The organism is Paenibacillus thalictri (assembly GCF_004307995.1).
GTDB classification, from domain to species: Bacteria; Bacillota; Bacilli; order Paenibacillales; family NBRC-103111; genus Paenibacillus_AF; species Paenibacillus_AF thalictri.
Window position 1 is genome coordinate 1 of sequence record NZ_SIRE01000043.1, and the last position, 57671, is coordinate 57671.

Below are 57671 nucleotides of genomic sequence, written 5' to 3' on the forward strand. Positions count from 1 at the left end.
CCCGCGGGCGCGGGCTTCGCCGCAGGCGGCTGCTCGGCCGCGCGGGTGACGCTGCCGCCGCTCCACGCCGCCGCGCCGCCGGCCAGCAAAGCGGCGGCCGCCAGCAGCGCCGCCAGCTTTTTCGCGCGCGGCCGCAGGCGGCGGCCCGTACGCTGCGCACCGCCTTGCTCCGCCTCGGCGCTCACTGCCGATTCGCGTGCGTTGGAACTTTTCATCGGACGATCACCTCCTGATAGACGGAATAGAAGAAATCTTTCATCTCGCTGCTGAGGCCAAACGTAATAAAAATCAGCGCCCCCAGCATCATCATCGTCAGCAACGACATCGCGATATTGGCGGCCGTCTCCCGGATGCTGTAGTTTTGCATCGCCTGCACCTTCCAGAACACAAGCAAAGCGATCCACACGTACATGCCCGTTTTCAGAAAACCGAATATCGCATCTTCGCTAAGCGTCATCACATTGGAAATAAGCGTCAGCGGCAGCCCGATCACAATAAACGGAAACATCGCATAAGCGCCGCTGTAGGCCACATCGCGCAGGCGCCCTTCGCCCCGGTAAATCGCGCTGATCAAATAGTTGGAGACAACCCAGCCGCACCATAACAGCAGAAATTTGACAATTTCCGATACGATGTTGACCTCCAGCACCGCTCCCGGATTAAACACAAAACTCGTAAACGCCTGCATCACGCCAAACGATACCGTCGCCAGCACAAGCAGCAGCAGGCTGCTCCAGAACCCGCCTTTTCCTTCGTAACGGATCGCGATAAAGCCGTCCAGCGGATGTTTGATCAGCACCAACACATGTTTGATTTGTTCCAGCATGCGGTATTTGGGCGGTATGTTCCGTTCCTTTCCCCTGCCCGGCCGCAGCCGCCTTGCCAGCAGCTTTTTCCATACGATAACAAGCAGGGCTACGCCGATCAGCAAATTCATCAATGTGCCAAAATGCTTCTGGAACCAGATCAGCCGCAGCTGCCAATAAGCATCCGAGTAACCGGCCTGATTGCCCGCATCCAAAAACAGCTTCTGCGCTTCGGCATAATCGCCTTTCTTGTAAGCGGCCTTGGCAAGGCCCAGCAGCGCCGGCGCGTAATAAGCGTTAAGCCGGTACGCCTCCCGCCAGTACGCTTCGCTTTCCTCGTATTTGCCCTCCTGGGTCAGCTTGTTCGCCTTATGCACAATGGCCCCGAACTCGGACAAGCGCAGCAGTTGGATCAGCCCCTGATCCTCGTCAAGCACAAGCAGTTCGCTGTGCGAATTGCTTGTTATCGCCGACGGCGTTTTTATCACGCCGAGCCGGGATGAAGCCGCGCTTGATTCCCCCGACCAGAAAAACAGCAAATTGCCGGAAGCATCGTACTGATTCATATATTTCATCGAGGCATCGATCGCCGTCACGTTGCCGTCCTGATCCACGGTGATGTCGCTCAGCTGCGGCTTGAGCTTATCACGCGACGGAAAGCGGAATTCGCCGTAGCTTTTTTGCCCGTCGACAGTGGAAAAATCGCTTTTGGCGGACAACATGTCTTTGCCGGCGATATTGAGCTTTTTGATCTGACCCCGCTCAACGTCTTTGGTTACCGTGTAAATAAATCCGCTGTCGTCGATATCGACGCTTACGGCCGAACCCGGCAGCTTGCTCATTTCGCGCATATACATTTCCCGCGTGTAGATCAGCCTTTTAAACGAATCCATCACCGAAAACGCCGTTTTATTGGCCCCGAAAAAACCGATAAATTTGCCGTCCGGGTCAAGCTGCAGCAGCCCCTGATAACCGCCAAGCGTGGCGATGTACAAGAAGCCGCGTTTGTCCGTCACCAGCTTGATCGGATCGTATTTAAACGATTCGGGTAAATATGTCGAATCCGGGCGCTTGTATTCCTTCAGCAGCTTCCCGTTTGCATCCAGCTTAACGACCCGCTTGTTGCCGGTATCCGCAGCATAAATGTCGCCGTTTGGCGAGACAAACACGCCTTCCGGCTTGTTCAAGGGACTTTCTTTGACATCGATGATTTTGACAAAGCGGCCTTTTTCGTTAAACAGCACAATCCGGTTGTTTCCGGTGTCGGCCACATACATTTGATCCCGGTCGTCGACAAAAATGTCCTTTGGTTTGACAAGCGGTGAATATACCGATTTGGACGGATCCTTCGGGTCCGCTATGTAAATGTCTTTGCCCAGCGCTTCTACGGGATAATACGCCGATTGCGTCCAGGTCAGACGTTCGTAGGCGTCTTTGTAATTCGTGCTGTACGGCACGGCGGCCTCCGCTCCAAACGGCACAACCGCACTGCCCGCAACCGCCGCCAGCAGCACGATAAGCCAGCGCCTTACAGCCCCTTTGATAGTACCTGCAAACATCGTTTTCCTCCTTCCCTCCGTCATTTGATCCCCGAATGAGCCATCGTTTCGATGACTTTGCTTTGGAAAAACAGGAAAACAAGCAGGTTGGGCACAAACATCACGACCGCCGCCGCTGCCGCCGCTCCTTGCCTGGCAACGCTGTTCGCCAAATTATTGGTCAGCGTGGACAAGAAATACGGGAAGTTTTTCATCTCGTCATCCTGCATAAAATAAGCGGACGTCTCCACGTTCCCCCACGAGTGCTGAAACGTCAGTATCGCCACGGTGGCCACCGCCGGCATAATAACCGGCATAACGATCCGGGTGAAAATGAGCCATTCGCCCGCTCCGTCGATTTTCGCCGCTTCAATCAGTTCCCCAGGCAGTTGGTCGATAAACTGCTTCATCAGAAACACGCCGACCGGCATCGCCAGCAGCGGCAATATATGCCCGAAATACGTGTTCATGATACCCAGGTGGCTGACGACCAAATAACGCGGCATTTGTACCGCTTCGGGAGCAAACATCAGCGTCAAAATGATCGTCGAAAAAACGATCTTATGCCCCGGAAATTGATGTTTCGAGATCGGGTACGCGCAAAGCGCACTCACCATGGTAACAAGTACAACCGCAAGGCCGGAAATCACGACACTGTTGAACAAATACCGGGTGATCGGCACGGCCGACGATTTGGCTACCAGGAATAACTCGACAAAGTTTTGAAACGACGGTTCTCGCACGAAAAAGTTCGGCGGATACACAAACAGCTCATGATACGGCTTCAGCGAATGATTAAATATATAAACAAGCGGCAGAAGCATAAACACGCTGATGGCAATCAGCAGCAAGGTGAGCAGCTTTTGAAAGCCGTCCAGCCGGTTTAACCTGCTTATTTTTCTCATCGGCTATTCTCCTTCAGCGCTTTTCTTGTTAGTGGAGGAACCGCCGCCGGCATCGTCGCCGGAGCCGAACAATCCCCAGCACAGCCGGTTGGACATATACATCAGCACCAGCAAAAACACCGACACCGCCGCCGCATATCCCATCTCGAAGCGGACAAAACCGTAATCATCGATGTGGTTGATGATCAGATGACCCGCATATTGCGGCGTCGGGTTTGTGCCCGACAGCTCGACGCCGATCGCTCCCGCCTTAAAGGTGGATACGATCGCCATCACCGCGCCAAACAGCATTTGCGGTTTCATGGACGGAATCGTCACATACCATATTTCCTGCAGCCGGCTGCTCATCCCGTCAATCCGCCCGGCCTCGTACAGTTCGGGGTTGACGCCGAGAATGCCGGCCAGCATCGCCAGAAACCCGACGCCCATGCTGGACCATAGCGATACGGCGATCATCGAATTCATCAAATACGCCTTGTCCGTCACCCATAAGATCGGTTGGTCGATAATGCCCATGCCCAGCAGCACGCTGTTCAAGTAGCCGATCCGGTCCCCCGACAGCATCGGCAACCAGACGATCGACATCGCGATGCCCATGGTCAGCGACGGCGTATACATCGCCAAAGCGAGCCACTTGCGCAGCTTGCCGGGTAATTGGCAGATCAGCCAAGCCAGCACAAACGCCGCGACATAACCGCCCGGCCCAACGATAACGGCAAATTTGAACGTATTGGGCAAAGCGTATTTCAGAAACAGCAGGTCCTGCGAAATGAGGTACTGAAAGTTTTTCCAGCCGATAAATCGCGGAGGCTCAATGGCGTTGAAATACGTAAAACTCAGCACAATCGCAGCGCAAACCGGGACGAGAATAAACAATATAAAACAGATCATAAACGGGGCGATGAACAAATACGATGTCCGAAAGCGCCATATGTCCCGCAGCAAACGCGACAGGTTGCCTGGAGCGCCCAGCCGGAGGCGGCTGGTTTTGGCCGCTGCCGCCGTATCCATCCTCGCCGCATTATTTAACATAGCTGTCCACTCCCTTCCACGGTTCGCTGACAACCGGCAAATCCATCGTTTTCAGCGGCTTGCCGTTTTCGTCCACAAATCCGAACTCCTGCTGCTTGCGGCGCAGCTCGCGTTCAATGTCCATAACCGCCGTCTCCAAAGAGCTGCGGTAGTTCATGCCGTCCACCGCCGTGCGGTTCCAGGCATTCGTCAGCTCCCGGCTTATAAAGTAGCTGCCCGGCAGGTTAGGCACTTCCTTATACCATTTCCATTGGTTCAAAATGACGTTGGCATCCTCGCGTTTCCACGGCAGCTTGGCAAACGCCTCGATATTGGCCGTATTCCAGCGGAACGCGGTGCCATAAAACGCCTCCAGATCGGAGCCGTAGCGCTCCTGCATGTCGGCGGACAACCACCACTTCATAAACGCCCATGCCTGCTCTTTTTTGTGCGACTTGTTAAAAATAACGCCCGCGCTTTGGCCTCCTCCGGCCCAACGCGCGATCTCCCCGTTAGATTGTCTAACGCCGGGCAGCGGCGCGATTCCCCAGGCGCCGTTCAGCTCCGGCGCTGCCGAGGACAGCTGCACGTACATGTTGTAATCGGCGATGCCGATCGGCATCGAGCCGTCGCGGAAATGCTGGAAGAAACTCGGAACTTCTTTTTCCATCGCGTAAATGTTGAACAGGTCGGTCCACATCTTAAACGACTGGAACGCTTGCGGCGTATCCATCGCGGATTTCATTCCGTCCGGCCGGAAAAACTCGGCTTGGTTCTGGTAGAAATACATCAAATACTCTTTCGGAGAAACATAAAAGTTCATGTAGTTTTGCTGCAGGTTGGGCAGCAGCCCGTACACCTCGTCCCATGTTTCGGGAATGCGCAGGCCCAGCCGGTTCATCACATCTTTGCGGTAATAGAGCACTTGGAAGGACTGCGTTTCCGGCAGTGCGTAATAGCCTTTATCGTAATAGAAAGCAAGCCACGAACCCGGGCTGTATCTTTTGTATATTTGATCAAAATCCGGAAATTGCGACAAATCGGCCACGCTGCCGCGAATCGCGTAATCGACCGGCAAATCTTGGCCTAATCCAAGCGCGATATCCGGCTGCACGCCTGCGGCGCCGGCCAGCAAAAGCAGCTGCGTGTTCGGCAGCAGGTTGACTTTGACGCGGATGCCGGTGTCCGGCGTAAACATTTCGTCCGCCAGCTCCTGCATCAGGTTGACGTAGTCGCGCCCCCGGTACGCCCAGACGTTAAGCACGTTGTCTTCCAGCTCGCTGAGCTTGCTTTTGGAATCGAAGGAATAGAAGAAATTTTGAACCGAACCGACGATTTGCGCCCAGAAGGACGCCTCCATCTCGGGAAAGCCTTGCCCTGCGGGTACGATGTAAATTTCGTCCAGCTGCAGCGGCTGCTGCACTAATATTTGCAGAAATCCGCTGATTTTCTCCTGAATAGCGGCAACCTGATCGGCATGATACGGAATATCGTCGACCTTGGCGAGCAGCCCGCCGATATCTTTCACGGAGGTGGCGAGGCTTTGGCTCACATTGTCGGTGCGCCCGTTGACGGCCGTCATCTGCTTGGCTGCGGCGGACATCAATTCAGCGGCTTCCTTCAGCCGGCCCGGCAGATCGGGATAATCGCGCTGACTGTTCCAGGTACGGTTTTTGTCGTTGGTGCCGCCGGTCAGCGCCTTCAGATCATGATCGATGTCCCGCAGCCGGCCAAGCGCCTCTTCAATGCCAAGCAGCACCGGCTTAAACGGATGATGCGTCACCGCCATGGAAAACGTATGCTCGCCTTTTTCCAAATAAATGTCATACGGCTTGCCGCCGTCGTCTCCTAATATCGTTCCCTGCCACCCTGCGGCGTAAGGGAAACGGTACTCAAGCAGCTCTTGGAATGGAACCTTGCCATCGAACATAATTTTTCGAAACGACGCTTTTTGCGAAATCACATTTTGCAGCGATCGCATCCCGATGCGGTACATCCCGCTTTCCGGAACGCTAAAGCTCCAGGCAAGCTCCTGGTTCTGGTTTTGCCATTTGGCGCCGCCGATCGAATTAAACGTGATTTTGCCCTTGGCGAGCGGCACGGTCCGGGGATCGGTATCGGATGCAACTTGGATCGCCGAATCGTTTTTCGCTTTGATGTTTTCCGCTTGGATCGTCTGAACAGCTGCGGACGGTGCAGCAGTCTGCGCGGGATATGGCTTGACCGCTTCCGCGTATCGTTGCGGCGGGGAGGCCGGAACTAGGCGGATCGACTCCAGCGCCACGGGTTCGTCCGACTCGATACGCAGCGTATGGCTGCCCGCCGCGACAAACCATTGCAGCGGCTCGCTGTAAGCCCCGCCCGAATCAATCAGCGGTTTCACCGTCCAATCGCTGATGTCCAGCGATTTGGGGCGAATGTCGTTGCCGTCCGCATCCTGCTTGACCGGAGCGGCATCTTTCCACTGCCTGTACAGCATGACCGCTGCGGCTTCCCGGAACGGATGCTTGCCGTCAAGCCGCACATCCCAGGTGATCGGCTTGCGGTAGCCGGATCCGGAGAACGGCCGGTAGCCGGCGTGTATTTCATACAACCCGTCGCTTGGCGCGGTAACCCGATATTCGATCCAATTGTCCTTGCCCGGCTCCCACAGCAGCACGCTGCTTTTTCCTTCAAAAGGGGCAACCGCCGTCTTGGCTCCGGCCGATTTAGCGGCGAATTGTGCGGCATCGATCACGATGGGGGCCGCTGCGGGCTTGGCGCCGCGGTCCGCCCACAATTTAGCGGCGTCCGCGTAATATGGCTCCGCGCTTGCCGTGGCGCCGCCCGCTTGGCTTCCAGCCGGTGCCGCTGCAGTCGTTGCTCCCGGCGCTGCTGCCGTTGCCGCTGTGGTCGCTGCTGCCGTTGCCGTCGAAGCTACTAGCGGATTTACTGCCGCAGTCGCCGCTTGCCCCGGCTTACTGGAAGCCGCTGCCGATTCCCCGGCCTCAGCTAAGCTGCCGGGCCAAACACCGCCAAACGTCGAAGCCGTAAGTGCGGCGAGCAGCAAACTGCAAGCGAGGCGGCGTTTTTTCAACCTCATGTTCGGGTGCCGCAAATGTATTCTCTCCTTATCTTATAATCAGATTAATCGGCAAAACGTTCGCCTGAATCGGGATGGAAAAACAGCGCCTTCGACATGTCGACGGCTATCTGCACCTTGTCGTCTTCGTCCACCCGGCAGTATGGATGAACCCGCACGACTAGCAGCTTATCCTGACCGATGTCCAGATGCAAATACCTGTCCGCCCCCATCAGCTCGCTGATTTTATGCGTTCCAGTCAGAACGGCCTGTGAACGGGCACGGAGACCGCTTTCATCCAAAGCGATATTCTCCGGCCGTATGCCGAGGGTGACCGTCTTGTTTAGCTGCTTGTGATGAAGCAGCGTCCGTTTTTTATCTTCGGGAATGTCGAGAACAAAACGCGAGGTGTGGAACTCCAATTTACCGGGAACCGGCTCTAAAATACGTCCTTGGATAAAATTCATCGGCGGTGAGCCGATAAAGCTGGCCACAAACGTATTGCTCGGACTCGTGTAGATCATCTCCGGCGTATCCACCTGCTGGATCACGCCGTCTTTCATGACAACGATCCGGTCGCCCATCGTCATCGCTTCGATCTGGTCGTGCGTCACATACACCATCGTCACGCCCAGCGTTTTGTGCAGCCGGATAATTTCCGTGCGCATCTGCACCCGCAGCTTGGCGTCCAAGTTGGATAACGGCTCATCCATCAAAAACACCTGCGGATTGCGCACGATCGCCCGCCCCAGCGCCACCCGCTGGCGTTGTCCGCCGGAAAGCTCGCGTGGCTTGCGGCTCAAGTATGGCTCGATTTCCAGCACGCGCGCCGCCTTTTTTACAGCTAAGTCGATATCGTGTTTTGGCAGCTTGCGCAGCCTGAGCCCAAAGGCAATGTTCTCGTACACCGACATGTTCGGATACAACGCATAGTTTTGAAATACCATGGCTATATCCCGGTCCTTCGGCGGCAGTTCGTTGACCAGCACGTCACCGATGTAGATTTCTCCCTCGGAAATGTCCTCAAGCCCTGCGATCATCCTCAGCGTCGTCGATTTGCCGCAGCCGGACGGCCCTACGAATACAAGAAATTCCTTATCTTTGATTTCCAGATGGAAATCGTTCACGACAGGTTGTTTGTCTTTGCCGTACCGTTTGTATATGTGGTTCATCAGGATTCGCGCCATACATGGTCTCCTTTGTCCTTTACATATGAGATCACATTTATTATAAAAGATGCGCTGTGAAGATGGTGTGAAGGTTCATTCGGGCGCCGCATGTGGAGAATACAGGAAAAAAACAGTTGATCTCGGGGCGTAATTCTGTTATTTTGATATTATCAAATTGTTAATATCAAATAAGAAATAAGTTCCTTGAACGATACGATGAAACACTTCTGATCGAAGTCCTTTCGATGAAGTACAACCGCGACTTAGTCGAAGCCCTCTCGATGAGGTGCGTTTACGCCTTAATCGAGACCCTTGTAATGAAGTACATTCGTTGCCTTAGCCGTAGTTTTTCTTATGAGGGAGTTACATTCATGCTTTTGCGTTACAGAAAGTGTTTATCCGCGCTTATGCGCTTTTCAATTAAGGAGGGGATTCGGATGGGAAATTATTTAGGCCGCTGGAGCTTGTACGAAATCGCTTGGTTAGGTCTGTTCTCCGGGATCGCCATTGTGCTTACCGTCATCATGAAAGATACGTTATTCGGATTCACCGTCTTTCTTACCGGAGTATTATGTGTAGTGCTCGCGGCCAAAGGCAATCTGCTGACTTATGTGTTTGGCATGTACAATACGCTTGGCTACGCTTATTTGGCTTATGTGAACGGATTGTTCGGGGAGCTTGCGCTGAATTTGCTTTTCTTTGTTCCGATGAATGTGATCGGCTACATGATGTGGAAGCGGCATCGCCTCAGCGGTGGCGAACTCGTTATGAAGCAGATGAATTTAAAAAATTTATTGCTTGTTGCGGCTGTTTGCGTGTTGGGGAGCCTGCTGCTTGGATTCGCGTTATCGTTTATCCCATCGCAAAACTCGCCTTATATTGATGCCATTACGACCGTATTATCGGTTATGGCCACCTTTTTGATGGTGAAAAGATTCAAAGAACAGTGGCTGCTGTATATTGTGCTGAATATGTTTACGGTGCTGCTATGGATTATTCGGCTGCTGGACGGAAGCCCGGACGGCGTGCTGATGATCGTGATGTGGAGCGCATACCTGATCAACGCGATATACGGTTATTATATCTGGAACAAAGGGGCCAGGGAGGTTAGGCAATGAAAACGTTAGGGCTAACATTGGGCAAATTCGCCCCGCTGCATAAAGGACACCAATTTATGTTTGACACCGCTTTGAACGAAGTTGACGAGCTGATCGTCGTCATCTATGACACGCCCGTGATCATGGTTCCGCTTCATATTCGGGCCAATTGGATCCGCAAGTTGTACCCGTCGGTCAGAGTGATTGAAGCATGGGACGGCCCGGACGGCTACTCCAACGACCGGGAGCATAAAATTCGGGAAGAGCAATATATTCTCGGTTTGCTGAATGGTGAAAAAGTGACTCATTTTTATTCCAGCGAGTTTTACGGCGAACATATGAGCATCGCTTTAGGGGCGGTGGACCGGCGGGTGGATGAGGATCGCAAGCTGGTTCCGATCTCGGCGACGATGATCCGTTCCGATCCTTACCGGTACAGAGAATACATCAGCGATATCGTGTATCGCGATCTCATCGCAAAAGTCGTATTTGTCGGAGCGATGTCAACCGGCAAATCGACCATTACCGAAGCTTTGGCACGGCGGTACCAGACAACCTTCGCCAGCGAGTACGGCCGGGATTATTGGACCGAACATCAAGTAGACCGCCGAATTGGCCTGGAAGCGTTCGACGAGATCGCCCTCGGACATATCGAGCGGGAGGAACAGGTTTTGCCGGACGCAAATAAGTACCTCTTTGTCGACACCAATGCGATCACCACGTACATGTACGCCCTGGACTACCACGGCAAGGCCCCTGAACGGCTGACTCGATTGGCGCTGGAAAACGCGCAGCGGTACGACTTGTTTTTTCTGTGCGACGACGATATCCCTTATGACGACACGTGGGACCGCAGCGGTGACCAGAAACGGCATGTTTTCCATAAGCAAATTATTGCGGACTTGAAGGAGCGCCGAATTCCTTATATTACGCTGAGGGGCAGCCTGGAGGAACGAATGCGCAAAGTCGATGAGGCATTGACCCAATTCGAGCTGTACAGCAATTATTACGGGGAACGTCATCAACATAACTGAAAGGTGACGCGGATAGCGGATACAACGGTTATGACGTTTACGAAAATATAAAGGATACGGAGAATGCGACGGCTATGACGGATATGAAAAATACGGAGGCTTTAAAAGATCCCAGCGGCCTTACGGAACGCGAGTTTCTGGAGCAGTATAGGGCGGACGATTACGAACGCCCCTCCGTCGCGGCGGATATGGTTATCTTCACCGTCACGGAGGCGGCCGAGGACAACTACCGCAAGCTCCCGGAAAAAGAGCTGAGGATTTTGCTCATTCACCGCGGGGGGCATCCCTTTCTGGGCAAATGGGCGCTGCCGGGCGGCTTCGTCCGGCCTAACGAAACAACGGAGCAGGCCGCGGCACGAGAGCTGCGGGAGGAAACCGGCGTCGATCGCGTGTATTTAGAGCAGTTGTACACGTTCAGCGATATAGGCCGCGATCCCCGCACTTGGGTGATGAGCTGCTGCCATATGGCGCTGATCAACAGCAGCGAAGTGCAAGTGAAAGCGGGAGACGACGCGGCGCACGCCGCTTGGTTTAAGGTCCGCTACCGGCTGCTGCGGGAGCAGAAGGAGCTGATTGAGGACGGATATATCAAGACACTGCAATATGAGCTCACGTTGAGCTCCGAGCACGGGGAGTTGTCCGCCATAGTCGAACGGACGGTGACGGCAACGTTAACTTCAACAGGAACATCTTACGGCATTGTGTCCAACAATGGCCTCGCTTTTGATCATGCCAAGATGATCGCCTGCGCCATCGAGCGTTTGCGGGGCAAAGTGAACTATACCGATATTGCGCTGCACTTGATGCCAAAGCTGTTTACACTAACGGAGCTGCAGCAGGTTTACGAGGTGATATTGGATAAAGAGCTGCTGAAAGCCGCATTCCGGCGTAAAACAGCCGACCTCGTCACGGAAACCGACCATTACACTGAAAACGCGGGCCACCGCCCCTCCCGCTTGTATCGCAGAAGTTTGGAGGAGTAACGATGATTTACGAGCTGGATCACTCAAAGGATAGCAGATGCATATGGGCATTTGAACGTAGGTTTGGCACGGTAAAGTAACAGTCCAAAATACTATTTAAGGCTCCCGAAGCGAAGCCTGTGCAGTGTGAAGGAGGAAAAATAAATGATCATAAGAGAACTGATTGAAGATGACATTCCCCAACTTGAGCGGCTGTACAGACAATTTTGGGGCGAGGAATCTTCCATTGAAATCATGAAAAAGCAGTTCAATAAGCTTCATGAAAACGAATCATACATTTTCCTATGTGCGGTTGAAAATAACGAACTCATTGGATCGGTCATGGGGGTAATATGTGCGGAGCTGTACGGGGATTGCAAGCCTTTTTTAGTTCTTGAGAATATGATTGTTGATAATAATCATAGGAGCAAAGGAGTAGGAAAAGCATTGATATCCGAGCTTGAGAAAATCGCCATTTTAAGGGAATGCTCCCAGGTGATCTTTGTAACGGAGAGAAATAGAACTGACGCTGTAAAGTTCTATGAGTCAGCAGGATACAGTACCCAGAGTCATGTAGGATTTAAAAAAAAGCTCAACTAACTGGCCAAATCAAGGGGAATTTCTCTCTTTCACGTATCTATGGCACTATCTTTACCTTATCTAATCTCGCCCCTCGCCACAAAAAAGAAGCCGACTCCCCTTACACATGAAGCGGGCAGTCGGCCTTTCTATGCCAATATACAAAACCTTGCGGTTATTTCCGTCCCCCGCTGATGCGGTCGACCGCTTGCAATTCCTCCGGAGTCAGCCGGTTCGGCAAAGCTTTCAGCGCATCGCTGATTTGCTCGGGGCGGGATACGCCGAGGATCGCCGAAGTGATGACCGGATTGCTCAGCACCCAAGCAAGCGCAAACTGCGCCAGTGTCCAGCCCCGCTCGTCGGCCAGCGGCTGAAGAGCGCCCACGATGTCGTAAGTGCCTTCCTCCTGCATCAGCACCTGCAGCCGCTTTTCTCCGGCGGCGCCGCGTGTTCCTTCAGGCGGACGTTCGCCCTGACGGTACTTGCCGGTCAGCAGCCCACGGCCGAGCGGACTGTAAACGATCACGCCGACTTTCTCGCTTGCGCAGAACGGCAGCAGCTCATTTTCGATCTCTCTGGCCAAAATACTGTATTGCGGCTGTACGCTCTCATAGCGGTGCAGCCTGTTCAAAGCGCTGATGCCGTGGGCTTTGGCAATCTGCCAAGCGGCATAATTGGAGCAGCCGATATACCTTACTTTACCCTGGCGGACCAGGTCGCTCAGCGCTTCGAGCGATTCCTCCAGCGGCGTCTGTTCGTCAAAACGGTGCACTTGATACAAGTCGATGTAGTCGGTCTGCAGCCGGCGCAGCGAATTGTCGACCGCACGCATCACATGATAGCGGCTTTGACCGCTGTCGTTCACCCCAGCGCCGACTTTGCCGTGGACCTTGGTCGCTACGATCACGCGGTCCCGCTTGTCCTTCAGCCATTCGCCAACGATGGCTTCCGACTCCCCCGATTGCAGCGGGTTGCCGTTATCCATACCGCGTCCGTACACATCGGCGGTATCGAACAAATTCATGCCCGCATCCAGCGCCGCATCCATAACCCGAAACGATTGCTCTTTTTCAATCCATCTGCCAAAGGCCATACAGCCCAAGCTGACCTCAGGCACCTTCAAGCCCGTTTTCCCCAGAGACCGGTATTCCATGCGCTTTCCCAACCTTTCGATATGTAAGGTTAACTGCTAAGTTTATTATATGCCTCTTACCTTCCCCAGGAAAAGTAGTGACCGCAAGGTAAGTTCCTCAAGACGAGGTAACTTACTTTGCGGTCTGTCAAAAAAATTCCGGTAAACACGGTCAGCGCGCGGCGTTCCACGGCATGACGGCGGACGGCGGTTGGCCTAGATCCCATGCGTCAACATGGCTTCCGCCGCTTTGCCGTTTTACCGACTACTTATGTTATTCCGGCAGCTTGCTAATACAGCGGTCCATATTGACAGGCCGGAAACGGCAAAATGTCGGCGATATCTTGGAACGCATAATGAAATGTGGCAAACTGCGTGTGATACAAATACTGCATCATGAAAATTTGCCCCGACTCCACGCTGCACAAAACGCCCGACACGCCTTGGCCGTTTTTCAGCGACACGCCGACCGGCCTGCCGATCAAACTTCTTGCCTTCTGCTCAAGCGCTCCCGGATAAGCAGCCTGCCCCGGACCCGGCGTAACGGCTCTATACATATACATGTGGTTTTCATCCCTTCGGCATCTGGGTATTTGCCCTCAGGTCAGTATATGCACAGGCGGATCGCAAGGTCCAGCCACAGCGCGATTTTCACCCTAATGTGCGGATCATGCAGCTTTACGGAGCGCCGTCTCCAACATCACGTAAAATTTTCCAACGTGCGCGAATCCCTAGCATGCGTATGGCGGGCGCTGCGCGATGGGCGGTTAAACCCCCGGCGATTCCTTAGCACACGTTACGCGCCGCACGGCGGTCGGTCGCCCCCGCGAATCCCAAGCGTTCGTCCTGGCATCCATAAGGCGAACCGCCCCTAAGCTACCGCAATCCCTCAGCTTACGTCAAATGCTTAAACTGCGGCAGCCAGTCTTTGTTGACCTCAAACATCTTGTCGACCATTTCTTTGATCTCCGCCAGACTCAGCACAGCCGAGGTGAGCGGATCAAAGCAGATTGCGTGGAAAATTTTGCGCGGATCGCCGGTAAGCGCTCCTTCCACCGCCAGCTCTTCACATCGTGCGCTAGTGTTCACCAGCACGGCCAGCTGATCCGGCAGCGGCCCAACATGGATCGGGCTTAATCCTTTACGGGAAGCCAGTACGGGCACCTCCACGCATGCCCCTTCCGGCAAGTTGTCGATCAAGCCGAAGTTGCGGACGTTGCCGTTAAACTCAAACAACGTCTGATCGCCAAACACCGCATTAAAAATGTAAGAGGCGTATTCGTTCCCTCTTTTCAAATCGATCGGGCTGTCTCTCCACGTGATCATTTGTTCGTTCCAGTTTGCCCGCCGCTTCTCGGCGCTTTTGATCGTCAGCGCGTATTCGCCCGGATTCCAGCCTGTACCCGGCAGGCAGTATTTCTCAATTAACTCCGGCCGCTTGCGGAACCAGGCGTTATATTCCGAGTTATGTCCGCTCGACTCGGTCACGTAATAGTCCAGATGCAGGAACATTTCGTTGCGCACAATTTCTTCATTGTAAACTTCCTGCCGGTTCGTTACCGCATCGCGGATCAGCGGGTAGGCGTCTTTTCCGTTCCATTTGTATTCGAGATAAAACGCTTGGTGGTTAATGCCCGCACAAGTATACGTAATCTCCTCCGTCGGCGCGCCGATCCAGCGGGCCAGCATCGCCGCCGTCCCTTGGACGCTGTGACACAAGCCGGTGACCTGGATGCCCGATTCGCCCTGCATCGTCCGGCACAACATCGCCATCGGATTTGTGTAATTCAGGAAGATGGCGTCAGGGCAATACCGCTCGATATCTCGGCATATCTCCATCATCGCAGGCACCGTCCGCAAATAGCGGAAAATACCTGCCGGTCCGCGGGTATCGCCAATATTGATGTCCACCCCGTATTGCTTCGGAATTTCCAAGTCTGTCCGCCAAATCGGCAGATCGCCGGCCAAAATCGTGCAGAGCACTCCGTCAGCCCCTTTCAGCGCTGCGGCCCGCTCGGTCGTGGCCTCTATATTCACCTGATATCCGCCGGCTTCGGCGATGTTTTCCACCATTTTTTTGGCAAAACCAAGCCGTTCCTCGTTGATATCCATCAAAGCGATCGTACAACCTTGAAACGCCGGAAACGTCAGCAAATCACGCACCAAATTTTTCGTAAAAACAAGACTGCCCGCACCGATAAACGCAATTTTCGGCAATCTAATCCCCTCCTTTTCCATATATAAGCGCATGACCGCGCCTTACTTCCAGACTAAATAGGCCGCCTGATGCTAAGGCCGCCGTCCACCGCCAGCATTTGCCCGGTAATTTGACCGGCTTGATCGGATGACAAAAAGACCGCTGCTTGGCCGATGTCGTCCCCCGTCTGCATTCTCCCGAGCGGCATCGATTTGGCGGACTGCTGAATTCTCTCGATGTCGCTGCCGTTCGCCTCCCATCGAGCCACCTCGCCTTCGGACGCCACCCAGCCCGGATGCACGCAGTTCACTCTGATTCGGCGCGGTGCCAAAGCATGCGCCAAATTTCGGGTAAAGGTGATCAGCCCGCCCTTGGACACCGCATAAGCCAGCGTTACGTCTTCGCCTTTGGAGGAATGCAAAGAACCGATGTTAACAATCGACCCGCTGGCCTCGGAATCCTGGGCCATATGAGGAACAACCGCTTTGCACATCAGAAATACGCCCTTTAAGTTAATGCCCATAACCCGCTCCCACAGCGCTTCGTCCGTACTGAACAAGTCGCCGCGCGGGAATATGCCCGCGTTGTTGACCAGCACGTCGATCCGTCCGAAATCACGGGCGATCTCCTGAACCGCCCGTTCTACCTCCGAACCGATCGACACGTCGCATACATACGAGCGGGCGTCGATACCGTCCTGCCGGAGCCGGCTGGCAAACTCCGTGGATCCGGGGTCTTTGTCGGCAATCGCAATCCGGGCGCCTTTCTGCGCGAACTGTCTAACGATGCCGGCCCCAATCCCTTTGCCCCCTCCCGTGACAATAACGGTTCGATTGTGGAATTCGGACACTGCGCTACTCACTCTCGCCCACCTCCAAATCCGCTTTTTCATAAGCGACTTTCGGAATTTGCGTAGCCAGCTTGCCTCCGCTCACATCGATGGTCGTACCCGTAATGTACCCTGCAAAGTCTGAAGCAAGGAAGCAGATTAAATAAGCGACGTCGTCTTTGGTTCCCCATTTCCGCAACGTCAGCGTATCCAGCAGCCGTTCCTGTTCATTGTCAGGTTTCTCGGCAAAATGATTCATATCGGTCGGAATCATCCCCGGCGCATAACAGTTAACGGTAATGTTCCACGGCCCGAGTTCACCTGCGAGCACTCGCGTAAACTGCCGTACCCCCGCCTTGGATGAGGCGTACGCCGCGCCGCCGTAACTGGGGACAATCGCCGCAAACGATGCGGCATTGATGATCCGCCCGGCACGCTGCCGTTTCATCACCGGAATGACGGCTTTGCACATCAAATAAGTTCCTTTGAGATTGACGTCCAGATTCAGGTCCCAAATTTCTTCGCGCAGCGAATCGACGGTGCCGCCTGCCGCCACACCCGCGTTATTGACCAAAATATCGATCTGGCCAAACGTGTGGGAAATGTCCTGGACAACCTCCTGAATGCGCGCAAAGTTGGTCACGTCGCAAACGTACTGCGCCCCTTCGTATCCTTTCTGCTCAAATTCGGCTTTTAAATCGAGCAGATGATCCTCATTAATATCGGTAACGATCGTGCGTACGCCCTCCGAGGCCAACGTCAGGGCAATTTCCCGGCCGATGCCGCGTCCTGCCCCCGTTACAATCGCCACTTTCCCGCGCAAGTCGATCAACATTTAAACCGCTCCCTTCAGGTTATCTGCCGCCCGCTGCTGACGGACAAGTCCTTGCATATAGGCGATGCTGGACAAAAGCTGGTTCGTCTCGTAAGCGACGATACTGCTTTCCGGTTCGTTTTTCTCATATGGCGTCCGCCATTCCGCCGGAGCTTTGGCATGGGCATATACAAAACGCAGCGTTTCCGCCAGTTGGGACGACGTACGCGCCGGATACTCCGGCCAGAAATCGGCGGCCAGCACCCGCGTATGGCGAGCTTCCAATGCTCCGACCTCGATGGACATCGTCATGTCCGGACATGATTCGGCGAACATGCCAAGCAGCGCGGGAAAATCGATTACGCCTTGACCGATCGGACAGCGGACAAGACGGTACCCCTCCTCCGTCAAGTAAATCCAGTAATCCTTCAAATGAACATGTTTTAAATGGGGAAGTATGCGTCTCGCGAAATCTATCGGTTCTTCCGCCGTGGCCAGCGGATTGCCTGTATCAAGAACAACCCCGAAATGCGGCGACCCGATCTGCTCGCACAACCAAAGCAGCTCCTCCGAAGCGACATCCTGGTGGTTTTCCAACGCCAAATGAACGCCAAGTTTCTCCGCGGCTTTGGTACCCGCAGCAAGCCCCTTCAGCACATCCTGCATAAAAGACTGCCACCGCCCCGCCATCCGCCTGCGGTCGCCGCCGAAATCGGCTCCGCCCACTACGGTTCGGATCGTCCGCGCGCCTACCCGGGCAGCGGTTTCCATCGCCGCTTCCAGCTTCTCGGGATCGTAACCGCCCGATGCGATCGAGATGTAGAGCCCATGCCGGGCGGCATATTCGGTAACGGAACGCAGGTCTTCCCCTTCCAGCAGCGCGGGGGGCATTTCCACGCCTTCCAGTCCTGCTTGAACGGCCTGTTCCATCAATTGGCTTGCAGTAATCCGCGGTCTGCCCGATTTGGGATGAATGCCCATCATAAACGTCGTGCCGTATACGCATAAACCTACCTTCATCTTCCGTCACCCTTTCCGGAAATGGTACGATGATTACCTTGCCGTCCAGCCTCCGTCGATTACAATAGACGATCCGGTCATAAAACTCGAAGCGTCCGACGCCATAAAAATGACCGCTCCTCTAATTTCCTCCGGATTTCCCCATCGGCCCAACGGGATATTGTCCACAAACGTCTTGTTAACCTCGGGATTGTTCATAACGACCGTATTTAACGGCGTCGCCATCGGTCCCGGACAAAGCGCATTCACCGTGATGTTGTACGGAGCCCATTCGAGCGCAAGCACCTTGGTCAGTTGCAGGAGACCGCCTTTGCTTGAACAATACGCGCTTCGCTCCGGCAGCGCCACGCTGCCAAGCATCGAGGACAAGTTGATGACACGCCCGTACCGCTGCTGCTTCATTTGTTTGGCAACCGCTCTCGAGCACAAAAAGGGCGCTTTCAGGTTGGTGTTCTGAACCGCGTCCCAATCTTCGTCTGCAAATTGCTCAATCGGCTTTCGTATGTTAATGCCGGCGTTGTTGATCAAAATATCGATGCGCCCGAATTCATCGATCACCTTTTGAACCATGTCGTTCACTTGCGGGGTATCCGTTACATCTGCTGTTATTCCTATAGCGCTTACGCCTGTGGCGTCCGTGATGGATTGAGCGGCTTCCGCCGCCTTCCCGCGATCGCGGCTCGTCAATGCAATACGGGCACCCGCCCCGGCCAGCGCTTCCGCCATGACTAGACCGAGCCCCTGAGCACCGCCCGTAATCAGCGCCACTTTTCCGTCAAGCTTGAACATCTCCAGACTCATTCCGAATGACACGCTCCTTTGGTTATTCAATGATTCTGCTCGCGTTTCTCCCAGCCTTGACGGAATAACGGCAGCCAGTTGCCCGGATGGTACGGGTGCTTATGCACTTCCTCCAAATTGATGTCGACGCCAAGCCCCGGCCGGTCGGACAGTTCGATATAACCGTAATTCACCCTCAGCGGCGGCGTTAAAATATGCTCCTCCCAAGGCTCGTTGAACTCGTCGAAGATTTCGTGCATGTAAAAATTTGGCGTAGCCATATTCAGATGAGCGCACACGACCGAGCAGACCGGCCCCTGCGCGCTGTGCGGCGCGGTTACTCCATTATGGGCATGCACCATGCCGCAAATTTGCTTAGATGCGGATATGCCCAAAAATTGCGGCTCCAGCTGAATGATATGAACGGCATTCGCCTTTAACAGCTCGGCAAACTGCTCGCGGCAGTAGAAATCCTCGCCGCAGGCGATCGGAACCGGGCTGCGCCGGGCCACTTCGACCAGCGAGGAAATGTTTTGCGGCGGCACCGGGGCCTCAAACCATGCCGGCTTGTACGGCGCCATCGCCTCGGCAAACTGCAGCGCCGTATGTACGCTGAACCGGTTATGCCCTTCGATGAGAATATCTACATCCGGTCCGATCGCATCCCGCACAGCAGCGATAATATCCAGCGACAACCGGAAATCGTCCGGTTCTACGGTACGCCAGGCCGATCCGAACGGATCGAATTTAAGCGCCGTATACCCTCTGGCGGCGACGTCCTTTGCTTTTTCATAAAAGTTTTCAGCCGTCCGCGGGCCCCGATACCAGCCGTTCGCGTAACAACGCAGCTTCTCGTGGCATCTGCCGCCAAGCAGCTTATACAGCGGCTGGCCCGTTATTTTGCCGATGATATCCCAGCATGCCGTCTCAATTGCGGCCAAAGCGGAACCTTGAATTTGCCCGCCGTCGGAATAAACGTCGCGGATCATTTTCAGCGAAACGGTCTCTACGTCAAACACGCTCATGCCGATATACAAATGCTTCAGCTCGTGAATCGCCGCCTCCACGGTTTTAGCGAAACCGTTTAACGTTCCTTCGCCGATCCCGTATAGTCCATCGTCGGTGCGCAATATAACAAACAGCCAATTTTTCCAGCTGTTGCCGACAATGTACGTTTCCACATCTTTGATTTTCATGCTTGATTCAGGCCTCCTATGAAACGGTGTATTGAAACAAACAGAAGTGGTACAAAACGCCGTTCTGATAAAAGAATACTACTCAAGTATGCGCTTTCATATGCTACAAAACTACACTGTAAGAGCTACTTTTAAAGGATCATGAGAGTCGGATCATTTTGGAGGGGAAAGCCGGCATATGGGCAGACGGGAATTACGTGCCGATCAAACGGCCCCTCACCGAAAGAGGGACATCCATGTCTGAATGTCCCTGCAGCGTTCAGCCTCTGAACGCGCCTTTACGGCGATTATCAATAAGGCTGTTATTTGCGTTCTTGGATCAGCTTCGCCTTCACCAAAAATCTTTCGATAAGCGCGGCCGTCTCCGCACGCGTCATGTTAATTTGCGGTCGCAGCTCCTGTGCGGAGCCTTGAACAAGCCCAGCGCTTACAGCGGCTGCGGCAGCTTGCTCCGCCCACGGTGCAAGATTCTCACAATCGGCAAAACGGGCAAGCATCGCTTTTGCGGTTTTGCCGTCTTGTTCCTCGATACCGGCCAGTTTCATTGCCCGCGCCATTATAACGAAAGCTTCCTGCCGCGTCACGATGCCTCCCGGACGGAACGTTGCATCCTCGTAGCCGCCGATCAAGCCGTACCGCTGAGCTTGGCCGACCGCACCGTTAAACCAGTCGCCCGGCTTCACATCGTTCCACCCGTTTGCACTCCCGTTCTCCGGCAAGCCAAGGGCTCTGACAACAATAGCCGCAAATTCGGATCTTGTGACTGCGTCGTCCGGTTTGAACGCGCTTGGCCTTTTCCCGTCTAAAATCATACGTAATGCCATATTTTCGACGGCCGCCTGAGACCAATGTCCTTCAATGTCGCCAAAAGAAACGTTACGGTTGATCAATGAATACGTACTGTTGGTCAAGCTGTTAATGACAGCGACATATTTACCGTTCTTATACGTTACGAACGTTGGAACGTGCCGGACGGTTCCATCCGGGTTCAAGACAACCGCCGTCGTAATGGTAGACGGATCGATGCCATCCGGTATCGTCAATTCACGCTCTACATAGGCGTTGAACGTTTCCACTTCGATCGTTTTGCCATTAAAGGATGCCGTTAAGGTGAAATCGACAGGCGGAATGATGACCGTATACCGATTGTCGAAGGCCTGCTTTTGCAACTGCGCCGCCTTTGTCTCCGAAGTCCTGGAAATTTGCAGCTGGACCTGGATGCTCGAGAGCGGCTGATCTTTGCCGATTGCCGCAGCCAGCTTATCTATAGCCATCAATGAAGCTGGAAGCTTATAACTACCCGCTGGTGCTTGAATTTCAAGCACAGCGTCTTTGTTTTCCAGCGATTTCACGATGTCGCCGGTCAACACGGCCCTCACTTGCTCGGCTTGTATCGATACCGGAATGACGATCGTCGGTTTCGCCGCTTCTTGAGACAACTGGGATTCCAGCTTAGCTGCGTCGATTGTAGCCGTCACAATGGTTTTACCATCATTACTTGTTACGGTTGCTTCGGCGATCTGCTCCTGTTGCTTGCCGTTAACGACAATTGCAAAACCGGCAGTCTTCTCATGTGTGTCAGCAGACTTCTTTCCTTCAGTGCTAGTTTCGTTCTGGCCATCTGGCGAGTTGTTCGCCGCATTTGCGGCTGGAACTTGCGAACTTGACGACCCGGAATTGCGGCGCACATGCACCGTATATTGGCGGTTCGTTACGCCATCTTCGGCGACTACCATTACGGTGATCGGATTGTCGCCTATTTTTAGCTCGACATCGGAATTTGTCTGACTTCCGGTAAGCAATTGGCCGTTAATAAATATAGAAGAACTTGATGCATAAGCGGCAGCCGTTACGGACAAATTGTGCACACCATAGACGACAAAAGCTTCATATTCGGTCACTGCCGCGCTGAAGGCCGGGCTTAGGGTCCCCACGGACAATTGCAGTGCGCCGAGTGCCGCGTTGGAATCCGGCTCCCTGTTCACCGTAACCGTATAAGCGCGGGACGCTGAAGGTTGTCCGACGTTGCCGGCTTTGTCTGATGTGACCGCGTACCAGTTATGTATGCCTTCGCTTAGTGCCGATCCAAGAGAAAAGGTCCAGTTGCCTGCCGCATCGGCCGTTGTCGAGCCGACTCGTTGTTGGTCTACATAGACGCTGACCGTAACCGACGCCTGGGAGCTGCCCTGAAATACCGGAGTCGCAGACGCGCTGCTCGCGTTAGCTGCCGGTACGCTCAATACCGCTGGCGTTGGCGGCGTGACATCGACGGTAAAGGACACTTCGTTTGAATATCCGCTAGTACCGTCCGCACTGATAAAAGTAGCTTTGACAAGGCGGCCGCCTTCCGCCCAATCTATTGTCGGAAGGAACGTCCATTGCCCGGCAGCGTTGGAAATTGCCGTACCGGCACTCACCCCGTCAACATATACAGTGATTGTTCCGCTCGGCAAAGATGTGCCGCTGATCGGTAGACGCGGGTTGTTCGTTAGAGATGCCGGGGCCGTGACAACGGGAGCCGACACCGGTGCTAAAGCCGGCAAATATATCGTGAACGCCCTCGAATCGGAAGCGCCGTTCTTCTGCACGTTCGCCGTAAGCAGAACGCTTTGACCGCCCTGCTGCATTGTCGGCCGCGTGACGGTTCCGTCAACAGTGACGTAAGCCGGCATGGAAGACGACCATATTATCGAAGCGCCGTATGTTGCGTCGGTTACCGACAACGTCAGGCTGCGGGTAACGGAGGAAACCGAATCGTTTTGAGCGTAGCCGATTTCAATCCTGTTCTTTGCCAGTTGCACCGCCTCGGCATCGGTCATCTGCAGTGCCTTCAGCGTAAGCGTAAACGACGCGGTATCGCTAATATTCGTCGACGGTATCGCTATCGTCGCCGTAAGTGTAACATTTCGGTCACCCTCCGTATATGAAGGAGGATTCACCGTACCGTTCGTGGAAACTAGATTCGGAGCGTCAGAACTCCACGATATGGTCGTACCGTTTAACCCCGATATCGGCAAGCTGACATTTTGCGTAACCGCAGCTGCAGAATCTGTACCGGCATACCCGATGGTGAGCGCCGTTTTAGCAATAGGTACGCGAAGCTGCTGCACGGTGTTATCGAGTGCAGTCTGAATGGCGGACAAACTGCCGTAGCCGGCAGGCGGACGGTTAATTACCATTTGCCCGGCAGCCGTGAGTTTTTCGTTTTCTCCCCAGCCGGTATAATAACCTAACGTCAGAGCGAGGTTGCCACTCGCAAGCGCAGTCTTTACCCCAGCCGCATCTACCGCCAGATCGAACTCGGCCACTGCTGTTTGGTCGGCATAACTTTGCGAGAAAATTGCTTGCAAATCAGCCAAAGCGGCATAACCCGGGCTTGGCGGCATATGCGCGCAGATGTATTGCGCAACGGCCGTCTGGTCCGCTTGTGCCCAAGTGGCATAAGCGCCGATCTGCAATGCACCGCTCTTGAGCGCATCGACAACAAGGTCAAGCCGATTCGCCGCGCATGCATTGTTCACAGCCGTTACAACCGGGGACAGCACTTCAGCCTTAATGGTTATCGTAAATGTCTTTGTATCGTCAGCGCTTCCTTTTGTCGCTTCAGCAGTTACCACTACAGACTGATCACCTTGCAGATCAGAAGGTCTTGTCACTTGGCCGGTCAGCTTACCGCCCGAAGAAGTTCCCGATATCTGCAAATAAGATGAAACAGCGCTCCAAGAGATGTCCGCTCCAAGTGTGCCTTTGACCGGTAAATATATGGACTGCGTGACGGAGGACGCAGAGTTACCAGAAGCATATTCAATCTGCAGGCCGGACAAGTCGGAAGCAACAATTTGCGCATCCGTCATTCGCTGTTTCACAGTAACCGTAAAAGTGCGGGTCGATGACGCCGGAACTATTGAGTCCGGTCCAGACTGGGATAGGTCGGCCGTAAGCACAATAGTTACATCCGGATCCGGAGATACCGGTCTTGTAACCGTTCCGTCGACAGCAATTGTGGATGGATCGTCGGAAGACCACGTAATACTGACGCCGTTCAGGCCAGTAGTTGGCAGCACAATGTTGTTCGTAACCGAGGAGGCCGAATCGCCCACGGCAAACTGAGGCGCCAGCACAGCTTGGGCAACCTGAACATCCAAGTTGTCCTGCAGCTCATATATATCCAAGAAGGCGTCACCGAATATTCCTTTATTGGCAGCTAAATACCCGGCGATGTCGTCCTGCTGTTCCATCGTCAACGAATTGTAATAACTGAGCGTCAAGCTCGACGATGCGGCTTGAAGCGCGGCCTTCATCGATACGGCATCGGCTGCCGCATTCGCTAGCGCAACCGGCAAACGGTCGTCATACTCCAAATCAAACGCCGCTTGTACGGCAGCCATATCCGCATAACCGTCAACAGCAGGCTTATTGTTGTAGATTTCCATCGCAATATCTTCCTGATCCAATCTCACCCAGTTAGAATAATTCCTCAGTACAAACCCTTGAGATTCGGAATTGAGCAGCAGCGTCATAATTTCTTCATATTGTGCGTGATTAATTTGCTCAGTAAATGTGGGCTGCCTCGCCGACACCGGAGCCGTACTGACGAAATACGCACAAATCATCGCCATCATCATGGCCGCTGTTAATACGACCCGCTTGAATGTAAAACGGTTTACTTGCATGCATGTCCCTCTCTTGTTGTTATCCAAATTGTATTGCACCGCCAACAGGTAAGCGCTTAACCTTTAACGTTTCGTCCCCAATCCTGCCGAACTTTCTTTGGTTCCCCCCATCTCCGTTCTTATTTTTAGGCAGGAAGACACGCTGTTTTGGGTGCAAAGTAGGTCTATATTACCACCCGATCAGATGGCCTTCAATTCTAAAATTAGTATAAAGATCACACACTATCCCTTGACAATTTGCAAAATCTACATATTAAAATTCCAATTGCATAGTCATATAACATCAAAGAAACTATCGCTAGCATGACGGAGTACAAGCGGGAGTGGTACTTTGAAACAAGATGGAACTGGCTTTAATGAAAAATGGTCGAGCAGAATGATACGCCTGCTCAACCATTTTTTGTTTTAGGCCGATCGATCCTTCAGAGTGGAGATAAGAAAGGAAAACCGCCACCACCTAACCATGCTATCGGTAAGCCGCAAAGCAGTGGACGCCTATTCGCCGATTCAAAAACTTCAGTACAAGCCAATCCTACTCTGCGTTTGTGTGTTCCGGCAACGGCAGCCAGGCCAGCACGTCTTGGATCTTCCGGTCCCAATATCCCCATTCATGAGTCCCCGGTTCTTCTTCATATGTGAAGTCCATATTAGTGCGCCGGCATGCATCGCGGAACAACAGGTTATCCTCGTACAAAAAGTCCTCCGTGCCGCAGCACTGATACAACTTCGGTTTGAGTCCGTCCGATTTGTCGCATTGCTCCAGCAGCCAGAACAAATCGTTGGCCGTGCCGGTTACCGGCTCATCCCCGAACGTAAGCCGGTAGTCGCGCAGCCGCGCCGGATCCTCCGGCACTTTCGCCCGGTTGAGGCCGCCCGACAAACTGGCCGCCGCCGCGAATTGCCCCGGCTTGCTTAAGGCCCATTTGAGCGCGCCGTAACCTCCCATCGACAATCCCGCGACATAGTTGTGCTCGCGCAGGTCGGACAGCGGGAAAAATGACCGCGCAATCTCCGGCAGTTCCTCGCTCAAGAAAGTCCAGTACCGGTTGCCGTAGGCCATGTCCGTATATGAGCTGCGGTGCACCTGGGGCATAACTACGGCGATGCCAAGGGATGCCACATACCTTTCGATCGACGTCCGTCTCAGCCAGATCGAATCGTCGTCCGACATACCGTGAAGCAAATACAGCGTTGGGTGACGGTCGCCTTTTTTCACATTGTTCATGCCAATCTGCGATTTCGTTTGCTGCGGCAAAATGACAGTCATCGAAGTGCTTAACATCAAAGTCTCTGAGAAAAAATGACATTGGATTAGCGCCATGGTTGGACCTCCTGAAAGCTTTCCGTAGGAAAGCTGGCTTCGTAAGCTTCTGCTGGCCCCTCCCTACACCGACTGGGCCTGATTTTTCCTGTAATCGGAAGGATAATTGCCAAACGTCTGAGTGAACAGCTTCGTAAAATGCCTTGTGCTGTAATAGCCGACCTGCTCGGCGACCTGCTTCACCTGCAGGTTCGTGTTCAGCAGCAGCTCCTGCGCTTTCAACATGCGGATGCGAGTCAAGTATTTGACAAACATCATCCCGGTTTTCTTATGAAACAAAGTGCTTAAATAATTGGCCGACACGTTTAATTGCCCGGCAATTTGCCCGATGCCAATATCGTCCATATAATGTTTTTCCACATATTGAGTGACTTGTCCGACCAGGTCCGCTATATTCGGCTCCTTCGGGCACATCACGATCAGCGCGCTTTCCCCGTGCTGCCGCAGCTCCCGGATGATTTGCCCGGCCGCCGCCTGACAAGGGAGGTGAAGCCCGATCGCATACATCAAATACTGGCGGATCGACTCCTGCGTTTTTTCAGATTGCATAAATTGCGGCTGTTTTTGAAGAAACGTCTCCCATTCGTTCACGGCGTTGTGATAGTTCAAATACATGCGGTCCTGAAAATGACGGCAGATCGCACTTAGCAGCCTTACGCCCTCCGCTTTGTCCGGCCTCTCATCCTCTTTGGACAATTCGGCAAAATCAAGGCTCCGGTTCACGCCGCATACACACCGCAGGTCCGCCATGTGCTGAAGCTGCTGAAATCGCTTGTTAAATTCCTCAAATCCCTGGCATTCGCCGGTGCTAAGTACGGTGGCCGCCGTATTGTCGCTGCCAAGACCGAAAACATACGATTCGATCTCGCGGAAAAATTCGCACACTCCCGTCTTGACGTCCGGCCCCAATTCCGGATCCCATACGCCAACAGCGGCCAGTTCGCCGCCCGGCAATGCGAGCAGCGCCAAATTCATCCCGTACACGAGATGTTTTTTCATAAATCCGCGAATTTCTTCATAACACCTGCGCTGAATATCGGCCGACGAGCGGACGGACGCCGCGCTGTCCAAATAAAAGGCGCGCGCCGAAAACTTACCGCGGTGCAGCAAGCTGTCCCGCTCTTCGAACTTCAACGAGGTAAGTCCGCTGCACAAGGCGACCAGGCTGTTTTCGAACTGCTGATTCAGCAGCGCAGTGTACTCCTTATTATCTTTGTAAATATGATGCAGCGCCTTTTCCAGCTCATGGGGATCGACCGGCTTCAGCAAATACTCCGAAACCCCCAGCTTTAAAGCCTGCTGCGCATAAGTGAAGTCGGAGAAACCGCTCAAAATGACCCATTCCGTCAGAGGCGAGATGATTTTGCCAAGACGAATGGCTTCCAGTCCGCCCAGTTTCGGCATACGCATATCAACGATGGCGATATTCGGTTTATGGCATGCCACCATCTCCAGCAGTTCTTCGCCGTTTGTCGCTTCGGCGACAATATGCCAAGGAGCCTCCATATCCTTGATCATGCTGCACAAGCTGGCTCTTACTAAACTCTCATCGTCGGCAATGACCATCTTCATCTTCCGTTCACATCCCTCAGCGGAATTAGAATTCGAGCAAGCGTTCCTTGTCCGGCGGCGGATTCCATCTGCAGAAAGGAGCCCTCATAAGCCAGCCGCAGCCGTTCGCGCACGTTCGTCAGACCAACGCCCTCGCGGCCATGCCCCGGGTTGAAGCCGATTCCGTTGTCGGCAATGCGGATTTCCAGCCGGTTGGTTTCGTCTTCGCCTTCTCCCGGAACGATTTCCGCTTCAATCGTTAAACGGCAGGCCGCATCGCTGGGTTCAATGCCATGGATAATCGCATTTTCCGTAAGCGGCTGCAGCAGCAGCTTCGGGATCGGCACGTTCGCCGCTTCCGGCCGGCATTCGATCGAGTAGCTTAACCTCTCCGCAAACCGCATCTGCTGCAATTCGCAGTACTTATCGATAAAATTCAGTTCCTCCTTAAGCAGCGCCCAATCGTTATGTTCCAGCGTATACCGCATCATGCCGCTTAAGCTCAGAATCGCCCGCTCCAGCATCATGCTTTGACCCGTCCGGTTCAAACCGATAAAGCCATTTAACGTGTTATACAAAAAATGCGGCTGAATCTGCGATTGCAGTGCCCGGTATTCGGCATTTCTTTGTCCCAGCGCAGCCCGGAATTCGCGATCGATCAACTCGCCAAGTTGGGCGATCATCGTGTTTAAGTTGGAGCCAAGCTGGGCGATCTCATCGTTCCCCCGGACCGGGTAAAACGTCTGCAAATTGCCGCGCTGCACCCGTTTCATCACTTGAATCATCTGCTTAAACGGCGTTACGATCCAGCGGGAGGCCGTATAATACAACAGCAGCGTGATGATAAGACCGGAGGCCGCGAACAAAAAGCCTACCCAATATATACGTTCAAGCGCCCGTTTAATGACCGATTCGGGAAACAACACAATGATCCGCCAATTGGAGCGGCTGACCGTCTCGCTGACGACGGAAAAGCTTTCATTGCCGCTCGCGACAACGCCATTCCCTCCGCCCAGCTGTTTTTGCAGCTCGCCGGGCAGCGGCTGGCTGGCATAGATCAGCTTCTGCTTATCGTCCAGAATGGCGGCGATCGAGCCGCTTTTTAAGCGGATGCCGCGCATCATTTTTTCCAGAGCGATCGTATCGGCATCCGCCATAATCACGCCCAGCGGCCTGCGCGTGTCGGGATCGTTAATGACCCGGGCCACGGAAAATACCTGCTTGCCCGGGCCTTCCAGATAATCCTGAAAGTGCACGCTGATAAATGCGACGTTGCCGTCCTCTTTCATGGCGCGAATGTACCAATCCTGATCTTTGAACGGATAACCTTCCACCGGCTTATTGCCGAAGCCGGTGGGATCGGTAAGATAAATCGAGCCGTCCATCGGAAGCAGGATGGTGCCAAGTATGTCCTTGCGGGTGTTTCTCAAAAATTTAGGCAGCGTGTTGGAGAGAGCTTGTTCCGCTTCATATTGCTCGTAAGGGGCGATTTTCACTGAACGGTCATACGATTTGATTTTTAAAGCCTGCATGACGTCGCTGTTAAAATAGGGGGTTATCGTCATCCGGTCGAGATCGTCCAGATACGTTTCAATACTGAATGTAAGCGCTGTTAAAGTATCCTGCATCTGGATGTACTCTTGCTCGGCTATCGACTTCTGATAATAAGTCGGCAGCGCAACAACAATGATGACCACTGGAATAACAATCGTAGCCAAAAACAAAAGCGCCAGCTTAAACCGGATGGATTGCCACATATTGTATCACCTTCCAGACTGACCCTTGTCTCTATATTACCTCTTTCCTAAGCCTGTCTCAAGCGTATTTCTCCGGAAAAAACGCGATTTTTGAGTGGATTAGCCCTTGATCGCGCCGGCCGAGAGCCCCGAAATAAAGTAACGTTGGAGGAAAAGATACAGCACGGTCATCGGTAAGGCGCCCATAAACGAACCGGCGGCGACCCAACCCGTCTGCTGGCCGTCTTCGGCGAAAAAGCTGGATAAAGCGACAGTGACGGTGCGCAGCTCCGGTTTTTGCAGAAAAAACAGCGAAAACTGAAAGTCGTTCCACACCGATACGCCGTGCAAAATAATGACCGTCGCCGTAATCGGCATCAGCAGCGGCAGCAAAATGCGGTAAAACAAGCCGAATTGACCCGCTCCGTCGATCATCGCCGCCTCGTCCAATTCGCGCGGAATGGTACCGATAAAACCGGTGTACAGGAAAATCGTCATCGGCAAATGGAACGTAACGTGCAGCAGAATGATACCCCAGAATTGGTTCATGCCGCCGAGGTCGACGACAATTTTGTAAAGCGGCACAAGGCTGGTCAGTGGTGGCACGATCAAAGCGGAAACGATCAGCATGTAAATGAACTTGTTCCATTTGGTCTGCCTTCGGGACAGCGGGTATGAGGCGATCGAGCCCAAAATGATAATGATCGTAATGGAAAACAAAGTGACGATCAGATTGTTTTTGAAGGCGTTCGCAAGTTTGGCATTCTCCCATGCGTTCGCGAAATTATCGAGGTACAAGTAACCCGGCATCACCCATTTGGAACTGAGATCGTCAATCGCCTTAAACGAGGTGGTAATCAGAATATAGAAAGGCAGTATATGCACGATGCAAATCAGAATCGACAAAATCAAGGTCAGCTTGTTTTTTTTACTCGTCATGCAGATACCTCCCTCTTGCGCAGGAACACAAGCGCCACCATGCTGACAATGGAAATCATCACAAACATCAGAATCCCGACGGTTGCCGCATACCCTGCATCTTCACGGCCGAAATACAGCAAATAGATGAAGGTCGACAGCGAAGCCGAGGCATATCCGGGACCGCTGTTGGTGAGCGCGGCAATGACGTCGAACAACTTGAGACCGCCGATCAGGTTCATGACCATGCTGACGGTAAAAGCCGGCGCAAGCAGCGGCCATGTGACATGTATGAATCGAGACAACGGCCCGGCTCCGTCAATGGTCGCTGCTTCGTAATAGTCTCTGGGGATCGTTTGCAGGCCCGCCAAAAACAGCACCATGGCGATGCCTAAATATTGATACGTATTTACAAAGGTGATAATCCATACGTTGACGTTCGGGTCCCCCAGCAAATTCGCCGGTTTATCCTGGAACAGCAGTAAAACGTCGTTGATCGCGCCGCCTTCGAAGCGGAAGAAGAAATACCAAATATAACCCATAATGAGCGAGCTGATGATAACCGGCAGATAAATGACCGTCCGCACCAATCCGCGGCTGCGGATGTTCATGTTCAGGTATAAGGCGTACAAGAGACCCATCAAATTCTGAAATACCGAGCTGCCGATGCCGTAAATGACTGTATTTTTAATAATCTTGCTAATATCGGGATCGGTTAACAGCCTTTTGTAATTCGTAAACCCGACCCATTTAAAATCCGGGTTGTAGCCGTTCCAGTTCGTAAATGAAATTTGAATGCCCTTCAGAAACGGATAAAAAATAAACATGGCCAGCAAAATAAGCGCCGGCACGTACAGCAGATTCAGCATGGCGCCGCTGCGGGCCATCCGGCTCCCCGAACCGACACGCGCGCGCTGCGTATGTTTTTCCATTGCGGACACTGATTTTGTTTCTGCCATGGCAGCACCCTCCGAAAATGTTGGATTTCTAGTGTTAAAAGAAATCGGGAGGGAAACCCTCCCGATTCACGGTTTAGTCCGTCGCATCTTGGCCGAAACGTCTGCGATCAGAAATTTTGCTTATTTGTTGCGGAGCCGTTCGTATTCCTGCTTCATCTTCTCGGAAAACTGGGCTGGAGTTACCGTTCCGGCAAGCAGCGCCGCACCGGTTTTGCACATCACGTCCCACATGCCGTTTGGCAAATACACGCGGTCAAAATACGGGAACACGCGGTTGTTTACATATTTGTTGTAGTAGTCGGAGAATTCGTGCTTGGAGTTGACTCCTTTTAACCCCGGAGGCAGCTTGGTTACATTGGCAATTTTCTCCATATTCTCCGGCTTGGCGAAGAAGGTGATCAGCTTTTTCGACTCGGCCAGATGTTTGCCGTCTTTCCAGGCGCCCATCGTATAGCGCTCCCCTCCCGAGAAACTCGGCTCGTCGCCATCTACGATGGAAGGCACCGCCATAAGACCGATTTTTATATTAGGGCTAATTTTGTGAACGTCATCCGCGAAGGAAGGAGCGCCCATGACGAAAGCTACTTTACCTTGGGCGAACCGCTGCGGCAAATCGCTGCGTTTGGCGGTCAATACGTCGGAGTTGATGTAACCTTTCTTTTGCATATCGAGCAGATTTTGCGCCAGAGGTGTCCACTTGTTCCAGTCGAACTTACCGTCAAGCAGGCTTTGGGCGAAGTTTTCCTTTGGCGCTATATAAAACGGCGAAGCGTAGATGTCAAGGTATCCGCCGAGCATGCCGTTGTCGATACCGGACATGAAGAACGGCGCGACTTCTCCGTTGCTTTGCGTTTTGATTTTTTCGGCCGCCGCCATCAGCTCGTTGTATGTTTTCGGAACCTCGATGCCGTATTTTTGCAGCAGATCGGCATTAAACGAAATCCCGTCTTTCGCTTCGCTCATAACAAGCGCATGTACTTTGCCGTCTTTGTCGGTGACGACGTTTTTCACTGTGTCGGTTTGATTGGAAGCCCAAGGCTGGTCTTTCAAGTCGGCCAAAAATTTGCCGTAGCGGATAATCGCCCATCCATGGGTATCCCAAACGTCCGGCAGATCGTTGGCGGCCATTTTGACCTTCAGAATGTTTTCGTATTCCGATCCGGGGAACTGAAAATCCAGCTGAATATTCGGATTTTCCTTCATGAAATCATTGCCGATTCCCTTGAGCACATCCTGGTTTGCCGTTTCGCTCATCGTGCTGTAGATGGTCAGGCGGATTTTGTCTCCGCTAGGTGCGGCAGCCGGTGCAGCCGGCGCGGCAGTGCTTGCCTCTGGTTTGGCAGCTGCAGGTTTCGAGTTGTCTGGAGTACTGGCGGCGCCCCCGCTTGGCCGTTGAGAACAGCCCATCAGCGCTAAAGAGATGAGCAGCACGACTGCAGTCGTTGTTTGCAGTGTTTTTCTCATATTCCTTATTCAACCCTTTCTCTTATATGGGAATTAATGGTTCAAAATCCATGTTATCATAAATGATAGCGTTTTCAAATGTATCAAATCTACGGTGTAAGCGCTCAAATTTCGGGTGGGCGGGATTGGGACTTATTTTGACGCATGTAGGGGGAAAAGATGCTATTTTGCTAGGGGGGCTGCGGCGCATTAAAGGAGAAAAATGTTGTTTGTGATAGGAGGGGCTGCGGCGCGTTCAGAGGGGATCAGTATGGGGTTCCAACCGTCAATTAAAATCGTGTCCCTTTGAATGGATAGAAACGGTTGGGACACGATTTTAAACACGGGCGCTATCGCTTTTCCCACCCATACTGATCCCTTGGTCAGCTTTCTTTTAATTACCTGGGTATTCAGTAATACAAATTCATTGTACATAGCCCAATATACGGTTAGCCTCCCCTCTTACGGACATGAACGCAGCTATATAAACAAAATCAGAGGTTTACAAAGTGCAGCGGACACCAGAGGCCTTATTTTGCCTATCAGCTGTGGTTTCCCTGACTTTTTGAACAAATAAGCGCGACCCTGACCGTTAAAAATGATAACCTCGGTTTTGTTGCCGAATAAGCGCGCTCATGTCCGTCGGGGCCATGGCGATTCATATTTGAATGGTCTTCAGTGCTGCCATTCGGCGGCCACCTCATGTTGTCGAGATGAATCGCACAGGCACAGTACTGACGTTAAGCCCCTTCATCCGCTAGCCATACTAACTGAAATTCCGGGTCGTTCTACTATATAAGTGAACAAATGTTTTGGAAACCCGCTCCATTCCAGTTTTAGCCTGAAGTTCTTTTGTTCAACTTACATTGACTTGCAAAAAAATATCCCCGGAACGATGATTCCAGGGATGCTAAAGCCATACTATAGTTTGCCCAAACGTGTCATTGTACCGCAATGATTTGAGCGCATTCACGCCATTATGCTTACGCCGTTAAACGCCATTATTCCAAGCAAAAATCGTCGCCTGCCTGCCGCAGCCACGAGCGCAGCTCGCTCTCCAGCTCCGCGGCGATGGACTCCCGAGGAGGCCCGTCCAAAAGCACCGGCGACATCTGATACGGGTCCAGCTCATTGTCGTACATCAGCCGCCGGACGGCGCGGTCGCCGACTCTTTTTTCCGCTACATAGGTGTAACGGGCTGTACGCACGCCGCGCCAACCGTAGGCATTGATGTTCCAGCCTTCCTCCTGCGCCTGCTTGTGCTCATCCACATCGCCGGGATAATGGCAGATGAAGGTGGAGTTAGGCCGCGCCGCCGCTTCCCCGCGAAGCAGGCCGGAGTGATCCGTACCTTGAATCCGGCCGGGTTCAGTCGGCTGTACGCCCATGAGTCCAAGCAAAGTCGGCACGATATCTGCGCTGTTGAACAAAACGGAATCGGTGCGAGGCCCCAGCCCGCTAGGATAACGAATAAAAAACGGAACGGCAATCGACTCTTCGTACCATATATTTTTATGCTCCATCCAGCCGTGAGCTCCCATCGTTTCGCCGTGATCGGACGTCAGCACAACGATCGTATCTTCGGCCAAACCCGCTTCTTCCAGCGCTTCCAGCAGCCGCCCGAACTCGCGGTCGGTCCCGGTTACGGCGGCGAAATAATCTTTCATATGCCGCTCCGCCTGCTCTAAGCCGTCCCCTTGCACATTAGGCCGGATATAACCGGGCTGATCGGCGTACATCGCTTTATATTCGTCAGGCACCTGTTCAAAAGGCTGGTGCGGCGGGTTCCACGACACCACCAGGCAAAACGGCTGATCCGCCGGCTGATCGCGGAGAAACTGAATCGCCACATCGGTTTCGTGTTTCGTCGACCATTCCCCTGGCGCAATACGCTCATGCGTATCCTGCCAGTAATGCGGCGACATATGTTTGTCGTTGGCATTGTAGGCGTGCCAAAAATCGAACCCGAACCGGCGCGGCCCCGGCGGTATATACGCATCCCAATGCACAGCGCCCGACGGCGGCTCCGGGTTCAGCGAACGCTCGGGCAAATCGAGGTGCCACTTGCCGATATACCCCGTGCGGTAACCTTCCTTTTGCAGCATATTGCCGATCGTCAGCTCATCGTCGTTTAACTTCAACGTGAGGCCCGGCTTGCAGTTTCCGGTAACTCCCGTTGACAGCGGAAAGCGCCCGGTCAGCATCACCGCGCGGTTCGGCGAGCACAGCGGAAAACAGCTGATCGCATGGTCCAACGTAACGCTTTCCGCCGCAAAACGGTCGATATTCTGCGTATATACGGGATCGTCGTTGCTGCACCCCACCGCCATCTTGCGCCATTGGTCGGGAAAAACAAACAATAAATTGGGTCTTTTCGCAGCCATATAAAATAACTCCTTTCAACTACACACCCAGCCGCGCCGGGACTACCGGGTTCCCGGTCACCGTCACACGCCGGGATTTGCTTTCACCCGGTTCTCTACCACTGTCACACGCCCCGGGCGCGTTTGCAACCGGTCCCGTCTGCCAATATGTGTATAGCGATGCTCACTCGGAATACGCGCTTATTGCAATGTTCAGCCAGTTCCCTTCCCCACCCTCAGCCTTTGACAGCCCCGGCAGATATGCCCTCCACAAAATGATCCTGGGCGAGGAAATACACAATAATGGTCGGAATAATCGCCGATACCGCCGCGGCCATCAAAGGTCCGTATTCGGTCGCATGTTCGGATTGAAAATGCTGCATGCCAAGCTGAAGCGTAAACAAATGGTCCGAATTCAAGTAAATCAGCGGTCCCAAGAAATCGTTCCATGCATGCATAAACGTAAAAATCGTCAGGCTTGCGATTGCGGGCCGGGTCAGCGGCAGGATGATTCTGGCGTAGATGCCAAATTCGCTGAGACCGTCGATTCTAGCCGCCTCGGACAATTCTTCGGGAATCGACATAAAAAACTGCCGGAACAAAAAGACTCCAAACGGGCTGAAGGCACCGAGCAAAATCAGCGCCCAATGCGAATCGATCAGGCCGATGCTTTTCATCAGCATAAATTGCGGTATCATCATCACCTGAAACGGAATCATCATCGTTGCTACATATAGAAAAAACAGCTTGTCGCGTTCGGGAAAACGCACCTTGGAAAAAGCGTACGCCGCCAGCGAGCAGGTAATGATTTGCAGCACGGTTGTGCATACCGCAATTTTTATCGTATTTAAATAGTAAGTAAAGAAAGGCAGGTTCACCCATACTTTCTCATAGTTGGATACGTAAAACTTGCTCGGAATCCACTGGATCGGGAAGCCGAATATTTCCGACTCCGCTTTAAAGGAAGCCGAGATCATCCATATAAACGGCGCCACCATGGAAGCGGCGGACGCGACGATGACGGCATATAACAGCAGCTTGCGAATACCGTTTTTCGTCCGGTAACGCGGCGGAGCAGAATAAGATTGGGCAGGTCGTACGGCCGAGTCGCTCATGTTTGTTTTCCTCCTGGCCTTGCATTTATGAATAATTCACCCAACGGCTTTGTCCTTTAAACTGGATGTACGTGATGACGGCGATGATGGCGAACAGCACATAAGCCATGGCGGACGCATAACCGTATTCGTAGCGCTGGAACGCCGTGTAATAAATATCGTAAACGAGCACGTGTGTCGAACGCCCCGGCCCGCCTTTCGTCAATACAAAGATCATATCGAACACTTTGAAGGAGTTAATAATCCCGATAATAACGGTAAAAAAGATAACCGGAGACAGCATCGGCAGCGTCACGTTAACGAACCTGGACGTTGCCCCGGCTCCATCGATCTCCGCCGCTTCGTACAGATCTTTCGGAATGCCTTGAAGTCCGGCCAAATATAACACCATGTAATATCCGACGGAATGCCAGATCGACACGATAATGACGGAGAATAAAGCCCAATCAGTCGATGCCAGCCACGACGGCGGATGCTCGAGACCTACCGACCGTAAAAACATATTGATCGGCCCCATCGTCGGGTTGTACAGCAGCTGCCAGACGACCGCCACGGCAATCGTTGCCGTAATATGAGGCATAAAGATGGCCGTACGGAATATTTTCGTAAACCGGATGCCTTTATTTAAAGCGACGGCGGCCAATATCGCCAGCAGCAAGGTCAAAGGAACGTAAACAACTGTCATAATCAAGCTGTTGAGCAGCGAAATCTTGAATGTTTCGTCGCTCCAGAGGCGAACATAATTGGAGAGGCCGGAAAACTCGATGTCGCCGAAACCGTTCCAATCCGTAAAGCTCATCAGAAACGACGCGGCTACCGGAAAACAAATAAACAGCAGAAATCCGATCATATTGGGCAGCAGGAAAGCGTAGCCAACCATCCGGCTGCGTGTTACCGATTTATTGCTTTTGGAAAGCATGTCTTCCCCTCCTATCCGAACATTCAGGCCCCGCTTGACGCCAAGCGAGGTCCGAATGCACGTTCTGTTTACTTTTTGGTATTTTTATAGTCCTTGGCGTATTTGTCGGCCCATTCTTTCTGCACACGGTCGCCGATTTTTTGAATTGCTTGGTCCGCCGTCTGCGCGCCGGTCAGCGCCATTTCGCCTTCCTGCTTATAAATGTTGTTCAACACGATGTTTTTCACGCCGGGCAGCAGCGGGTACTCCGCATATTCTCTTTGCTCAACGAAATAATGAATGTTTTTCGGCTTCAAGCTGCCGTCTCCGATATATGCTTTGCGGATGTCATCATTGGTGTAGCCGGTCAAAAATCCTTTGGAAGCAAACACTTTAGCGCCTTTCGCGCCGGTCATAAATTGAATTACCTGGAACGCGGCATCTTTGTTTTTGGAATTTTTGTTCAGCATCAGCGATACCGGGGTCGCCAAGCTCGTATTGGCAGGCACGCCGGCCGGATGCGGGATCGGCACGACATCCCAATCGAAGCTGATTTTTTTCTCCTGCTCCGCTGCTCTGAGCTGCGCCACATGCCAGTCACCGATCACGTTCATGGCCACATTGCCTTTTTGGAACGCGGAATTGTAATGAGCGTTTGTCGTAATTTGCTCAGCCCAAGACATAATCGAGCCGTCTTTCTCCATGTCCATGCGGAACTGCAGCCCTTTCTTAAATGGCGACAAATCTTTGTCGATAATCGACGCCCCCGTTTGCACCGCCTGCATATACCACGTCTGCGCCCACGGATGGAGGAACGCGCCGTAAACTTTGTTTGCTCCTTCGCCTTTGGTCATTTTTTTGGCCAAATCGCGGAACTCGTCCCATGTCATATCCGCTTTCGGATACGGCACCTTCATTTCGTCAAACAGCGTTTTATTGTAATACAACATCCAGTTCGACTTGCGGTAAGGCAAGCCGTACGTTTTGTCGTTGACCTTCAAGTTATCGTATAACGGGCCGAAGCCGGACACGTCCATTTTGTTTTTGGCGATATAATCGTCCAACGGCTCAAGAATGCCGGTATCGAGAAAAACGTCCATGTTACCGCCGATGATGTCAATGTTTTCGCCGGATGAAAGCTGCATCCGCAGCTTCTCGTAATACTGCTGCTGAGGGATGGTGTCGATCTGCACGTCGATGTTCGGGTTTTCCTTCTTGAATTCCGCAAACACTTCCTTGAAGGCGTTCTGATCGTCGGACAACACGGTCATTTTCAGCGTAACCGGTTTGGTTTCGCCTTTCGGAGCGGCCGTTGTCCCGCTTGATCCGGTCTCTTTGGAAGTGGCGCAGCCGGTCGCAAGTCCCGCTAGCATCGCGCCGGTTACGGCAATGCCGATCATTTTTTTCATTTTACATCCACCCTTTTTGTTTGATATGATCTGATTACGTTTTCTTGTACCCATTGTACTTGGGATGCCGGAGGCCGCACAGATGAATGTTTTATTCACCCTGACAACCCGTTTATGTCTAGATCATTCCCTCCCCGTGGAGGCAACGCCATGATTTTCATCATCCTGCTTATTTTAGTATTTTCGATTACGCTGACGTTTAAAAAGCTGAGCAACACCTCCACCCGTTTCATGCACGGCATTATCCTTGGCTGGGTGCTGTCTTTTGTCGCGTTTATCTTGTACCTCAGCAAATTCAATTATTATTACAACATCATGCATTTGGTATTCGACTTCAGTCCCGGAACCTGGAATTACCTGGTGCTAACGCAATTTAACCCGCAAATGCTGATCCGTCTGCTGAACGGCGGCGTAATCTTGTTCCACTGCTCGCTGCTCTGTTTTGCCGTTTCCTTCACCCGGAGCCTGAAGACGAAGTGGCAGCGGACCGTCTATGCGGCGGCGGCCGTTTTATTTGTACTTCAGCTCGTTTTGTACGATCCTTCCGTTCATATCGCTTGGCAAAACTCCGCTTCGTACCATGCCTTGTTTGGTGTCTTGGATTTCTCGTTCAAAGCCGTGAAATACGCGGTGATTTGGTTTTCATTTGGCCTGCTGATCAATTATTACGCCAATTATCCCAAAATCAAATTTTTAAAAAATTTGACGCTGTATCATATCCTCGGGCTGATCCCGGTTACGGGGCTACATCTCTTGTTGTTCCCGTGGGCTCCGCAAAATCTGATCAGAACGACCTACTTACCGGGATATTACAATTATTTGCAGCCGCCGTTCGGCTCCTCGCCGCTGATGCTGCTGATTCTCCCTTATGCGATCTACGGCGCACTGATCTTGATGATCTTTGTTGTCTACAAATTTAATGCCATCGAGATGTACCGTAAAAATCGCGATGTGCAGATCAATAAAAGCATCGATACGGCCACACTAGGCGCAAGGGCTTTCACCCACGCCTTAAAAAACCACCTCATCGCCATCCGCTCGGAAGCCGAATATTTAAAGGAGCTGCATGCGGATAATGAGGAAACAGCCTATAGCGTGAATCTGATGCTGAAGTCCTGCGACAGCGCGCTGGGCAGCATCAATGGTGCCGCGGACAAGCTGAAGCACATCCAGCTCAATCTGCAGCCGCTGGCGCTTGAAGTGCCCGTCCGCAAAGCAGTGGAGCAATTGGGCGCAAGAGAACACCAGATCACGATCGATCTGAACGTTGGTCCGACGAATTCGCTCTCTTATATCGATCCGCAGCATATGGAAGAAGCGATTTTCAATTTATTAGAAAATGCCGCTGAGTCGTTATCCCGCCGGCCTAACGGGCGTATCGCGATCGAAACCGGCGAGCGGAACCGTTGGGGCATCATCCGCATCTCGGACAACGGTCCCGGAATATCCGAAGAGAACCTCGACATGATTTTTGATCCTTTTTTTACAACCAAGTCGTCGATCAATAATTGGGGTATCGGCTTGTCGTATTGCCATAAAATTATCGCCGCGCACGACGGCAGGATCGAAGTGGAAAGCAGCGCCGCAAGCGGCACAACCTTTACGATTTACTTACCATTCATCTAGAGGGGGATATGTATCGTGGACAACCGTCTGATTCGCGTGCTTGTTGCAGACGATATGGAGGCTCACCGGAGAAGGCTGGAGCGGGTGATCGCCCAAACCGCAGGGATCGAATGTGTCGCTCATGCCGATTCGGCCGGCGCTGCGATCGAGCAGGCGTCGCTGGTCCAGCCGGACGTCATTTTGATGGATATCGAAATGGACAGCCAATATGCCGGCATTCATGCGGCCAAGGAAATCAACGAGAAGTTTCCGCATATCAAAATCATCGTACTGACCGTGCACAAAGACGAGAACTTTATTTTCTCCGCGTTTCAAACCGGCATCATGGATTATTTGCTGAAAACGGCAAGCAACGAGGAGATTGCCGAAGCGATTATGGCTGCATATTACAACCGTTCGCCGATCCGGCCGATGATCGCAGAGAAAATCCGCGGCGAATTCGCCCGGGTTAAACGCGCCGAAAGCAGCCTGATGTACGTCATTCAGATCATTTCCGAGCTGACGCCCAGCGAGCTGCAGGTGCTGCGGCTGCTCTGCGAGGGACGGTCGCGCAAGCAGATCGCGGAAGAGCGGTATGTCGAATACGAAACGATCAAAAAGCAGATCAACAGCATTTTGAAAAAGTTCAAGCAGGCGAGCATTTCGGAAGTGATTGAGTCGGTGAACGAGCTGCGTATTTTTGAGGTGCTGAAGAAGTTGTGATCCGAGTATTCAAAATCTTCAAAGCCAATAGAGTCGCTGCGGCGCGTTGGGAGGGGATCAGTATGGGACTCCAACCGTCAATTAAAATCGTATCCCCTTGAATGATAAAAGCATGCCGGGATACGATTTTAAAAACGGCCGCTGACGCTTTTCCGCCCCATACTGATCCCTTGGTCAGCTTCTATACTAGTGTGCAACTTATTCTCCCGTTAAAACTGACACTCGTTCCAATCAAAATTCAAGAAAAATACTGTCGCCATTGAGAAATGGCGTACAACGCGTTTCGCAAAACTGCGGCATCCTTTCTTGAATCCATGGATGGACCGATTTGTTCTCCATTACGAAAGCGTAATATCCTAATACCGCGGAGTCTCGTATGCTGAATGCCGGCAAGATTTACGGTCACCGGATCATGCAAACGAAGAAGATAGACGCTGCCATTTGACGTATCGATCACTTTATACGTCCGGTTTTCATTGTGTCTGAGCAGCGCGACTTCAGGGTTGACGATACCATATTGCAGCAGGATCTCTAAAATCTTATCGTCCATGAGGACTCCCCCGGTTCTACTACAAATTCACACAGTCAATGTAAATGGTTATTTTCATAGCGCAAGCGGCAAATCAGAGTCGCAATACGGTAATTGCCTCGTTGTTGAAGTTTTCGCCGTTGTCACGGAAGCCGAAGCTTTCATATAGTTTTTTGGCAGGTGCGTTATCGGGTTTATAAGGGATCCAGCAGTAATGCGCCGGTCCTGCCGGATAGGTGCGGATAAACTCCAAGATGTTTTCCATAGCTTCCCGCCCATAACCCCGATTCTGATATTGCTTATCCATCATCAGCCGCATTATGCAATAGTTATCGACTGCGATTGACGGCTCATCGTATCCGGTGGTTCCATAAGCCAACATAACAAAACCGACCGGCTGTTCATCCGCATAAATGGCAAACGGAAATGGATGGCCCCCATTGGTTGCAAGGACATAACACGAAGCTACACTTGACAGATTGGACGCAACAAATCGCCGTTGTTCCTCGGATACCTCCAATTTAAATATGTCACGCCGGTTTTCCAGCGTGATTTTTCTGAGCGTAATCATGTGGTATTCTCCCTTCATCCCTGATTTCGTATTGCGCCGCGGCTGCATAAATACCATACAATTTTTCCTAAAAAAGTAATAGACTTATGTTCAATTTTTTTATAGAATATGATGTATCCATGTCTTTTTTAGAGTTAAGAGGAGCCGACGAAAAAAAGCGCCCGGCGTAGTATACCGAAGCGCTTATCATATGTTAGAGCAGATGCAGGGACAATGCCCTTAAATATGTTTCCTCAAAAAGCGTGCGACTTCCAGCATGCTTGTTTTTTGCGCCTCGGTAGTGACCCCGTAGCAGAAGCCGTGACCGACTCCCGGCAATACGACGAGTTCGGAAGTCCCGCCCGCCGCGGCGATTTTGTCGCTCATCGCCTGCGTTTCCGCCAAAGGCGTGATGTCGTCGGTATCCCCTTGAACGAACAGATAAGGAATGGAAGTCGCCATATTCCGCTTCACGGGAGCCGCCTCTTCGTACAATGACGGCTTCTCCGCCCTCGTCCCGCCGATGTATTGGGTGACAAACGAAAATTGCTCCGACAGCTCCGTTACCGGGCAATAAGCGACAACGCCACCCGGCATAGTATCCGTATCGGTAAGCTCCTCCGTCAATCCGAGCGCATCGTTGGCATCAATGGATGCCAATATTAATGCCAAATACCCTCCGGCTGAAGAACCTAACGTCACGATCCGCTGTTTATCGAAGCCGAATTCCTCTGCTCTCCGCTTCAGGAACTGCATCGCCAGACGGGCGTCTTCAATTTGGCTGGGATAAATGGAATCCGGGGCCAGACGGTAGCTGATCGAAGCGCACACATAACCTTGACCGCAGAAAGCAGCCGCCACTTCGGCAAACTGCTGCCGATTGCCTTTTTCCCAGCCCCCGCCGTGAATGAAAAACAAACAGACTCCATTTGGCTTTTCAGGCACATATACGTCTATGTTTCGCGCGTCCGCATACGTCTCGCTATACTTCAGGTTCAACACTGTGCTCATGATCTTCGCCTCTCCGCTCCTTTAACTGTAAAATGTCAGTTCAACTTGCGTACTGTCGTACCGGCCAAATACGCTTTGATGTCTTCCAGCGCATCCCGGAAAAAAACGGCGTAATTCGCCTTCGAAACATATCCGAGATGCGGCGTCGTCAGCACATTCGGCAGCCGGCGGAACACATCGTCCTGCGGCAGCGGCTCCACGTCGTACACATCGAGGCCCGCTCCCGCGATCCAGCCATTTTCAAGAGCTTCCGCCAAAGCATCCCGGTCGACGATCGGCCCACGCGACGTATTGATCAAATACGCCGACGGCTTCATGCGGCGCAGCTCTTCTCTTCCAAGCAGCCCGCGCGTCCGGTCGCTCAGCACAAGATGGATGCAGACAAAATCGCTTTGCGCAAGCAGTTCCTCCTTCGAAGCCGCCAGAGTCACACCCGCTTCCTCCGCCCGCTCTTTGGTCAAATTCTGGCTCCATGCCATTACGTTCATACCGAAGGCCATACCAATCTTCGCCACCTTGCTGCCGAGCTTGCCAAGACCAAGCACACCCAGCGTTTTGCCGTACAGATCGGTCCCGATTGTGCTCTGCCACGGTCCTCCCGCGCGCAGCGCGTTATGCTCCTGCACGATGCTGCGGGCCACACCGAGGATAAGCGCCCAGGTCAGCTCGGTTGTCGAGTCTCCGGCGCCGCCTGTGCCGCATACGGTAATGCCTTGAGCGGCCGCTGCGGCCATGTCGACCGACGCATTGCGCATGCCGGTTGTGATCAGCAGCTTCAGCTTCGGCAACCGTGCCAGCAGCGGTGCCCGGAAAGGCGTGCGTTCACGCATGATTACGACAATCTCGCAATCTTCAATCGCTTGAACAAGCTCGCCTTCCTCGGTAAAATGCGATGTATACGCTCTCACTTCGACTTGATCGGCAATTGACGGCCAATCGGCCAGCGACATCGCCGTTTCTTGATAATCGTCCAATATTGCGCAGCGAAGCTTCATAACGGATTGCCTCCTTAAATATGGATACTTTCAGCATACCACAGGCGGACGGGCATTAGAATCGTTTGGCGGATTGTTGATGTAACACATGTAGTGAAGGAGAAAGCAACACAGCTAACTACGGAATATGCGAATCACCAATGTCTCTTTCCTCATACAAGCATGATAGAACCCGAATATGATAGGTGTAGCTGGAAACTAGTTACAACAATATCAGGGAGGAGATCAAATGGCGATAACTCCGATTCAAAGAATTACAAGCAACACGTCAACCGTGTTTGGTGCCGCAAATAGGGCCGCTGCAATAGCCGGCGTATTGACAGGAATGGGTGGCAACACAGTTAACGTTTCCGGAGCATATCCGAATTGGCCAAGTCTGGCTAAATACACGAACGACAACAGCACTTTCAGCGGTGTTGCAGATCCACAAACGGTGTGGACATCCAACCCGCCGGTAGCGGGGCAGACGCAGGGCTTTGCAGTTAGATCCAACACGGTTACACTAGCGGTGCCGCGGCCCTTATTTGTCCTCAGTGTAGCCGTATTTGCCGATAACGCCCATACACTGGAAATTCAATCATATGTAGCAGGGTCGCTCAACCAGTACAGCATCATTACCAATCTGGGTGTCGAATTAATGGACGGTCCGTTGCCCCTAAACTCTTCATTTACAACAGATGCTGTCAGGCCGTATAACTGGCAAAATCTCAGATATTATTCGGTACTCGCTTCAACCGAAGAAGTGATCGAACAACCGATTGATATCTTTTTTGTATTCTCTTTTGAGGGTGTCAACTATGACACGAACCAGGGGATTAATACCGCGGGGCTTTCCTTTGTCGCCAATATTTACGGAAGCGGCATCCTGATACCTTCATGATCGCGTATCTCGGGATGAGTTATTTAATGAACAAGCCCGCACTGTGGGTGAAGTGCCCCCCCTTATAATAGACAATGGCCCCCTGGGTAAAGGAAAGGAATGGGGCATCCGTTAGGCTTCTGATTTTTACGGTATGGACATATATGTTTTCATTTGGGCAGAGATTGGCTCAGCCTTATATACTTACTGCGGAATTTCTGCATGACTTTCTCCGCATCCTCTTGCTCCCTCTTCAGTTCAGGCAGCCGCAGGAGTTTCTTTTCCAGCTTCGGATGATTTTTGACTACGAAAATGGTCATTGATTTTACCAATCCTTTCTCGATGCACTGGCAGGCAACGGCTTTGACAGTATACAACAAAACCCAGTACCTCCGCGGCACTGGGGATACTTTTATAAATATTAGGGTGCCTTTTGCAGGGCTCTCTTATAGGGCCGCCCCTCGCTTATGCTTTCCATACACCGCAACAAACAAAGCAAACGCCAGCTTGGCCGGCAACCATTCGCATCCGCGAATCCGATCTGCAAATATCGGTCACGATAACGGCATGGGCATCGACAAGGATACGCTTCGCATGCTGCGTACCCGGCTTGCCAGCGAGGCGGATGAGGATGTTACGGCACATATCGGGTTATATAATACAAATAAACGCATCAAGCTGGCATACGGGCCGGGGTATGGAATGACGATCCGCAGCAAATACGGTTTCGGCACCTCGGTCCAGATGACGGTGCCGATCAACGAATGAACCCGGTGCTGCGGACGTTCGCGACGCCGCGCTTCAGCGTTTCCGTTTCACCCGAGATACGGCGCCGCGCTGCAGCAGATCGGCTTCGGCCAACAGGTTATGCAAAATTTCCATCTGATAGCCGACCCGTGTTTTCATCGGCAAACTCCAGCACGTCTCCACGGTGACCGCCTTTGCTTTCAGCAGGCGGTGCGCGGCGTTTCGCCCGGAACCGGGCAGACTTCCCAGACGGACCGTAAATTGTCTTGATTTTCTGCTTATCGATCGATTCATCTGCTTTACGGTGCGTTTCACCGCAGGAATCGCTTTGCTTTTCCGGTTGGCAATTAACGTTTGCCCCAAACGCTTCGGATTGATTTTGGATAAACCGTTGGCTTCATGCAGGTCCACGTACCACGACGGCTGCTCCTGCTCCGCCAAACGGAATAATGCGGCTGATAGCGGATGCCGCGCCTTGCCTTTACGTTTGCCCGGGAAGGTCCGGTTCAAATCGGGAACGCCGCGGATCCGCAGCTTATATGCCCGCCGGTTAACGACCGGAACGAGGATCAGGGTACCTTTGTCGATTCGCAGCTCACCTTTCTTCAGCAACCTCAGAAGTTTTTTGGCAGCTCGGATGCTGGCGATTTCCTTCCCATGCACACCGGAAGTCACCATGACCGTATGGCCCGCCAAATTCCCCTTAATTACGTAATACGGTGTCTGAAACTTGGTCGCCTTGGCCAACAAGCGCTTTGAAATTTCCATGCTGCAAGCACCTCCCAGATATACTAAAGTACGATTCAGCATATGCCCTGCGCAACGGACAGAAGTCCAATCGCAGTGATATTTGCACAACTAAACGGTACTTGCGCTATTTCCCCCTCCATTGCCGGATTGATCCAATATGTTACAATGGTTGCATAGATCAGAGCCAGAAAGGGGCGGCCCATTTGCAAACCGGAACGGAATCGAACCATATCGTCGCCGAGCTCTGTTTGTTAGCAGGAAAAATGATGCTGGAAAACGGTGCGGAAACGTACAGGGTTGAGGATACGATGACGCGGATTGCCGATGCGCTCGGCGTCCCGAATACACATAGCTTTGTCACGCCAACCGGGATTATTTTTTCAATGGAGGGAACCGCGTTTGCCACGCAGCTGGTCCGTATTACGGAACGTTCCACCGACTTGCGCAAAGTCACAATCGTCAACGACGTGTCCAGAAAAATAACCGGCGGACAGTTGTCTGCGGAAGCTGCTTTCAAGCTGCTGAAGATGACGGAAACGGAGACGCTGAGTTATCCTTTTCCGCTGCGTTTCCTCGCCGCGGCCGTGGCCAGCGGCTGTTTCCTGATTATGTTTCGCGGCTCTTGGCATGACTTTCTTCCCGCAACCGTATCGGGTGGAATCGGTTATTATGTGCTTGCTCGGGTACAAAGCCTGATATCGATTAAATTTTTTGCCGAAGGGCTCGCCGCACTTGTCATCGGACTGTGCTCCTGCTTTTTTATCGCCAGCGGTATCGGCTCGGACCTGGATAAAATTATTATCGGCTCCGTTATGCCGCTGGTCCCTGGCCTGCTGATCACTAATGCTGTGCGGGACTTGATGGCCGGACATTTCGTATCCGGCGTTTCCAAAGGAGCGGAAGCGCTGTTTACCGCATTTGCGATCGGCGCCGGAGTGGCCTTCGTGCTGGCCTTTTTTAGCGGAAGGGGGTTTGATCTGTAATGGCGGGGATGATTGAGCAGCTGCTTACCAGCTTTATTGCCTCCGGAGCGTTTGCCATTCTGTTTAATGTACCGAAAAAAACGCTGCTGCCGTGCGGATTGGTCGGCATGCTCGGCTGGCTGCTTTATACGCTTGTCATCGAGGTTCCGGCCAATCCGATTCTCGCCGCACTGGCGGCTTCGTTTCTGGTCACCGTGTTAAGCCAGACGCTGGCCAAGGTGTATAAAACGCCGATTATCGTATTCAGCGTATCCGGGGTGATTCCGCTGGTGCCGGGCGGCACCGCTTATGACGCCATGCGCAATGTCGTGCAAGACCATTACGATCTGGCCGTACAGCTTGGCTTGAAAGCTTTTATGATCTCGGGTGCGATCGCCATCGGCCTTGTCTTTTCCGAGGTGATTCATCAAGTGCTTAGAAAATCGCGGATATGAACAAGCGGCTCCCTAAGGTAAATAAGGAGCCGCGCGGTTTTTCATTTCCGGTGACGGTTCAACACCCAACTCCTGCAGGCAAGCTGCCTCAAAACGTTCATAATGCTTGGCGATTTTCTCCACGCTGCCGCTGCTGACATACAAGTCCATCAAGAGCCGGTTCATTTTTTCATCCAAGGGGTATAAGGACAGATAAACATCCAATCTTCGTTCCGCCTTCGACCATTCCCGCCCTGCCATCTCCGCTTCAACCAGCTTGCGCGTTAGACCCGCGTATTGTCTGCTGTATCCTTCTTCAATCGGAAACTTCCAAGTATAATCCTTCGTTTCCAGCAGCGGCCCCCGGTACAGCGAAAAAAGCTGCTCGGCCTGCGACATATCCTGGGCGTGATCCCCCGCCATTATTCCTTCCCGCACAAATGCCAATACGTCATACGACACAAGCGATGTGTCCAAAATATAACCTTCATTTATTTTGCGGATATCCATTTCGATTTCGTGTTCCTTTAAAAGCTTCTTTAAACGGTAAATCGTATTATACAAATTGTGCAGCGGCCGGTCTCCCTCCATCTCCGGCCATAACATATCGGTCAGCGTCCATTTGCTGAGCTCCTTGCCGGGATGGCAAAGGAAAAAAGCGAAAAGTTCCTCGGCTTTGCGCGTCGGAAAATGAACCGGCTCATCTTTTTTATTGCGTATTTCAAACCCTCCGAAGCAGCGGATCAGCGTCTGTTTCCTTTCCGGTTCGGCAGCCGGAGCCGGCAGGAGCTGCCTGAGCAGACGGCTGGCTATCCGTTCAATGGCCGCCGGAGTCACGGGTTTTAAAATATAATCAAACGCATAGACTTCGAACGCTTCCAGCGCGTACTGCTTATAAGCCGTAGTGAACACGATTTTGATATCGTCGGTTATCTCGTTGATATGGCGGGCCAACTCCAGCCCGTTCATTTTGGGCATTTCCACGTCGATAAAAGCGACATCGGGTTCTAATTGCGGCAAGCAGTCAAGCGCCTCCAGCGGGTTCGTGAAAACACCGGCAATCGTATAATGCGGACTCTGGCCGATGATGTATTTCATTAATTCAAGAATCGGCTGCTCATCCTCCACGATCATGACTCGAAACATAACTCGCCCCTCCCTTTTGGATTCACAGTCACATGAGTGTTGTGCCGTTCCTGACGCCTGCGGCATTACCCCGTACCGCTCAGCGCATCACTTTTGCCGACAGGCAAATAGATAGTGACTTTGGTGCCCCTCCCTCTCTCCGAGGTGACATGAAGCGATGCCCCGGGGATCGAATCGAGCCGCTTGCGGATGTTGGGGATGCCGATGCCGCCGAACGGCCATTCTCCTTTTGACATCTGAAATTGATATTCGTCGGGAATGCCAACCCCGTTGTCCTCCACGATCACTTTCATAAAACCGTCTCCTTCGCGAATGTTCAGCGCCACCATGCCGAATCCTTCTTTTTCGAAAAGGCCGTGCCGAATGGCATTTTCCACAAAAGGCTGGATGCTCAAAGACGGAATTTCACGGTAATACGCCGCTGGGTCCACATGGCATTCAAACGCAAAGCGCTCCCCGAATCGCGCCTTTTCAATTTCCACATACGCTTCGATCAGCTCCAGCTCCTGGCGCAAGGGAACCATCAGTGTAGAGCGGTCCATGTCGAGAATGTACCGCAAATATTGACTCAGCATCGTTAGCAAATGGGCTGCCTTGGGACCGTCCGTATAACAAAACGAGATGACACTGCTTAATGCGTTGTATAAGAAATGCGGCTTAATTTGCGCCTGATGAAACGCCTGTTCATTGCGGATGGCTTCCTTAATGGAATTTTTCATGGCGATTAACGTTTGGATTCTGGCGATCAAAGTTTCCTTCTCAAACGGCTTGGTCACATAATCGTTAGCTCCGGCTCTGAACCCTAACGCAATGTCATGCGGCGTATCCTTGACCGTTGCGAACAAAATCGGCAGATCCAGGATCGAATGATAACTTCTCAGCATCCGGCACAACTCAATCCCCGAGGTCCCCGGCATCATCACGTCCAGAATAACCAGATCGATCTGCGGATTCAGCTTCATCTTTCCCATCGCCTCATCGGCTGAAAATGCCGTCAGCACGTTATATTGTTGACGCTTCAATATGTTCAGCAGCATATGAATGTTAGAGGCTTCGTCGTCCACAATCAAAATCGTGCCGCCTTGTTCGCTGACAATATCCAGCGGTTTCACGCCCGCATCCGCCCGCTGCAGATCAGCCTCCGTCATGTACGTCGTCGCCTCCTGCAGAAGCCCATCCACGCCAGGCAATGTAAACCGCATGCAGGTTCCTTTTCCAAGCTCGGACCAGTCCACCCGCAGTTCCCCGCCCATACGCTCAACAAGCTTTCTGCTGATGTACAGCCCTACCCCCATCCCGGTGTATCCGTCCTGCGGGAGCGGTTGATGCTGCTGCTCGAAATATTCGAAAATAGTTTCACGCCGCGCTTCGGCAATTCCCGTTCCCGTATCTTCAACGCAAATCGCCGCGATCCCGCCGGATAAAACAACCTTGACTTTAATCAAACCTCTGCTTGTATGCTTAATTGCATTGTGCACCAGATTGTACAACACTTGCCGCAAGCGGTTTTCGTCGGCCCGTACCCACGTATCCGCGCTAACCTCGTTAACAAGCCGCACTTCTTTGCCCAAAAGCTCAAACTGCAGCACATCAAACACAATCTGCACAAGAACCCCGATGTCGACGTTTACTGGCTTAAGCCTCAGTTTGCCATGCTTTAACCGGGTGACATCGATCAAGTCGTGGATCAGCATCGACAGCTTGACGGACGTATCTTTAATCAGCCACAGATTCTGCTTTTGGCTCAGCGACAAATTGCGCTCCTCGTCATCCAGCAGATGCGAAGTCATATTCATAATGCCGTGCAGCGGCGTTTTGATTTCGTGGGAAGTATGGGTTAAGAATTCGTCCTTCAGCTGATTGGAGAGCGCCAATTGCCGGGAAAGCGACTCCGTCTTCTCAAAAGCGCCCACAAAACGGATTGCCAACAACATATTCATAAACACAATAAAACAGATGATCCCGACTTTGGCAACCAAGTCGGTCGGCACGATGTTCTCCGTATACAATAAGCCATCGGTCATAAAAACGGTCAGCGATACGATACCGCCGATAAACAGAACCAGCTCTTTGCGATTCGTCGAGTTCCGCTCGTTAATGCCGTATAAATAGATCAAGCGAATCAACAGAAACAATGCAACAGCGCCGAGATACAGCATAAATAATGTCTTCACTTCGCTATGCAACCGATACGGCAGCATAATCACAAGTGCAATATACGCAACGATCGGTGCCAGCAGCAGCTTCATGTTACGGGGCTTCAGCAACCGTCTGTCAATGGCGCAAAAAAACAATACGATAACGGCTCCGCTTGCAAACTCGCTGATATCGATCAGCTTGTTCCCTACGTTAAACGGAATCCCCGGCAGCAGCCTCAGCAGCAGCTTCTCCCCGAACAACGAGCGTTCCAGCGTCAACGTCAGCAAATAAAGTCCGCTGTACAGATAAAGCTTCTCCCGCCTGCCCAGAATATAGAAGCTCAAGTGATAAGCCCCGAACATGCCTAGGATAAATATCGCCGCGATATCGGAACCCAGCTGGATGACGGTTATTTTCGTAATATCTTCGTTTAAGCCGAATTGGATGGAATTGACGATACCGCCTTGCGGGTATACATAATTGGCTGCTTGAATAATGATTTCCACTTCGCTGGAGCCGGGATGAAAAAAGACGCTGTAAGGTGTGTTGCCCGGTTTATGCGCAGCTTCATCCGCGGCGGGGACACCGCTGCCTCCAGCCTGCTTGCCATTGATAAACAATGTGTGCGCCATGCGGATACTTCTTATTTTGACCCCCATCACGTTATCCGTTGGCGGAATAAGTACCCTTAACCGGTAGGTGCCAAAGCCTGTCTTGCCCATCCCTGCGCCGTTCTTTTTTCCTTTCCACGTACCCGGTGTGAACATAGTGGACATTCCGGCAACGGGAGCGCTTTGCTTGAAATCGGCAGGCTCCAATAATTGACCTTCGTAAAATTCCCACTCTCCGTCCAAAGCCGCCAATCCCCGGTTCCGGAAATCCCAATTTCTCAAATCTTGGACCCCCCGTATGGCGGGCGGTGCATCCCGATTGGGCACCGTTTGAGCATATATTGCAATAAATACCGCTATGAAAAACGAAAAGATCAACCCGATCGCGATGATCTTGCGGTAATTTGCGCCTGTCAACAAAAAGTCCCCTTCCATCGTATAACTGCAATTGATTGTACCACCTCAGGCTCTCAAAAATCTCACAAACTTTTCATATATAAACCTTCGCTTGCTGCCGCACAAGCCAAAAAGCGATACCGCCGCCTGAAGCGAACTTGCGGTTTCATTCCGCACGTATTTCGCTTGTTATCAGGGGCAGATCGCCTTGCTGCGCTTTATTGTCTTGCCGCAATCATGATTTACTGTTTGTGCAGCTGAATCATTTCCTCCCGGCCGTTCCATTTCATGATCAGTTTAAAACCTTCTTCCTCCACATAAGTGGCATCCGAACCCGATGTCGACGACCCGGTTATTTTCAAGTGTTTCGACGGGCCTTTGGCGGTACCTTGGCTTTGGAAATTACTGCTCTCGGCAAAAGCATAACTTACATTTCCGGGTGTCTCACGACCGTCGCCAACATATTCGATAACGTACGATTTATGTTTGCCCGACGGATCAACGCAGCATTCGACGGTCCAAAACGGGCTGCTCCCCGCAAACGTAACCGGATTCGAGCATCCTCCCAGCACCAATAATCCCAATAAGATGCAAACGCTAATCCACAGCCTCACAGGCGATACCCTCCTTTTCGCAGCCGAACGGATCGTTGCGAGACCGGTCTCGCTTTCACTTCAGCTTACTATAACCAAGTATAAGCACCATATCTTAACAAAACCTAGCAGAAATTCTTAACTCTTTCTTATGCTGCGAGATTTGTCTGGAAAAAGATAACCGTCGTCGGGAAGAATGGCGTGGGGGCCTCCGTATCATGATGTTGTGTCCAAGCCGGCTAATAAAGCGGCAGCTCAAAAAGGCCAACCGGAAAATTCCGGCTGGCCTGATCATACGAAAAGCTATCCCGCTGCCATCGTTATGGCGCTAATCCCTTAGCGGGTCATGTTATTTACTGCGCTAAACAACGCTTTGACCGAAGAGGTCATAATATCGACGTCAATACCGCAGCCCCAGTGTACCTTGCCGTTCGAACCTTTGATGCCGATATAAGAAACAGCTTGCGATTTGGAGCCTGTTTCCAGAGCGTGCTCGGTGTAGATCAAATCGGTATAATCCAGTCCGAGATGGGCTTGCAGCACATTGCTGATCGCATCCAATCTGCCGCTTCCCGTACCGGTCAGTTCCTTAACCCCGCTGCTGTCGCGCAAGGTGACGATCGTACGGAAGTCTTCCTCATCCGCAAAGCGGTATTTCACAAACTCAACTGGAGTTTTGATATTCACATATTCCTTCATGAAAATGTCATGGATTTCATCGGGCATCAGCTCTTTTTGCTGGCGGTCCGACACGTTTTTCACGCAGTACCCGAAGTGCTCGCGCATTTTCGGCGGCAGGTCCAGACCATACTTCAACTGCAGCACATAGCCAATGCCGCCTTTGCCGGATTGGCTGTTAATACGGATGATGTCTCCTTCGTATTCTCTGCCGATATCCTTCGGATCGATGAGCAGATAAGGGACCGACCAATGCTGCGGGTTCTTCTCCTCACGCCAGGACATGCCTTTGGCAATCGCATCCTGATGCGAGCCGGAGAACGCGGTAAATACAAGCTCGCCGCCGTATGGGTGTCTTTCGCTCACTCTCATTTTGGTCAGCCGCTCATACACCGAAATGATGGCTGGAATATTGGTGAAATTCAGCTTCGGATCCACACCGTGCGAGTACAAATTCAACGCCAACGTAACAATGTCTACGTTCCCGGTCCGTTCCCCGTTCCCGAACAACGTGCCTTCCACCCGCTGAGCTCCCGCCAACATGCCCAGCTCGGCGTCCGCTACGCCGGTGCCTCTGTCGTTATGCGGATGCAGCGACAAAATGACATGTTCGCGGTATCTCATATTTTCGCTCATATATTCAATTTGGCTGGCATAGACGTGTGGCATCGACATCGATACCGTTGCCGGCAGGTTGATAATAACCGGATTTTCTGCTGTCGGCTGCCAAATGTCGAGCACGCGGTTACAGATCTCCAGTGCAAAATCAATCTCTGTGCCGGTAAAGCTCTCCGGCGAATATTGGAACTGGAAGTTTCCTTCCGTTTCCGATGCGCATTGCTTCAGCAGCTTGGCGCCGACGATTGCGATCTCGATAATTTCCTCTTTGGACTTGCGGAATACTTGCTCCCGCTGCGCCACGGAAGTGGAATTGTACAAATGCACAACCGCTTTTTTCGCGCCTTGGAGCGCCTCAAACGTTTTGCGGATAATGTGCTCTCTGGATTGCGTAAGCACTTGAATCGTTACATCGTCCGGGATCAGATCCTGCTCGATCAATGTCCGCAGAAAGGCAAATTCCGTTTCCGACGCTGCGGGGAAACCAACTTCGATCTCTTTGAACCCGATTTCTACAAGCAATTTGAAATATTCCAGCTTTTCTTCCAAATTCATAGGAACGATCAATGCCTGATTGCCGTCGCGAAGGTCGACGCTGCACCAGATCGGCGCTTCGGTAATGCTCTCCTTCTGCGTCCATTTCAAACTGGTCTTCGGCGGCATGAAATAACCTCTGGCGTATTTTTCCACATTTTTCATTGTCATCTTTCCTTTCAGGCCATATTTCGAAACCGACTGTCATCATCTGGCGGAATTAAAAAAAGTCTTTCATCTCCATTAACAGAGACGAAAGACTTTGACATCTTACGCGGTACCACTCCGAATTCATGCCTCCTGCGGCATGCACTCTGACATACACAGCTTGCCCGTTCAAGCAAACCGTATAGCCTCCTGATGATAACGGTCAGGGTCCGGCTCCACCTACTGTCATTTCAGCGAGCAACTCCAAGGCGAGTTCGGATTTTCTCCACGTCTGTTTTGCACCGGCCAACAGCTCTCTGATCGCTTAGAAAATCTTACTATTCCCATTCAACGTATTTCGTTATTGTTTACAAAGATTGTATTACATCTGCACCTCATTATCAAGTACATCCTTCTGCAAATAATTAACATCCGGTGTATTTTCACTGCAGCAGCTTAAACGATTGCCTTGCGTCGGCGTGATTTATTTAGCCCGCTGCATCGGCTTCTGATCTTTGTATTGCAGGTCATACAGCCGGTAGTAGTAACCTCTTTGCGCGAGCAGTTGGAAGTGGTTGCCGATTTCCCGCACCTTCCCTTTATGCATCACGACGATCTGGTCGGCATGCTGGATCGTAGAGAGGCGGTGCGCTACGATCAGTGTTGTCCGGCCTTTGGATATTTGGTTCAGCGCGTCCTGCACGATGAATTCCGTTTCGGTGTCGATATTGGATGTCGCTTCATCCAGTATCAAAATTTGCGGACGGAATGCGATCGCACGGGCAAAAGATAACAGCTGGCGCTGGCCAAGCGACAGATTGATGCCCCGTTCTCCAAGCTGGGTATGATATCCGTTTGGCAGATGGCCGACAAAATCATCCATGTGCACCATGCTTGCCGCTTCATATACTTGCTCGTCGGTAATATTGCGGTTGTTCAGCCGGATATTCGACATGATGTCCCCGGTGAACAGGAACACATCCTGCTGCACGATGCCGATGGAGCGGCGCAGCTCTTCAAGCGGAATATCGCGGATGTCGATCCCGTCCAGCCGGATGCTGCCCTTCTGAATATCATAAAACCGGTTGATCAGCTGAATAATTGAGCTTTTCCCCGCCCCCGTCGCACCGACGAAAGCGATAGTCTGACCAGGCAGAATCGTAAAGCTGACGTCTTTGAGCACCCATTCGCCTTCGTTGTACGCAAACCATACATGATCGAATTCGATCGTGCCGCGCAGCTGCTCAGGCAGATGTTGCGGCTTCGCCGGATCGACAATCGAAGCTTTTTCGTCCAGCGTTTCAAAAATACGTTCAGCGCCGACCATCGCCGTCTGAATCTGATTGTATTTCTCGGCCAAGCTTTGCAGCGGCTGGAAGAACTGCCGGACATAATGCGTAAAGGCATATACGATACCAAACGTAATTGCGCCGTCCAGCACCGCACCGCCTCCGTACCATAACAGCAGCGCGATCGACAAGTTGCCGATAAAACCGATGGCCGGCTGGAAAATCGAGTTGATCACCGTGCCCCGCATCCCCGCCCGGTAGTACCCCGAGTTATGGTCGTCGAAGTGCTCCCACTGCCGCTCCTCCCTGGTGAACAGCTGCGTGATGCGAATGCCGGATAAATTTTCCGCTAGAAATGCGTTAAGTCTCGATAAAATAATTCTCGACGTGCGCTGCGCTTCCCGCTGCGCCGTCCTGTACCACAAGGTCAGCGCAAACAGCACCGGCACGACGGCCAGCGACAGCAACGCCAGCTTCAAGCTCATATGCAGCATGATCGCCACAATGCCGACCAGCACGATGACATCCTTGAACAAATTGACGATGACCTGCGAGAAAAATTGATTGAGCGCCTCCGTGTCCTGAGTGACCCGGACCACCAGCCGGCCTACCGGATTGCGGTCGAAATACGACATCGACATGCTGCTCAGATGTTTAAACAGCAGCTGCCGGATGTTAAAAATAATTTTTTGTCCCGTATATTGCAGCAAGTTGCTCTGCACGTAGTTCAGCAGCGAAGCTCCCACCACCGTCACGAGGAACAACACGCCCAGCTGCAGCAATCCGCGGAAATCCCGTTCATGGAAACGGGCCAACGCCTGCTCGTCTAAAGGCGCTGCGGAAAAACTTTGCCCCGCCGCTTCAATCCGGTAAGACGCGCCTTCTTGCTTGAGCGCGGGAGCAGACTGCTGCTGCGGCAGCCAACCGTCGATCATCCACATTTTGGCGTCAACTTCGACGATTTGCTTCTTGTCCGCTTGATCCCCGCTATGCTGCGACACCTCATCGCCAGACAACCGGACATACACTTTGTTATCCCACTCGATGGCCGGGCCTATGCCGCTCAGCTTGCCGCTTTCTTGCGCCGGCACGGAAAGCATAGGCTGGTGCAGCCCGTTAATATTTTCGTCGATCGCAACTTTAATCAGATAAGGCCTCGCCAAATCGGCAACAACGATAACAACCGCCAGCAGCAGGCACAAGAGGATCATTTTCCAATATGGCTTGGCAAAACCGATCAGGCGTGCGATTAACTCAAAGTCCTTGCCCGACTTCATCTCTTTCTCTGCGTGAATGTTCATGCTCCGGCACCTCCTGAAAGCTTTCCTTTAGAAAAACTTACTTTGGAAGCACCGCCGAGCTTGGCGTTCTCCCCAGCAGACACCTCTCGGCGGGATTCGCCTAGCAGCCTTCTGGCAAGCTCCAGCTCCTGATCTTCCTCGCGTTCCGCTTCTTGATCGAGCTGCTGCTTATGATACATATCCGCATATAGACCGTTTAACCGGAGCAGTTGTTCGTGGCTTCCTTGTTCCACGATACGTCCTTCGTCCATCACGACGATTTGATCGGCCGACTGCACCGATGAAATCCGATGACCGATAATGATTGTCGTCCGTTCGTTCATAACGGAGTTTAAGCCTTCCAGAATCAAGTCCTCCGTAATCGTGTCGACTGCGGACAAGCTGTCGTCGAAAATGAGGATAGACGGTTTCTTAATTATTGCCCGGGCAATGCTGACCCGCTGGCGTTGCCCTCCGGAAAGCGATATGCCGCGTTCGCCCAGCGTCGTATCGAATTGATTCGGAAACTCTACAATGTTATCGTATACCTGCGCAATTT

At 52.4% G+C, this 57671-nt stretch carries 47 protein-coding genes and 1 other annotated feature (1 of these 48 running past the window's edge); of the genes, 10 read left to right on the forward strand and 37 right to left on the reverse strand.

What is annotated here, in order from left to right:
* The 6 genes from EYB31_RS37515 to EYB31_RS37540 all read right to left on the reverse strand — a co-directional run.
* Window positions 1–215: hypothetical protein (locus EYB31_RS37515; RefSeq protein ID WP_206105535.1), on the reverse strand; the 215-nt coding region annotated here is incomplete at its 3' end.
* On the reverse strand, window positions 212–2365 hold the full coding sequence (locus tag EYB31_RS37520) for an SMP-30/gluconolactonase/LRE family protein (RefSeq protein WP_131018719.1): 2154 nt from the start codon (window positions 2363–2365) through the stop codon (window positions 212–214). The genes EYB31_RS37515 and EYB31_RS37520, both read right to left, overlap by 4 nt.
* Window positions 2366–2385: 20 nt before the next feature.
* On the reverse strand, window positions 2386–3249 hold the full coding sequence (locus tag EYB31_RS37525; protein ID WP_131018721.1) for a carbohydrate ABC transporter permease: 864 nt from the start codon (window positions 3247–3249) through the stop codon (window positions 2386–2388).
* Window positions 3250–3252: 3 nt separating this feature from the next.
* Window positions 3253–4281, reverse strand: a complete 1029-nt coding sequence (locus EYB31_RS37530) for a carbohydrate ABC transporter permease (protein ID WP_131018723.1) — start codon at window positions 4279–4281, stop codon at window positions 3253–3255.
* Complete coding sequence (locus EYB31_RS37535) at window positions 4271–7342, reverse strand: extracellular solute-binding protein (RefSeq protein ID WP_131018725.1); 3072 nt, start codon at window positions 7340–7342, stop codon at window positions 4271–4273. The genes EYB31_RS37530 and EYB31_RS37535 overlap by 11 nt, the downstream gene beginning before the upstream one ends.
* A gap of 44 nt (window positions 7343–7386) precedes the next feature.
* Complete coding sequence (locus tag EYB31_RS37540; RefSeq protein ID WP_131018727.1) at window positions 7387–8508, reverse strand: ABC transporter ATP-binding protein; 1122 nt, start codon at window positions 8506–8508, stop codon at window positions 7387–7389.
* Window positions 8509–8927: 419 nt separating this feature from the next.
* On the opposite strand from EYB31_RS37540, the gene pnuC reads away from it, so the two are divergent.
* From pnuC to EYB31_RS37560, 4 genes are all read left to right on the forward strand, one after another.
* Complete coding sequence (gene pnuC / locus EYB31_RS37545; protein ID WP_131018729.1) at window positions 8928–9608, forward strand: nicotinamide riboside transporter PnuC; 681 nt, start codon at window positions 8928–8930, stop codon at window positions 9606–9608.
* Window positions 9605–10621, forward strand: coding sequence for an AAA family ATPase (locus EYB31_RS37550; protein ID WP_131018731.1), 1017 nt, complete (start codon window positions 9605–9607; stop codon window positions 10619–10621). The genes pnuC and EYB31_RS37550 overlap by 4 nt, the downstream gene beginning before the upstream one ends.
* Window positions 10622–10695: 74 nt before the next feature.
* Window positions 10696–11604, forward strand: coding sequence for an NUDIX hydrolase (locus EYB31_RS37555; RefSeq protein WP_240763198.1), 909 nt, complete (start codon window positions 10696–10698; stop codon window positions 11602–11604).
* A gap of 144 nt (window positions 11605–11748) precedes the next feature.
* Window positions 11749–12183, forward strand: a complete 435-nt coding sequence (locus tag EYB31_RS37560) for a GNAT family N-acetyltransferase (protein WP_131018733.1) — start codon at window positions 11749–11751, stop codon at window positions 12181–12183.
* A 154-nt stretch (window positions 12184–12337) separates the two neighbouring features.
* On the opposite strand, the gene EYB31_RS37565 is transcribed toward EYB31_RS37560, so the two are convergent.
* From EYB31_RS37565 to EYB31_RS37655, 19 genes are all read right to left on the reverse strand, one after another.
* Window positions 12338–13315, reverse strand: a complete 978-nt coding sequence (locus tag EYB31_RS37565; protein ID WP_131018735.1) for an aldo/keto reductase — start codon at window positions 13313–13315, stop codon at window positions 12338–12340.
* Between the two features lie 269 nt (window positions 13316–13584).
* On the reverse strand, window positions 13585–13851 hold the full coding sequence (locus EYB31_RS37570) for a hypothetical protein (RefSeq protein ID WP_131018781.1): 267 nt from the start codon (window positions 13849–13851) through the stop codon (window positions 13585–13587).
* A gap of 337 nt (window positions 13852–14188) precedes the next feature.
* A complete protein-coding gene (gene melA, locus EYB31_RS37575) occupies window positions 14189–15511 on the reverse strand; it encodes an alpha-galactosidase (RefSeq protein WP_170318310.1) in 1323 nt (440 codons plus the stop codon).
* Window positions 15512–15564: 53 nt separating this feature from the next.
* Entirely contained in the window at window positions 15565–16353 is a 789-nt protein-coding gene (locus tag EYB31_RS37580) for an SDR family NAD(P)-dependent oxidoreductase (RefSeq protein WP_165452816.1), read from the reverse strand.
* A complete protein-coding gene (locus tag EYB31_RS37585; protein WP_131018741.1) occupies window positions 16346–17155 on the reverse strand; it encodes an SDR family NAD(P)-dependent oxidoreductase in 810 nt (269 codons plus the stop codon). Before EYB31_RS37585 ends, EYB31_RS37580 begins: the two co-directional genes overlap by 8 nt.
* A complete protein-coding gene (locus EYB31_RS37590; RefSeq protein ID WP_131018743.1) occupies window positions 17156–18154 on the reverse strand; it encodes a sugar phosphate isomerase/epimerase family protein in 999 nt (332 codons plus the stop codon).
* Window positions 18155–18187: 33 nt separating this feature from the next.
* The gene (locus tag EYB31_RS37595; RefSeq protein WP_131018745.1) at window positions 18188–18955 is read right to left on the reverse strand and encodes an SDR family NAD(P)-dependent oxidoreductase; all 768 of its coding nucleotides are present in this window, start codon (window positions 18953–18955) and stop codon (window positions 18188–18190) included.
* A 26-nt stretch (window positions 18956–18981) separates the two neighbouring features.
* Window positions 18982–20130 carry a mandelate racemase/muconate lactonizing enzyme family protein gene (locus EYB31_RS37600; RefSeq protein WP_131018747.1) on the reverse strand — a complete coding sequence of 383 codons (1149 nt, stop codon included), beginning with the start codon at window positions 20128–20130 and terminating at the stop codon, window positions 18982–18984.
* A gap of 302 nt (window positions 20131–20432) precedes the next feature.
* On the reverse strand, window positions 20433–24803 hold the full coding sequence (locus tag EYB31_RS37605) for an immunoglobulin-like domain-containing protein (protein WP_131018749.1): 4371 nt from the start codon (window positions 24801–24803) through the stop codon (window positions 20433–20435).
* Between the two features lie 532 nt (window positions 24804–25335).
* Window positions 25336–26124, reverse strand: a complete 789-nt coding sequence (locus EYB31_RS37610; protein WP_131018751.1) for an alpha/beta hydrolase — start codon at window positions 26122–26124, stop codon at window positions 25336–25338.
* Between the two features lie 63 nt (window positions 26125–26187).
* Window positions 26188–27696, reverse strand: coding sequence for a response regulator transcription factor (locus tag EYB31_RS37615; protein WP_131018753.1), 1509 nt, complete (start codon window positions 27694–27696; stop codon window positions 26188–26190).
* Complete coding sequence (locus EYB31_RS37620; protein WP_131018755.1) at window positions 27693–29432, reverse strand: sensor histidine kinase; 1740 nt, start codon at window positions 29430–29432, stop codon at window positions 27693–27695. The genes EYB31_RS37615 and EYB31_RS37620 overlap by 4 nt, the downstream gene beginning before the upstream one ends.
* A 99-nt stretch (window positions 29433–29531) precedes the next feature.
* Window positions 29532–30350 carry a carbohydrate ABC transporter permease gene (locus EYB31_RS37625; protein WP_131018757.1) on the reverse strand — a complete coding sequence of 273 codons (819 nt, stop codon included), beginning with the start codon at window positions 30348–30350 and terminating at the stop codon, window positions 29532–29534.
* Window positions 30347–31261 (reverse strand): carbohydrate ABC transporter permease, encoded by a 915-nt coding sequence (locus EYB31_RS37630; RefSeq protein WP_131018782.1) that lies wholly within the window; start codon window positions 31259–31261, stop codon window positions 30347–30349. The genes EYB31_RS37625 and EYB31_RS37630 overlap by 4 nt, the downstream gene beginning before the upstream one ends.
* Before the next feature lie 147 nt (window positions 31262–31408).
* The gene (locus EYB31_RS37635) at window positions 31409–32752 is read right to left on the reverse strand and encodes an ABC transporter substrate-binding protein (protein ID WP_131018759.1); all 1344 of its coding nucleotides are present in this window, start codon (window positions 32750–32752) and stop codon (window positions 31409–31411) included.
* 980 nt (window positions 32753–33732) lie between these two features.
* Window positions 33733–35115 carry a sulfatase family protein gene (locus EYB31_RS37640; RefSeq protein WP_131018761.1) on the reverse strand — a complete coding sequence of 461 codons (1383 nt, stop codon included), beginning with the start codon at window positions 35113–35115 and terminating at the stop codon, window positions 33733–33735.
* 215 nt (window positions 35116–35330) lie between these two features.
* Entirely contained in the window at window positions 35331–36209 is an 879-nt protein-coding gene (locus EYB31_RS37645) for a carbohydrate ABC transporter permease (protein WP_131018763.1), read from the reverse strand.
* A gap of 25 nt (window positions 36210–36234) precedes the next feature.
* Window positions 36235–37128, reverse strand: coding sequence for a carbohydrate ABC transporter permease (locus EYB31_RS37650; protein ID WP_131018764.1), 894 nt, complete (start codon window positions 37126–37128; stop codon window positions 36235–36237).
* Window positions 37129–37196: 68 nt separating this feature from the next.
* Window positions 37197–38516 carry an ABC transporter substrate-binding protein gene (locus EYB31_RS37655; RefSeq protein WP_240763200.1) on the reverse strand — a complete coding sequence of 440 codons (1320 nt, stop codon included), beginning with the start codon at window positions 38514–38516 and terminating at the stop codon, window positions 37197–37199.
* Window positions 38517–38666: 150 nt separating this feature from the next.
* On the opposite strand from EYB31_RS37655, the gene EYB31_RS37660 reads away from it, so the two are divergent.
* Together EYB31_RS37660 and EYB31_RS37665 are read left to right on the forward strand one after the other, a co-directional pair.
* Window positions 38667–40142, forward strand: coding sequence for a sensor histidine kinase (locus EYB31_RS37660; RefSeq protein WP_165452817.1), 1476 nt, complete (start codon window positions 38667–38669; stop codon window positions 40140–40142).
* 15 nt (window positions 40143–40157) lie between these two features.
* A complete protein-coding gene (locus EYB31_RS37665) occupies window positions 40158–40844 on the forward strand; it encodes a response regulator transcription factor (protein WP_240763201.1) in 687 nt (228 codons plus the stop codon).
* A gap of 238 nt (window positions 40845–41082) precedes the next feature.
* Here the strand turns inward: EYB31_RS37665 and EYB31_RS37670 are convergent, their stop codons facing one another.
* The 4 genes from EYB31_RS37670 to EYB31_RS37685 form a co-directional block, all read right to left on the reverse strand.
* On the reverse strand, window positions 41083–41394 hold the full coding sequence (locus EYB31_RS37670) for an aminoglycoside phosphotransferase/kinase family protein (RefSeq protein WP_131018766.1): 312 nt from the start codon (window positions 41392–41394) through the stop codon (window positions 41083–41085).
* A 73-nt stretch (window positions 41395–41467) separates the two neighbouring features.
* The gene (locus tag EYB31_RS37675) at window positions 41468–41944 is read right to left on the reverse strand and encodes a GNAT family N-acetyltransferase (RefSeq protein WP_131018767.1); all 477 of its coding nucleotides are present in this window, start codon (window positions 41942–41944) and stop codon (window positions 41468–41470) included.
* Between the two features lie 219 nt (window positions 41945–42163).
* Window positions 42164–42934, reverse strand: coding sequence for an alpha/beta hydrolase (locus EYB31_RS37680; RefSeq protein ID WP_131018768.1), 771 nt, complete (start codon window positions 42932–42934; stop codon window positions 42164–42166).
* A 35-nt stretch (window positions 42935–42969) separates the two neighbouring features.
* Window positions 42970–43929, reverse strand: a complete 960-nt coding sequence (locus EYB31_RS37685) for a D-2-hydroxyacid dehydrogenase family protein (protein ID WP_131018769.1) — start codon at window positions 43927–43929, stop codon at window positions 42970–42972.
* Window positions 43930–44158: 229 nt separating this feature from the next.
* Here EYB31_RS37685 and EYB31_RS37690 point away from each other — a divergent pair, with 229 nt between their 5' ends.
* Complete coding sequence (locus EYB31_RS37690; protein ID WP_131018770.1) at window positions 44159–44809, forward strand: hypothetical protein; 651 nt, start codon at window positions 44159–44161, stop codon at window positions 44807–44809.
* 149 nt (window positions 44810–44958) lie between these two features.
* Here EYB31_RS37690 and EYB31_RS40520 read toward each other — a convergent pair whose 3' ends face one another.
* Window positions 44959–45108, reverse strand: coding sequence for a hypothetical protein (locus EYB31_RS40520; RefSeq protein WP_165452818.1), 150 nt, complete (start codon window positions 45106–45108; stop codon window positions 44959–44961).
* A gap of 187 nt (window positions 45109–45295) precedes the next feature.
* Between EYB31_RS40520 and EYB31_RS37695 the strand changes: the two genes are divergently transcribed.
* On the forward strand, window positions 45296–45556 hold the full coding sequence (locus EYB31_RS37695) for a sensor histidine kinase (protein ID WP_131018771.1): 261 nt from the start codon (window positions 45296–45298) through the stop codon (window positions 45554–45556).
* Window positions 45557–45589: 33 nt separating this feature from the next.
* On the opposite strand, the gene EYB31_RS37700 is transcribed toward EYB31_RS37695, so the two are convergent.
* The gene (locus EYB31_RS37700; protein ID WP_131018772.1) at window positions 45590–46303 is read right to left on the reverse strand and encodes a M14 family metallopeptidase; all 714 of its coding nucleotides are present in this window, start codon (window positions 46301–46303) and stop codon (window positions 45590–45592) included.
* A gap of 185 nt (window positions 46304–46488) precedes the next feature.
* On the opposite strand from EYB31_RS37700, the gene EYB31_RS37705 reads away from it, so the two are divergent.
* Window positions 46489–47268, forward strand: coding sequence for a threonine/serine exporter family protein (locus EYB31_RS37705; protein WP_131018773.1), 780 nt, complete (start codon window positions 46489–46491; stop codon window positions 47266–47268).
* Window positions 47269–47276: 8 nt separating this feature from the next.
* On the forward strand, window positions 47277–47702 hold the full coding sequence (locus EYB31_RS37710) for a threonine/serine exporter family protein (RefSeq protein ID WP_131018785.1): 426 nt from the start codon (window positions 47277–47279) through the stop codon (window positions 47700–47702).
* Between the two features lie 12 nt (window positions 47703–47714).
* Here EYB31_RS37710 and EYB31_RS37715 read toward each other — a convergent pair whose 3' ends face one another.
* The 6 genes from EYB31_RS37715 to EYB31_RS37740 form a co-directional block, all read right to left on the reverse strand.
* On the reverse strand, window positions 47715–48827 hold the full coding sequence (locus EYB31_RS37715; protein WP_131018774.1) for a response regulator: 1113 nt from the start codon (window positions 48825–48827) through the stop codon (window positions 47715–47717).
* A 65-nt stretch (window positions 48828–48892) separates the two neighbouring features.
* Complete coding sequence (locus tag EYB31_RS37720) at window positions 48893–51859, reverse strand: ATP-binding protein (RefSeq protein WP_338120014.1); 2967 nt, start codon at window positions 51857–51859, stop codon at window positions 48893–48895.
* A gap of 356 nt (window positions 51860–52215) precedes the next feature.
* Window positions 52216–52587, reverse strand: a complete 372-nt coding sequence (locus tag EYB31_RS37725) for a hypothetical protein (protein ID WP_131018776.1) — start codon at window positions 52585–52587, stop codon at window positions 52216–52218.
* 315 nt (window positions 52588–52902) lie between these two features.
* On the reverse strand, window positions 52903–54561 hold the full coding sequence (gene leuA / locus EYB31_RS37730) for a 2-isopropylmalate synthase (protein WP_131018777.1): 1659 nt from the start codon (window positions 54559–54561) through the stop codon (window positions 52903–52905).
* Window positions 54562–54641: 80 nt separating this feature from the next.
* Window positions 54642–54904, reverse strand: a binding site (T-box leader).
* A 123-nt stretch (window positions 54905–55027) separates the two neighbouring features.
* Window positions 55028–57133: an ABC transporter ATP-binding protein gene (locus tag EYB31_RS37735; RefSeq protein WP_131018778.1), complete on the reverse strand. Its 2106-nt coding sequence runs from the start codon at window positions 57131–57133 to the stop codon at window positions 55028–55030.
* Window positions 57130–57671 carry the 3' portion of an ABC transporter ATP-binding protein gene (locus EYB31_RS37740; RefSeq protein WP_131018779.1) on the reverse strand. 1348 nt of this gene lie beyond the right edge of the window, so only the last 542 of its 1890 coding nucleotides appear in the window; its start codon lies beyond the right edge, outside the window; it ends in the stop codon at window positions 57130–57132. The genes EYB31_RS37735 and EYB31_RS37740 overlap by 4 nt, the downstream gene beginning before the upstream one ends.

Excerpts from the sequence above, each read along its gene's own strand:
- EYB31_RS37520 (WP_131018719.1), bottom strand. The coding sequence starts at position 2,365 with ATGTTTGCAGGTACTATCAAAGGGGCTGTAAGGCGCTGGCTTATCGTG.
- EYB31_RS37525 (WP_131018721.1), bottom strand. The coding sequence starts at position 3,249 with ATGAGAAAAATAAGCAGGTTAAACCGGCTGGACGGCTTTCAAAAGCTG.
- EYB31_RS37530 (WP_131018723.1), bottom strand. The coding sequence starts at position 4,281 with ATGTTAAATAATGCGGCGAGGATGGATACGGCGGCAGCGGCCAAAACC.
- EYB31_RS37535 (WP_131018725.1), bottom strand. The coding sequence starts at position 7,342 with ATGAGGTTGAAAAAACGCCGCCTCGCTTGCAGTTTGCTGCTCGCCGCA.
- EYB31_RS37540 (WP_131018727.1), bottom strand. The coding sequence starts at position 8,508 with ATGGCGCGAATCCTGATGAACCACATATACAAACGGTACGGCAAAGAC.
- pnuC (WP_131018729.1), top strand. The coding sequence starts at position 8,928 with ATGGGAAATTATTTAGGCCGCTGGAGCTTGTACGAAATCGCTTGGTTA.
- EYB31_RS37550 (WP_131018731.1), top strand. The coding sequence starts at position 9,605 with ATGAAAACGTTAGGGCTAACATTGGGCAAATTCGCCCCGCTGCATAAA.
- EYB31_RS37555 (WP_240763198.1), top strand. The coding sequence starts at position 10,696 with ATGACGGATATGAAAAATACGGAGGCTTTAAAAGATCCCAGCGGCCTT.
- EYB31_RS37560 (WP_131018733.1), top strand. The coding sequence starts at position 11,749 with ATGATCATAAGAGAACTGATTGAAGATGACATTCCCCAACTTGAGCGG.
- EYB31_RS37565 (WP_131018735.1), bottom strand. The coding sequence starts at position 13,315 with ATGGAATACCGGTCTCTGGGGAAAACGGGCTTGAAGGTGCCTGAGGTC.
- EYB31_RS37570 (WP_131018781.1), bottom strand. The coding sequence starts at position 13,851 with ATGTATAGAGCCGTTACGCCGGGTCCGGGGCAGGCTGCTTATCCGGGA.
- EYB31_RS37585 (WP_131018741.1), bottom strand. The coding sequence starts at position 17,155 with ATGTTGATCGACTTGCGCGGGAAAGTGGCGATTGTAACGGGGGCAGGA.
- EYB31_RS37590 (WP_131018743.1), bottom strand. The coding sequence starts at position 18,154 with ATGAAGGTAGGTTTATGCGTATACGGCACGACGTTTATGATGGGCATT.
- EYB31_RS37595 (WP_131018745.1), bottom strand. The coding sequence starts at position 18,955 with ATGAGTCTGGAGATGTTCAAGCTTGACGGAAAAGTGGCGCTGATTACG.
- EYB31_RS37600 (WP_131018747.1), bottom strand. The coding sequence starts at position 20,130 with ATGAAAATCAAAGATGTGGAAACGTACATTGTCGGCAACAGCTGGAAA.
- EYB31_RS37605 (WP_131018749.1), bottom strand. The coding sequence starts at position 24,803 with ATGCAAGTAAACCGTTTTACATTCAAGCGGGTCGTATTAACAGCGGCC.
- EYB31_RS37610 (WP_131018751.1), bottom strand. The coding sequence starts at position 26,124 with ATGGCGCTAATCCAATGTCATTTTTTCTCAGAGACTTTGATGTTAAGC.
- EYB31_RS37615 (WP_131018753.1), bottom strand. The coding sequence starts at position 27,696 with ATGAAGATGGTCATTGCCGACGATGAGAGTTTAGTAAGAGCCAGCTTG.
- EYB31_RS37620 (WP_131018755.1), bottom strand. The coding sequence starts at position 29,432 with ATGTGGCAATCCATCCGGTTTAAGCTGGCGCTTTTGTTTTTGGCTACG.
- EYB31_RS37625 (WP_131018757.1), bottom strand. The coding sequence starts at position 30,350 with ATGACGAGTAAAAAAAACAAGCTGACCTTGATTTTGTCGATTCTGATT.
- EYB31_RS37630 (WP_131018782.1), bottom strand. The coding sequence starts at position 31,261 with ATGGAAAAACATACGCAGCGCGCGCGTGTCGGTTCGGGGAGCCGGATG.
- EYB31_RS37635 (WP_131018759.1), bottom strand. The coding sequence starts at position 32,752 with ATGAGAAAAACACTGCAAACAACGACTGCAGTCGTGCTGCTCATCTCT.
- EYB31_RS37640 (WP_131018761.1), bottom strand. The coding sequence starts at position 35,115 with ATGGCTGCGAAAAGACCCAATTTATTGTTTGTTTTTCCCGACCAATGG.
- EYB31_RS37645 (WP_131018763.1), bottom strand. The coding sequence starts at position 36,209 with ATGAGCGACTCGGCCGTACGACCTGCCCAATCTTATTCTGCTCCGCCG.
- EYB31_RS37650 (WP_131018764.1), bottom strand. The coding sequence starts at position 37,128 with ATGCTTTCCAAAAGCAATAAATCGGTAACACGCAGCCGGATGGTTGGC.
- EYB31_RS37655 (WP_240763200.1), bottom strand. The coding sequence starts at position 38,516 with ATGAAAAAAATGATCGGCATTGCCGTAACCGGCGCGATGCTAGCGGGA.
- EYB31_RS37660 (WP_165452817.1), top strand. The coding sequence starts at position 38,667 with ATGATTTTCATCATCCTGCTTATTTTAGTATTTTCGATTACGCTGACG.
- EYB31_RS37670 (WP_131018766.1), bottom strand. The coding sequence starts at position 41,394 with ATGGACGATAAGATTTTAGAGATCCTGCTGCAATATGGTATCGTCAAC.
- EYB31_RS37675 (WP_131018767.1), bottom strand. The coding sequence starts at position 41,944 with ATGATTACGCTCAGAAAAATCACGCTGGAAAACCGGCGTGACATATTT.
- EYB31_RS37680 (WP_131018768.1), bottom strand. The coding sequence starts at position 42,934 with ATGAGCACAGTGTTGAACCTGAAGTATAGCGAGACGTATGCGGACGCG.
- EYB31_RS37685 (WP_131018769.1), bottom strand. The coding sequence starts at position 43,929 with ATGAAGCTTCGCTGCGCAATATTGGACGATTATCAAGAAACGGCGATG.
- EYB31_RS37690 (WP_131018770.1), top strand. The coding sequence starts at position 44,159 with ATGGCGATAACTCCGATTCAAAGAATTACAAGCAACACGTCAACCGTG.
- EYB31_RS40520 (WP_165452818.1), bottom strand. The coding sequence starts at position 45,108 with ATGACCATTTTCGTAGTCAAAAATCATCCGAAGCTGGAAAAGAAACTC.
- EYB31_RS37700 (WP_131018772.1), bottom strand. The coding sequence starts at position 46,303 with ATGGAAATTTCAAAGCGCTTGTTGGCCAAGGCGACCAAGTTTCAGACA.
- EYB31_RS37710 (WP_131018785.1), top strand. The coding sequence starts at position 47,277 with ATGATTGAGCAGCTGCTTACCAGCTTTATTGCCTCCGGAGCGTTTGCC.
- EYB31_RS37715 (WP_131018774.1), bottom strand. The coding sequence starts at position 48,827 with ATGTTTCGAGTCATGATCGTGGAGGATGAGCAGCCGATTCTTGAATTA.
- leuA (WP_131018777.1), bottom strand. The coding sequence starts at position 54,561 with ATGAAAAATGTGGAAAAATACGCCAGAGGTTATTTCATGCCGCCGAAG.
- EYB31_RS37735 (WP_131018778.1), bottom strand. The coding sequence starts at position 57,133 with ATGAACATTCACGCAGAGAAAGAGATGAAGTCGGGCAAGGACTTTGAG.